The organism is Paractinoplanes tereljensis (assembly GCF_016862435.1).
In the GTDB taxonomy this organism is placed as follows: domain Bacteria; phylum Actinomycetota; class Actinomycetes; order Mycobacteriales; family Micromonosporaceae; genus Actinoplanes; species Actinoplanes tereljensis.
On sequence record NZ_BOMY01000007.1, the window covers coordinates 1 to 55,372 of the forward strand.

General features: G+C 70.3%; 53 protein-coding genes and 1 pseudogene (1 of these 54 cut by a window edge). 26 read left to right on the plus strand and 28 right to left on the minus strand.

The genetic code is table 11. From position 1 onward, the window contains the following. Nucleotides 1–594 precede the first annotated feature (594 nt). The 3 genes from Ate02nite_RS05030 to Ate02nite_RS05040 form a co-directional block, all read right to left on the minus strand. Entirely contained in the window at nt 595–1,077 is a 483-nt protein-coding gene (locus tag Ate02nite_RS05030; protein WP_203799507.1) for a hypothetical protein, read from the minus strand. A 307-nt stretch (nt 1,078–1,384) separates the two neighbouring features. Continuing rightward, nucleotides 1,385–1,879, minus strand: coding sequence for a SigE family RNA polymerase sigma factor (locus Ate02nite_RS05035; protein ID WP_203799510.1), 495 nt, complete (start codon nt 1,877–1,879; stop codon nt 1,385–1,387). A gap of 35 nt (nt 1,880–1,914) precedes the next feature. Then, entirely contained in the window at nt 1,915–3,528 is a 1,614-nt protein-coding gene (locus Ate02nite_RS05040; protein ID WP_203799513.1) for an AMP-binding protein, read from the minus strand. 87 nt (nt 3,529–3,615) lie between these two features. On the opposite strand from Ate02nite_RS05040, the gene Ate02nite_RS05045 reads away from it, so the two are divergent. The 3 genes from Ate02nite_RS05045 to Ate02nite_RS05055 are packed head-to-tail and all read left to right on the plus strand — an operon-like array spanning nt 3,616 to nt 7,154. Next, entirely contained in the window at nt 3,616–4,446 is an 831-nt protein-coding gene (locus Ate02nite_RS05045; protein WP_203799516.1) for a helix-turn-helix transcriptional regulator, read from the plus strand. Beyond that, nucleotides 4,443–5,453, plus strand: coding sequence for a zinc-dependent alcohol dehydrogenase (locus Ate02nite_RS05050; protein ID WP_203799519.1), 1,011 nt, complete (start codon nt 4,443–4,445; stop codon nt 5,451–5,453). The genes Ate02nite_RS05045 and Ate02nite_RS05050 overlap by 4 nt, the downstream gene beginning before the upstream one ends. Nucleotides 5,454–5,501: 48 nt before the next feature. Then, complete coding sequence (locus Ate02nite_RS05055; protein ID WP_203799522.1) at nt 5,502–7,154, plus strand: FAD-dependent oxidoreductase; 1,653 nt, start codon at nt 5,502–5,504, stop codon at nt 7,152–7,154. Nucleotides 7,155–7,220: 66 nt separating this feature from the next. Here Ate02nite_RS05055 and Ate02nite_RS05060 read toward each other — a convergent pair whose 3' ends face one another. Next, a complete protein-coding gene (locus Ate02nite_RS05060; RefSeq protein WP_203799525.1) occupies nt 7,221–8,354 on the minus strand; it encodes a glycoside hydrolase family 12 protein in 1,134 nt (377 codons plus the stop codon). Nucleotides 8,355–8,640: 286 nt separating this feature from the next. Here Ate02nite_RS05060 and Ate02nite_RS05065 point away from each other — a divergent pair, with 286 nt between their 5' ends. Next, nucleotides 8,641–8,985 carry a histone-like nucleoid-structuring protein Lsr2 gene (locus tag Ate02nite_RS05065; RefSeq protein WP_203799528.1) on the plus strand — a complete coding sequence of 115 codons (345 nt, stop codon included), beginning with the start codon at nt 8,641–8,643 and terminating at the stop codon, nt 8,983–8,985. Between the two features lie 75 nt (nt 8,986–9,060). Next, nucleotides 9,061–9,813 carry an SDR family NAD(P)-dependent oxidoreductase gene (locus Ate02nite_RS05070; RefSeq protein WP_203799531.1) on the plus strand — a complete coding sequence of 251 codons (753 nt, stop codon included), beginning with the start codon at nt 9,061–9,063 and terminating at the stop codon, nt 9,811–9,813. A gap of 424 nt (nt 9,814–10,237) precedes the next feature. Here Ate02nite_RS05070 and Ate02nite_RS05075 read toward each other — a convergent pair whose 3' ends face one another. After that, on the minus strand, nt 10,238–10,954 hold the full coding sequence (locus tag Ate02nite_RS05075; RefSeq protein ID WP_203799549.1) for an SDR family NAD(P)-dependent oxidoreductase: 717 nt from the start codon (nt 10,952–10,954) through the stop codon (nt 10,238–10,240). 82 nt (nt 10,955–11,036) lie between these two features. Here Ate02nite_RS05075 and Ate02nite_RS05080 point away from each other — a divergent pair, with 82 nt between their 5' ends. After that, nucleotides 11,037–11,693 carry a TetR/AcrR family transcriptional regulator gene (locus tag Ate02nite_RS05080; RefSeq protein WP_203799552.1) on the plus strand — a complete coding sequence of 219 codons (657 nt, stop codon included), beginning with the start codon at nt 11,037–11,039 and terminating at the stop codon, nt 11,691–11,693. Nucleotides 11,694–11,714: 21 nt separating this feature from the next. Here the strand turns inward: Ate02nite_RS05080 and Ate02nite_RS05085 are convergent, their stop codons facing one another. After that, on the minus strand, nt 11,715–14,600 hold the full coding sequence (locus Ate02nite_RS05085) for a putative bifunctional diguanylate cyclase/phosphodiesterase (protein ID WP_239147129.1): 2,886 nt from the start codon (nt 14,598–14,600) through the stop codon (nt 11,715–11,717). 70 nt (nt 14,601–14,670) lie between these two features. Here Ate02nite_RS05085 and Ate02nite_RS05090 point away from each other — a divergent pair, with 70 nt between their 5' ends. Continuing rightward, nucleotides 14,671–15,303, plus strand: coding sequence for a class I SAM-dependent methyltransferase (locus Ate02nite_RS05090; RefSeq protein WP_239147130.1), 633 nt, complete (start codon nt 14,671–14,673; stop codon nt 15,301–15,303). 44 nt (nt 15,304–15,347) lie between these two features. On the opposite strand, the gene Ate02nite_RS05095 is transcribed toward Ate02nite_RS05090, so the two are convergent. Beyond that, nucleotides 15,348–15,587 (minus strand): hypothetical protein, encoded by a 240-nt coding sequence (locus tag Ate02nite_RS05095; protein ID WP_203799558.1) that lies wholly within the window; start codon nt 15,585–15,587, stop codon nt 15,348–15,350. A 253-nt stretch (nt 15,588–15,840) separates the two neighbouring features. Between Ate02nite_RS05095 and Ate02nite_RS05100 the strand changes: the two genes are divergently transcribed. The 3 genes from Ate02nite_RS05100 (at nt 15,841) to Ate02nite_RS05110 (ending at nt 18,843) form a co-directional block, all read left to right on the plus strand. Then, nucleotides 15,841–17,049 carry a helix-turn-helix domain-containing protein gene (locus Ate02nite_RS05100; protein WP_203799561.1) on the plus strand — a complete coding sequence of 403 codons (1,209 nt, stop codon included), beginning with the start codon at nt 15,841–15,843 and terminating at the stop codon, nt 17,047–17,049. Nucleotides 17,050–17,090: 41 nt separating this feature from the next. After that, complete coding sequence (locus Ate02nite_RS05105) at nt 17,091–17,645, plus strand: GNAT family N-acetyltransferase (protein WP_203799563.1); 555 nt, start codon at nt 17,091–17,093, stop codon at nt 17,643–17,645. Nucleotides 17,646–17,793: 148 nt separating this feature from the next. Then, nucleotides 17,794–18,843 carry a hypothetical protein gene (locus tag Ate02nite_RS05110; RefSeq protein WP_203799566.1) on the plus strand — a complete coding sequence of 350 codons (1,050 nt, stop codon included), beginning with the start codon at nt 17,794–17,796 and terminating at the stop codon, nt 18,841–18,843. A 91-nt stretch (nt 18,844–18,934) separates the two neighbouring features. Here the strand turns inward: Ate02nite_RS05110 and Ate02nite_RS05115 are convergent, their stop codons facing one another. From Ate02nite_RS05115 to Ate02nite_RS05175, 13 genes are all read right to left on the minus strand, one after another. After that, complete coding sequence (locus Ate02nite_RS05115; RefSeq protein ID WP_203799569.1) at nt 18,935–19,660, minus strand: HAD family hydrolase; 726 nt, start codon at nt 19,658–19,660, stop codon at nt 18,935–18,937. A gap of 1 nt (nt 19,661) precedes the next feature. Further along, complete coding sequence (locus Ate02nite_RS05120; protein WP_203799572.1) at nt 19,662–20,417, minus strand: ROK family protein; 756 nt, start codon at nt 20,415–20,417, stop codon at nt 19,662–19,664. 48 nt (nt 20,418–20,465) lie between these two features. Beyond that, entirely contained in the window at nt 20,466–21,755 is a 1,290-nt protein-coding gene (locus Ate02nite_RS05125; protein ID WP_203799575.1) for a hemolysin family protein, read from the minus strand. Nucleotides 21,756–21,824: 69 nt separating this feature from the next. Continuing rightward, the gene (locus tag Ate02nite_RS05130; RefSeq protein WP_203799937.1) at nt 21,825–22,724 is read right to left on the minus strand and encodes a DNA-3-methyladenine glycosylase family protein; all 900 of its coding nucleotides are present in this window, start codon (nt 22,722–22,724) and stop codon (nt 21,825–21,827) included. Nucleotides 22,725–22,986: 262 nt separating this feature from the next. Beyond that, complete coding sequence (locus Ate02nite_RS05135; protein ID WP_203799578.1) at nt 22,987–24,183, minus strand: Pecanex-like protein 1; 1,197 nt, start codon at nt 24,181–24,183, stop codon at nt 22,987–22,989. A 45-nt stretch (nt 24,184–24,228) separates the two neighbouring features. Further along, nucleotides 24,229–25,014: a DUF4142 domain-containing protein gene (locus Ate02nite_RS05140; protein WP_239147131.1), complete on the minus strand. Its 786-nt coding sequence runs from the start codon at nt 25,012–25,014 to the stop codon at nt 24,229–24,231. Nucleotides 25,015–25,055: 41 nt separating this feature from the next. Then, a complete protein-coding gene (locus Ate02nite_RS05145) occupies nt 25,056–25,739 on the minus strand; it encodes a COG4315 family predicted lipoprotein (protein ID WP_203799581.1) in 684 nt (227 codons plus the stop codon). Between the two features lie 208 nt (nt 25,740–25,947). Then, nucleotides 25,948–26,724: a zf-HC2 domain-containing protein gene (locus tag Ate02nite_RS05150; protein WP_203799584.1), complete on the minus strand. Its 777-nt coding sequence runs from the start codon at nt 26,722–26,724 to the stop codon at nt 25,948–25,950. Then, nucleotides 26,724–27,407, minus strand: a complete 684-nt coding sequence (locus tag Ate02nite_RS05155) for a sigma-70 family RNA polymerase sigma factor (RefSeq protein ID WP_203799587.1) — start codon at nt 27,405–27,407, stop codon at nt 26,724–26,726. The genes Ate02nite_RS05150 and Ate02nite_RS05155 overlap by 1 nt, the downstream gene beginning before the upstream one ends. Nucleotides 27,408–27,766: 359 nt before the next feature. Then, complete coding sequence (locus Ate02nite_RS05160) at nt 27,767–28,732, minus strand: hypothetical protein (RefSeq protein ID WP_203799590.1); 966 nt, start codon at nt 28,730–28,732, stop codon at nt 27,767–27,769. Then, on the minus strand, nt 28,729–31,218 hold the full coding sequence (locus Ate02nite_RS05165) for an AAA family ATPase (RefSeq protein WP_203799593.1): 2,490 nt from the start codon (nt 31,216–31,218) through the stop codon (nt 28,729–28,731). The genes Ate02nite_RS05160 and Ate02nite_RS05165 overlap by 4 nt, the downstream gene beginning before the upstream one ends. Nucleotides 31,219–31,267: 49 nt before the next feature. Next, entirely contained in the window at nt 31,268–32,419 is a 1,152-nt protein-coding gene (locus Ate02nite_RS05170) for an exonuclease SbcCD subunit D (RefSeq protein ID WP_203799596.1), read from the minus strand. A gap of 16 nt (nt 32,420–32,435) precedes the next feature. Beyond that, nucleotides 32,436–34,184, minus strand: coding sequence for an ATP-binding protein (locus Ate02nite_RS05175; protein WP_203799599.1), 1,749 nt, complete (start codon nt 34,182–34,184; stop codon nt 32,436–32,438). Between the two features lie 182 nt (nt 34,185–34,366). On the opposite strand from Ate02nite_RS05175, the gene Ate02nite_RS05180 reads away from it, so the two are divergent. Together Ate02nite_RS05180 and Ate02nite_RS05185 are read left to right on the plus strand one after the other, a co-directional pair. Then, entirely contained in the window at nt 34,367–34,948 is a 582-nt protein-coding gene (locus tag Ate02nite_RS05180; RefSeq protein ID WP_239147132.1) for an RNA polymerase sigma factor, read from the plus strand. Continuing rightward, nucleotides 34,941–35,876 carry a CU044_5270 family protein gene (locus Ate02nite_RS05185; protein WP_203799604.1) on the plus strand — a complete coding sequence of 312 codons (936 nt, stop codon included), beginning with the start codon at nt 34,941–34,943 and terminating at the stop codon, nt 35,874–35,876. Before Ate02nite_RS05180 ends, Ate02nite_RS05185 begins: the two co-directional genes overlap by 8 nt. On the opposite strand, the gene Ate02nite_RS05190 is transcribed toward Ate02nite_RS05185, so the two are convergent. Next, nucleotides 35,864–36,574 carry a pyrimidine reductase family protein gene (locus tag Ate02nite_RS05190; protein WP_203799619.1) on the minus strand — a complete coding sequence of 237 codons (711 nt, stop codon included), beginning with the start codon at nt 36,572–36,574 and terminating at the stop codon, nt 35,864–35,866. The genes Ate02nite_RS05185 and Ate02nite_RS05190 overlap by 13 nt on opposite strands. Before the next feature lie 178 nt (nt 36,575–36,752). Here Ate02nite_RS05190 and Ate02nite_RS05195 point away from each other — a divergent pair, with 178 nt between their 5' ends. Together Ate02nite_RS05195 and Ate02nite_RS05200 are read left to right on the plus strand one after the other, a co-directional pair. Further along, the gene (locus Ate02nite_RS05195; RefSeq protein ID WP_203799622.1) at nt 36,753–37,484 is read left to right on the plus strand and encodes an ACT domain-containing protein; all 732 of its coding nucleotides are present in this window, start codon (nt 36,753–36,755) and stop codon (nt 37,482–37,484) included. Nucleotides 37,485–37,578: 94 nt separating this feature from the next. Further along, nucleotides 37,579–38,622 carry a GNAT family N-acetyltransferase gene (locus Ate02nite_RS05200; RefSeq protein WP_203799624.1) on the plus strand — a complete coding sequence of 348 codons (1,044 nt, stop codon included), beginning with the start codon at nt 37,579–37,581 and terminating at the stop codon, nt 38,620–38,622. On the opposite strand, the pseudogene bsaP reads toward Ate02nite_RS05200, so the two are convergent. Then, nucleotides 38,619–38,795 (minus strand): annotated as a pseudogene (gene bsaP, locus Ate02nite_RS05205) (biotin synthase auxiliary protein BsaP); the annotation flags it as partial. The gene Ate02nite_RS05200 and the pseudogene bsaP overlap by 4 nt on opposite strands. Before the next feature lie 2 nt (nt 38,796–38,797). Beyond that, complete coding sequence (bioB, locus tag Ate02nite_RS05210; protein ID WP_203799630.1) at nt 38,798–39,793, minus strand: biotin synthase BioB; 996 nt, start codon at nt 39,791–39,793, stop codon at nt 38,798–38,800. A gap of 84 nt (nt 39,794–39,877) precedes the next feature. Here bioB and Ate02nite_RS05215 point away from each other — a divergent pair, with 84 nt between their 5' ends. From Ate02nite_RS05215 to Ate02nite_RS05225, 3 genes are all read left to right on the plus strand, one after another. Continuing rightward, nucleotides 39,878–41,014: an 8-amino-7-oxononanoate synthase gene (locus tag Ate02nite_RS05215; RefSeq protein WP_203799632.1), complete on the plus strand. Its 1,137-nt coding sequence runs from the start codon at nt 39,878–39,880 to the stop codon at nt 41,012–41,014. A gap of 788 nt (nt 41,015–41,802) precedes the next feature. After that, a complete protein-coding gene (gene bioD / locus Ate02nite_RS05220; protein ID WP_239147147.1) occupies nt 41,803–42,522 on the plus strand; it encodes a dethiobiotin synthase in 720 nt (239 codons plus the stop codon). Nucleotides 42,523–42,663: 141 nt separating this feature from the next. Further along, nucleotides 42,664–43,815, plus strand: a complete 1,152-nt coding sequence (locus Ate02nite_RS05225; RefSeq protein WP_203799635.1) for a PepSY domain-containing protein — start codon at nt 42,664–42,666, stop codon at nt 43,813–43,815. A 64-nt stretch (nt 43,816–43,879) separates the two neighbouring features. On the opposite strand, the gene Ate02nite_RS05230 is transcribed toward Ate02nite_RS05225, so the two are convergent. Next, nucleotides 43,880–45,241 (minus strand): sensor histidine kinase, encoded by a 1,362-nt coding sequence (locus Ate02nite_RS05230; RefSeq protein ID WP_203799638.1) that lies wholly within the window; start codon nt 45,239–45,241, stop codon nt 43,880–43,882. Next, on the minus strand, nt 45,238–45,903 hold the full coding sequence (locus Ate02nite_RS05235) for a response regulator transcription factor (RefSeq protein WP_203799640.1): 666 nt from the start codon (nt 45,901–45,903) through the stop codon (nt 45,238–45,240). Before Ate02nite_RS05235 ends, Ate02nite_RS05230 begins: the two co-directional genes overlap by 4 nt. Before the next feature lie 110 nt (nt 45,904–46,013). On the opposite strand from Ate02nite_RS05235, the gene Ate02nite_RS05240 reads away from it, so the two are divergent. After that, nucleotides 46,014–46,847, plus strand: a complete 834-nt coding sequence (locus Ate02nite_RS05240) for a PHP domain-containing protein (protein ID WP_203799643.1) — start codon at nt 46,014–46,016, stop codon at nt 46,845–46,847. Between the two features lie 155 nt (nt 46,848–47,002). Here the strand turns inward: Ate02nite_RS05240 and Ate02nite_RS05245 are convergent, their stop codons facing one another. Continuing rightward, complete coding sequence (locus Ate02nite_RS05245) at nt 47,003–47,524, minus strand: DUF1697 domain-containing protein (RefSeq protein WP_203799646.1); 522 nt, start codon at nt 47,522–47,524, stop codon at nt 47,003–47,005. A gap of 209 nt (nt 47,525–47,733) precedes the next feature. On the opposite strand from Ate02nite_RS05245, the gene Ate02nite_RS05250 reads away from it, so the two are divergent. Both Ate02nite_RS05250 and Ate02nite_RS05255 read left to right on the plus strand, forming a co-directional pair. Continuing rightward, nucleotides 47,734–48,300, plus strand: coding sequence for a GAF domain-containing protein (locus Ate02nite_RS05250; protein WP_203799648.1), 567 nt, complete (start codon nt 47,734–47,736; stop codon nt 48,298–48,300). Between the two features lie 56 nt (nt 48,301–48,356). Next, nucleotides 48,357–49,271: a diacylglycerol/lipid kinase family protein gene (locus tag Ate02nite_RS05255; RefSeq protein ID WP_203799650.1), complete on the plus strand. Its 915-nt coding sequence runs from the start codon at nt 48,357–48,359 to the stop codon at nt 49,269–49,271. Here the strand turns inward: Ate02nite_RS05255 and Ate02nite_RS05260 are convergent. Then, nucleotides 49,254–49,931 carry a cytochrome P450 family protein gene (locus Ate02nite_RS05260; RefSeq protein ID WP_203799652.1) on the minus strand — a complete coding sequence of 226 codons (678 nt, stop codon included), beginning with the start codon at nt 49,929–49,931 and terminating at the stop codon, nt 49,254–49,256. The genes Ate02nite_RS05255 and Ate02nite_RS05260 overlap by 18 nt on opposite strands. Before the next feature lie 197 nt (nt 49,932–50,128). On the opposite strand from Ate02nite_RS05260, the gene Ate02nite_RS05265 reads away from it, so the two are divergent. Then, nucleotides 50,129–50,281 (plus strand): hypothetical protein, encoded by a 153-nt coding sequence (locus tag Ate02nite_RS05265; RefSeq protein WP_203799662.1) that lies wholly within the window; start codon nt 50,129–50,131, stop codon nt 50,279–50,281. A 3-nt stretch (nt 50,282–50,284) separates the two neighbouring features. On the opposite strand, the gene Ate02nite_RS05270 is transcribed toward Ate02nite_RS05265, so the two are convergent. Next, nucleotides 50,285–51,388 (minus strand): MBL fold metallo-hydrolase, encoded by a 1,104-nt coding sequence (locus Ate02nite_RS05270; RefSeq protein ID WP_203799664.1) that lies wholly within the window; start codon nt 51,386–51,388, stop codon nt 50,285–50,287. 67 nt (nt 51,389–51,455) lie between these two features. Between Ate02nite_RS05270 and Ate02nite_RS05275 the strand changes: the two genes are divergently transcribed. The 5 genes from Ate02nite_RS05275 to abmR all read left to right on the plus strand — a co-directional run. After that, the gene (locus tag Ate02nite_RS05275; protein WP_203799666.1) at nt 51,456–52,034 is read left to right on the plus strand and encodes an LURP-one-related family protein; all 579 of its coding nucleotides are present in this window, start codon (nt 51,456–51,458) and stop codon (nt 52,032–52,034) included. 11 nt (nt 52,035–52,045) lie between these two features. Continuing rightward, the gene (locus Ate02nite_RS05280; protein WP_203799679.1) at nt 52,046–53,503 is read left to right on the plus strand and encodes a deoxyguanosinetriphosphate triphosphohydrolase family protein; all 1,458 of its coding nucleotides are present in this window, start codon (nt 52,046–52,048) and stop codon (nt 53,501–53,503) included. Between the two features lie 46 nt (nt 53,504–53,549). Then, nucleotides 53,550–54,377, plus strand: a complete 828-nt coding sequence (locus Ate02nite_RS05285; protein ID WP_239147133.1) for an ArsR/SmtB family transcription factor — start codon at nt 53,550–53,552, stop codon at nt 54,375–54,377. A gap of 2 nt (nt 54,378–54,379) precedes the next feature. Continuing rightward, nucleotides 54,380–55,174: a thioesterase family protein gene (locus tag Ate02nite_RS05290; protein ID WP_203799682.1), complete on the plus strand. Its 795-nt coding sequence runs from the start codon at nt 54,380–54,382 to the stop codon at nt 55,172–55,174. Between the two features lie 81 nt (nt 55,175–55,255). Beyond that, nucleotides 55,256–55,372: the 5' portion of an ATP-binding transcription factor AbmR gene (gene abmR, locus Ate02nite_RS05295; RefSeq protein ID WP_203799685.1), read on the plus strand. It continues 438 nt past the right edge of the window; only the first 117 of its 555 coding nucleotides appear in the window; it begins with the start codon at nt 55,256–55,258; its stop codon lies beyond the right edge, outside the window.

Here is a 55,372-nt window from a genome sequence, read left to right on the forward strand (position 1 = left end):
GCCCAGACGGCAGCGTCAGTTGCCTGATCTGCGGAAACATCCTGCCCGCAGGCCTCCGCCGAATCCTCAGGCGATCGGACGGCAGCGTCAGTTGCCTGATCTGCGGAAACATCCTGCCCGCAGGCCTCCGCCGAATCCTCAGGCGATCGGGAGGCCGCTGGTTCAGACTGACCGGGCATGGCCCCTTCCGGCCAGATCAGCGGCGGAACACTCTCGACGATGTCATGCAGACCAAGCTCCCCGCAGGTGCGGGAACACCCATGCGACCGGCATGTCTTCCACCCGTAACGCTGCTTGAGTCCCCACCGCCGGCGTCGCGCAGAATCACGACGAAATGCCGCCTTCCCCGGCGAATAATTGCGGGCTCTCGTGGGGTCACGCATGGCGGAAAGCTCAGACCTGCTAAAGAACTCCAGCTGCCGCATGAGTCAATTCTCTCGTGGCCGGCAGCGCAGGCGCCAACAAGCGATCATTACCTTTTACAGAAGCCGGTAAATAATTCTAATGGGCGCCGAGACCGGCGAAGGGGATACTGGACGGCGTGGAGCCAGCGCGGCACGGTCGGGCTGGCGCACATCGACAAGGCGGCCGTCTTCACGGGTGGAGGGTGAGGCCGGGCGCGCTGCCGATGGCGGCCAGCTGGGCCGCGGGCGGCAGTGCCCGCACTCGGCCGATCGCCGCGAGCAGGATGGTCGTGCGGTCTGGGCGGAAGACCGTCACGCTGCGCTGCGGTTTGGCGGTGTCGGTGCCGGCCAGGTCGGCCATGGCGATCGCGCCGCCGGGCTGGTCGATGCGGGTGCAGGCCTCGCCCTCGGCGTTCAGACAGTGCGGCTCCGCGCCGGGCGTGGCCGGGCTGACCATGATGGCCAGCGAGTATTCCTCCGAGCCGGCGCCTACCCAGGCCACCGCCCGATAATCGTCGCCCTTCGGCTCGTAATAGAACTCCACCCGCGGGCAACTCTTCGAGCGGGCACCGGCCGGGAGCAGCCCCGGCAGCGCGCCGGTCAGCCGCGCGATGACCGCCGGCTGCGTCTCGGACAGCGTGGTCACCGGCTGATCCGGCAGGAACGACGGCATGGCCGCATGAGCGCACGGCGTCACGCTCAGCGAAGGCGAAGGCGAGGACGAAGGCGAGGACGAAGGCGAGGACGAAGACGAGGACGAAGACGAAGGAGCGACGGATGCGGCGGATGCGGCGGGCAAAGACGGGGACCGGCCCGGTGAGAGAGTCACCGAGAGGCCGACCGATCCCAGGACAGCGAGAAACGCAGCGGCGGTCACCCATCGGGTCCGGCGGCGGCGTCGGTCCAGCGCGATCAAGCCGTCCACATCAATGCCGGTCGGTGGCGCGTCGTCGCTGGCCACGCGCAACAGGGTCGACAGGTCATCCACGGCGTACCTCCTCCTCGTTGGGCATTGCCGTGCGCATCGCCTGCAGGGCGCGCGCGGTTTGGCTCTTGACCGTGCCGGGTGAGCAGTCGAGTTCGGTGGCTGCCTGCTCGACCGACAGGTCGTAGAAGAAGCGCAGCACGATCACCGCCCGCTGCCGGGGTGTCAGCCGGCCGAGCGCGGCCAGGATCGCCATCCGGTCGGTGACCGGGCCGTCCACGCTGTCGGCGCGGCGTTCGGGCGGCCACTCCCAGGATTCCTCGCGCCGCCACGGCCGGCGCCGCTCGTCGAGCAGACACCGAAGCAAAACCCGGCGGACGTACGCGTCGGGATCGTCCATCGCCGAGACCCGCCGCCAATGCCGCAGGAGTTTCAGCAGCGCCGTGGAGACGAGGTCGTCCGCGAGGTGCCAGTCCCCGCACAGCAGGAAGGCCGCCCGCCGGAAACTGTCCAGCCGCGCACCCACGTAGTCCCGGTATTCGATCCCCACAGGGATCAGAACGGAAGCGGGACCCGGTTTGGTTGTCAGGCGTTTCGAATGGCGGCGGCGTCGGTCAGGCCGAGGATGTCGACGGCACGTTCGCGCATCTCGACCTTGCGGACTTTTCCGGTCACCGTCATCGGGAAGCCGTCCACCACGTGCACGTAGCGCGGCACCTTGTAGTGAGTGAGCCGGCCCGCGCAAAAGGAACGGACAGCGTCGGCGGTCAGCGGGGTGGTGCCGGGCCGCATCACGATCCAGGCCATCAGTTCCTCGCCGTACTTCGCGTCGGGGACGCCGATCACCTGGACGTCGGCGATGTCGGGGTGGGCGTACAGGAATTCCTCGACCTCGCGCGGGTAGACGTTCTCGCCGCCCCGGATGACCAGGTCCTTGATCCGGCCGACGATGTTGAGGTAGCCGTCGTCGTCCATCGTGGCCAGATCGCCGGTGTGCATCCAGCGGGCCGCGTCGATCGCCTCGGCGGTGGCGTCCGGCTGCTCCCAGTAACCGAGCATCACCGAGTAACCGCGGGTGCACAGCTCACCGGCCTCGCCGCGCGGCATCACCAGGCCGGTGGCCGGGTCGACCACCTTCGACTCCAGGTGCGGCATCACCCGGCCGACCGTCTCGGTGCGGCGGGCCAGGTCGTCGTCGGGGCGGGTCATGGTGGACACCGGGGACGTCTCGGTCATGCCGTAACAGATCGCCACCTCGGTCATGTTCATCTCGGCGACCACCCGCTTCATCACCTCGACCGGGCACGGCGAGCCGGCCATGATCCCGGTCCGCAGAGTGGACAGGTCATAGTCGTTGAACGACGGCAGCCCGAGCTCGGCGATGAACATGGTGGGTACGCCGTAGAGCGAGGTCACCCGCTCGGACTCGACCGCCGCCAGGGTGAGCGCCGGGTCGAAGCCGGGGGCCGGCAGCACGATGCAGGCGCCGTGCGAGGTCGCGCCGAGGTTGCCCATCACCATGCCGAAGCAGTGGTACAGCGGCACCGGCAGGCAGACCCGGTCCTGCTCGGTGTAATTGATCAGCGCACCGACGAAATATCCGTTGTTGAGGATGTTGTGGTGCGACAGCGTCGCACCCTTCGGGAACCCGGTGGTCCCGGACGTGTACTGGATGTTGATCGCATCATCAAAGGCCAGCCGCGCCGCCCGCGCCGAGATCTCCGAGAGGTCGCCGTCGATCAAAAGATCTTCAAAATCCGCGCCGATGTACGCCGTGGAAGAGAACCCGATCGACTCGATCATCCCCCGGTAATCGCTCGTCTTGAACGCCACCGCACTGATCAGCAACGACAGGCCGGACTGCTTGACCACGTACTCGAGCTCGTGGGTCCGATAGGCCGGATTGACGTTGACCAGGACCGCCCCGATCTTGGCCGTCGCATACTGCGTGATGACCCATTCGGCGCAGTTCGGGGCCCAGATGCCGACCCGGTCCCCCTTCTCGATCCCGCGCGCCAGCAGCCCCCGGGCCAGCCGGTTAACGTCCGCGTCGAGCTCCGCGTAGGTCCACCGCCGGCCGGCCGCCACATCGACCAGCGCCTCCCGGTCACCGAACCGGGCCACGGTGCGTTCGAAGTTGGCCCCGATCGTCTCGCCGAGCAGGGGCGCGGTGCTGGTTCCGGAGGCGTAGGACAGCATCAGCGCAGCATGGGCCGCCTGTCGGGGGTTGCACCAGCCCCGTCCGGGGGTGGCCGGGAGCCGAAAAAATCGTGACATGCTGTCAACGTGCTCGAAACAGCCGATCTGCCCGCCGCGCTCGGCCGGATCCGCCGGGTCACCGGCCTCCCGGTCGCGTTCGGTGGCCTGGTCGCAGCCGACGCACGCAACATGCGGCTCACCGATTTCGCCGGCACCGCCACGGTCGCGCTGCACGGCCTGGTGGTGAGCGCCGGTCACGGGCTGGGCGGCCGGGTGGTGACGACCGCGCGGCCGGGGCGGGTCGAGGACTACGCGGCCGACCCGCGGATCAGCCACGAATACGACGGACCGGTCACCGCCGAGGGGCTGCGGGCGATCGTGGCCGTGCCGGTGGCGATGGGCGGCTCGGTGCTGGCCGTGCTCTATGCCGGCACCCGGGAACCGCTCGCGGTGGGTGCCCGGGCCCTGGACGCGATGGGCCGGGTGGCGCTGCGACTGGGCACCGAGGTGACCGTGCGGCGGGAGGTCGCTCGCCGGATGGCCGAGCTGGAGACCGCCGCCGCGCGCCAGGCCGACGCCGGGGCGCGGGAGTGGGAGGAGGTGCGGTTGGCGCACGCGGACCTCCGTACCCTCGCGGCGGAGACCTCGGACCTCGCGCTGAAGGCGCGGCTCCAAGAGATCTCCGACCGCCTGGTCTGCGCCCGGCCCGCCGCCGAGGCGACCAACCCGCTCTCGCCCCGCGAGTTGGACGTGCTGGCGATGATCGCGGTGGGCTGCGGAAACGCCGAGGCGGCCCGGCGGCTGGGACTGCTGCCCGAGACGGTGAAGAGCTATCTGCGCAACGCGATGCGCAAACTGGGCACGCACGGGCGGATGGAGACCGTGGTGACCGCGCGCCGCCTAGGATTCCTGCCGTGAAGCGAGTGATCGTGACCCCGTCGGGGGTCGAGGTGACCGAGGCCGAGGTGCCGTCGCCGGGGCCCGGCGAGGTGCTGGTGCGCACGGTCCTGGCCGGCATCTGCGGCTCCGACGTGCATGCCGTGCAGGGCCGCCATCCCCACATCGCGCTCCCCTACCGGCCCGGCCATGAGGTGGCCGGCACGGTCGAGGCGATCGGGGCCGGCGTGACGCGCGTTCACAATGGGCAGCGGGTCACGATGGAACCGTTCCTGCCCTGCTGGCAGTGCAAGCAGTGCCGGGCCGGGCGGGAAAACCTGTGCGAGCGGCTCGGCTTCTTCGGCTGTGGGCACGACCAGGGTGCGATGGCCGAGTTCTTCACCGTCGACCAGCGGCGCCTGCACCTCGTGCCCGATTCGCTGGACTGGACGCAGGCCGCGTTCATCGAGCCGCTCGGCACGCCGGTGCACGCGGCCCGGCTGGCCGGTGGGCTCTCCGGCCGCACTGTCGCGATCCTCGGCGCCGGCACGATCGCGCTGCTCACCCTGCAGGTGGCCCGGCAGCAGGGCGCGGCCCGGGTGGTGCTGACGGCCCGGTCGCAGCGGTCCCGGGACCGGGCGGCGAAGTTCGGGCCGGACGCGGTGGTCGACGCCACCGCCCCCGACGCGGTCGAGCAGGTCCGGGCCCACCTCGGCGAGAGTGCCGACGTGGTCTTCGACTGCGTGGCCGAGCAGTCCACCATGGATCAGGCGCTGGCGATCGCCGACAGGGGCGGCACGGTGATCGTGGTCGGCGTGCCGCCGGCGGCGGTGACCGTCCCGCTGCCGCTGATCCAGGACAGCCAGCTGCGCATCCAGGGCAGCGCGACCTATCTGCCGGAAGACTTCGCCGAGGCGATCGCCCTGTTGGTGAGCGGCGAGATCGCGGTGGCCGAGCTGGCCACCGTCCGTCCGCTGGAATCGGCCGCCGGCGCCTTCGCCGACGCGGCGAGCGGCGAGCACGTGAAGGTGCTGCTTCAGCCGAAGTGATACGCGCGACCCCTGGACGTTACCGGCCGGTAATGCGAGGGTGTGCCGATGGCGGATTACGACGTCGTGATCGTGGGCAGCGGCTTCGGCGGCAGCGTCAGCGCGCTGCGGCTCACCGAGAAGGGCTACCGGGTCGGCGTGCTCGAGGCGGGCCGGCGTTTCACTCCTTCGACACTTCCGAAGACCTCATGGGACCTGCGGAACTTCCTGTGGGCGCCCAAGTTCGGGCTGCGCGGCATCCAGCGCATCACCGTCCTTAAGGACATTCTGGTGCTTTCCGCTGCCGGGGTCGGCGGCGGCTCTTTGGTGTACGCGAACACGCTGTACCGCCCGCCGGCCACCTTCTTCGCCGACCCGCACTGGTCCGGCATCACCGACTGGGCGGCCGAACTCGCCCCCCATTACGACCAGGCCTCGCGCATGCTCGGCGTCACCGAGCAGCCCACCATGACCCCCTCCGACGTGGTCATTCAGTCGGTGGCCGAGGACATGGGGGTGGGTTCGACCTTTAGGCGTACGCCGGTGGGGGTCTTCTTCGGGGAACCGGGCCGCACCGTGCCGGACCCGTTCTTCGGTGGCGCCGGGCCGGAGCGCACCGGCTGCACCGAGTGCGGCAACTGCATGATCGGCTGCAAGATCGGCGCGAAGAACCGGCTCGACGTGAACTACCTGTACCTGGCCGAGAAGGCCGGCGCGACCGTGCACCCGGACACCGAGGTGACCGAGGTGCGCCCATCGGGCGACCGCTGGATTCTGGTGACCAAGACCGGGCAATTCACCGCTGATCACGTGATTCTCGCGGCCGGCGCACTGGGCACCCAGCGGCTGCTGCACGCCATGCGCGACACCGGCGTCCTGCCGCACGTCTCGGCCCAGCTCGGCTCGCTGACCCGGACCAACTCGGAGGCGCTGCTCGGGGCACAGGCCCCCACGGTGCCGGCCGAGCCCTACTCCAAGGGGGTGGCGATCACCTCGTCGTTCCACCCCGACCCGACCACCCACATCGAGCCGGTCCGCTACGGCCCGGGCAGCAACGCCATGGGCCTGCTTGCCACGCTGCTTGTCGACGGCGGCGGCCGGGTGCCGCGCCCGGTCAAGTTCCTCGGCCAGATGCTCCGCCACCCGTACGTCCTGCTGCGCTCGCTGTCGGTGCGCCGGTGGAGCGAGCGCACGATCATCGCGCTGGTGATGCAGACCCTCGACAACTCGCTCACCGTGCGGCGCACCAAACGGGGCCGGCTCACCACCAGCGCGGGGCACGGCGAGGCGAATCCGACCTGGATTCCGCAGGGACACGAGGCGGTCCGCCGGATCGCCGACAAGATCGGTGGTTTCCCGGGCGGCACGGTCGGTGACATCTTAGATATTCCGATGACCGCGCACATTCTCGGCGGGGCAACGATCGGCGAATCCCCCGCGGCCGGTGTCCTCGACGCCTATCACCGCGTTTACGGGTACGCCGGATTGCACGTCGTCGACGGCTCCGCGGTACCGGCGAATCTCGGCGTGAATCCGTCGCTGACCATCACCGCGATGGCCGAGCGGGCGATCTCGCTGTGGCCGAACAAGGGCGAGTCCGATCGACGCCCACCGCTCGGCGGGGAATATGAACGACTCGACCCGATCGCGCCGCACTCCCCCGTCGTTCCGGCCCACGCTCCCGGCGCGCTGCGCTTGTCCACTTCGAAATTCGACTCATAAATTGGACGAACCGCCCCGGCACCGGAGAATCGGCGACGAGGCGGCTCGGGCTGGCGAGCCTGAGTATCAGGCGGTGGTGCAGGTCGATCCGTTGAGCGTGAATCCGGACGGGTTGGTGAAACTGCCCGAGTACGTGCCCTGGAATCCGAAGTTGGTGTTGGCTCCGGCCGCGAGGCTTCCGTTCCACGTCACGTTGCCGGCGGTGATCGCGCCACTCGAACCGGTGACGTTCGCGTTCCACGAACTGGTGATCGACTGGCCGGACGGAAGCGTGAAGCCGAGCGTCCAGCCGTTGATCGCGTTACTTCCGGTATTGGCGACCGTCACGTTAGCGGTGAATCCGTTACTCCAGACATTCGTCCCGTAGGTCACCCGGCAGGCCGCCGTCCCACTAGGTGGTTGGGAGGTGGGTGCCGTGGTGGGGGTGGTGGTGGCCTGGCCGCCACTGTTTACTGCCGCCGCGAAGTTGGTCACCGCGAGGCCGGCGCCACCGATCCACGGCTCGAAGCCGGCCTGGATGCTCGTCAGGTACCACGAACTGGTGATCGCGCCGCGGTTCTTCACGTCGTTGATGAAGTCGAGAACGCTGAAGCTCCAGCTGGCGATGGCCGACGGCGCGACATAGGAGATGACCGCGTTGGAACCGTTGCTGCCGCGCCAGACCTCCCAGCTCCGGCCGCCGATCGTGGTGGTGCCGACCACCGAGCCGATCGGCTGGATGGAGCCCTGCCGGTTGAACCAGATCATGATTTCCTGCTGGTTGACCCCGTCCTTCTTCGGCGACGGGTCGAGCCAGATGTCGTACGCCGCGTCGTAGGTGGCGCCCGAGACGTACTGATAGGAGATGCTGCTTGTCGCGCTGGAGATGGCGCTGACCTGGATCGGCAGGTTGGTGCCGGGCGAGCAGTTGGTGTAGTGGCAGCCCAGGTAGACGGCCGGATAGGAGACCGGAGCGCCACTCGTGTTGCCGACGCCCTGCTGGCTGGTGATCGAGAAGCCGGTGCCGGTCACGTTGATGCACTGCTGGGCCGAGGTGCCCCAGCGGTTGTTCATCACCACGTAACGGCCGCCGATGGTGGTGGAGCCGTACTGATCGCAGATCTGCGTGTCGGCCGCCGCTGGTCCGGCGACGGCAAAGGCCGTCACAGCCGCGCCGGCCAGGAGGCCGAGGGCTGCGAAGGCACGGATGGCACGTCTCATTGCGAAGCTCCTAGAGAGGGGGAATCCCGTGGGGACGGGTCGGTGGGAGCGCTCCCACCGCACGTTACAGGACATTGACGAAGCTGAAAAGTAGGTGTTACGGGCGGGATCCGAACGGGTGTCCCCGGTTGCCTCGGTACCTGCATAGAATTGCGACATGCAGTGCGGGCAATTTGCACTGAGAACTTTCGGGCGACAGAATGAAAGCGTATCGACATTCGCGGCGCCCACGCCGCGTGCGCATAGTCGTCACTCATAATGACTTCGCTGTAGGAGCGGGCACACCATGGCCAAGCAGGTAATAACCCTTCTGACCGACGACATCGACGGCGGAGAGGCCGACCGCACCGTCGAGTTCGGACTCGACGGTGTGAACTACACGATCGACCTCTCGGAGAAGAACGCCGGGAAGTTGCGCAAGGCGCTCGACCCGTTCCTGAACTCCGCGACCCGGGTCGGCCGCAGCGGTGTTGTCTCCCCGGCCCGGCGCAGCGCACCGGCCAGCACCGGCCGCGCCAGCCGCGACCAGAATCAGGCGATTCGCGAGTGGGCGAACAAGAACGGCTACGAGGTTTCCGAGCGCGGCCGTATCCCGAGCCACATCGTCGAGGCGTACCACAGCAAGCGATAGGTTGATCCCCGTCGTCGGAAATTCGGCGTCCCCGCGTCTGCGGGGGCGCCGTTTTCGTCGGAAAGGGGAACAGACATGCGGGTGGTAATCGTCACCGGAGCGTCCAGCGGAATCGGCCGGGCCACCGCCGCCCGGATCGGTCGGGCCGGCACCACGGTGGTGCTCGCGGCCCGGCGCGCCGATGAATTGGAAACGAATGCCGCGTCGATCCGCTCGGCCGGCGGCGAGGCACTCGTGGTGCCCACCGACGTCCGCGACCCGGCCGCGATCACCGCGCTTGTCGCCCAGGCCCGCGAGGTGACCGGCCGGATCGACGGCCTGGTCAACAACGCCGGGGTGGGCGGGGTGGCCTCGATCCTGGCCGACGACGAGCTGGTCGCCAAGCTGATCGAGGTGAACCTGATGGCGCCGATCCGGCTGATGCGGGCGGTCGTCCCGCTCATGACCGAGCAGCGTTCCGGGGCGATCGTCAACATCGGCTCGGTGGCCGGCGAGATCGGCATCAGCGGCACCTACTCCGCCACCAAGTTCGCCCTGCGTGGGATGACCGACTCGGTGCGCCGCGAGCTGATCGGCACCGGCATCGGCGTGACGCTGATCGAGCCCGGCTTCATCGCCACCGATCTCACCAGCAACCGCCGCGGCCTGCCCGGCCCGGAGATCGTCGCCGCCGCGGTCGAGCGCGCCCTGAGTCGCCCCCGCCGCCGCATCGTCGTCCCGCTGAAGTACCGACCCGCCATCACCCTGGCGAACACCCTCCCCGCCCTGACCGACCGCATCTTCGCCGGCCGCGCCGCCTCCCGCCGAGAGGTGAAGGGCCGTCCCTAGCCGTCCGTTTCGCCGGGCCAGGATCTTTCTCGCACGCTCCTTTTTCGATACGGCGAAGGAACAGTCCCCTGACACGCAGTTTGCGCTGAGCGGGACTCACCCTCCGCGCGCCCGCGCCGGGCGGGCCCGCCCCAAACGCCAGCCCACCGCACCCACCGCGCGGCCCCGCCGGGCAGGCCCGACCCAAACGCCAGCCCACCGCGCCCGCCGCGCGGCCCCGCGGCCACGCGCCCACCGCGCGGCCCCGCGCCCACCTCGCCCACCGCGCGGCCCAGCGCCCAACGCGCGGCCCCGCGCCCACCGCCGATCTTGATGATTTGCCGCTACCACCAGGCACCAACTCATCAAGATCGCAAAAGAGGGAGGTGCGGGGCGGGGCGGGGCGGGGCGGCGTACCGCGGGGCAGGGCGGCGGCGCGGGGAGGTCAAGCGGCGGCGGGGACGACGTCCTCGGGGCGGTCGCGCTTGGTGAGCATGGTCCACAGGGTTTCGGCCAGGTCGGCCGGCTCGACCACCGGGATCTTGCTGAAGTCGACGCCCACCGACAGCTTTCCGGAGGTCGCGATCTGGTGGCCGGCGCTGCCGCGGATCATCGCGGCGATGTGCAGGACGCCGGCGTAGACGCCACTGGCGGCGATCTCGCCGTTCAGCGACAGGATGTAGTTGCGGGCCGCGGCCATCGCCGGGCCCAGGCCACTCAGGTTGGGCATCGGGCGGACCGCCGAGACGCCCTGGCCGACCAGGATGCCGCCGTCGCCCCGCTCGAGCATCTCCGGCAGTACCTCGCGGACGATCGCGACCGGGGTCAGCAGGTACAGGTCGACGTAGTGCTGGGCGGTCGCGACGTCGAGATCGGTGGCCCGGACGAACAGGTCGGTGGTGATCGGGGCGTACTCGATCACGTCGATCCGGCCGAAGCGTTCGCGGATCCGGCCGATCAGGCCGGGGATCTCGGCCGTGCGGGTCAGGTCGGCCGGGAAGGCCGCCGCCTCGATGCCGTCCGCCGCCAGTTCAAGAACCAGCGCGCCCAGCCGGGTCTCGTCGCGGGCGACGAGCGCCACCCGGTAACCGGCCGCACCGAACCGGCGGGCGACCGCCGCGCCCAGGCCCACGCCGGCCCCGAAGACCACCACAGTTCTCATGCCACTCCCTAAGTTGAGGTGGCTATCAACTTAGAAGTAAGTTGAGGTGGGCGTCAACTTAAAGATGCGGAAGACTGGGGGGATGGAACAGCCCATGCGCCGGGACGCCCGGCGCAACGTCGAGCGCCTCGCCACCGCGGCCGGGCAGATCTTCCGGGAGCGCGGGCTGGACGCACCGCTCGAGGAGATCGCCAAGGCCGCCGGGGTCAGCGCCGGCACGCTCTACAACCGGTTCGGCGGCCGGGACGCGCTGATCGACGCGGTGATGCCCGACGTGGTCGAGGCCAAGGTGCGCGAGGCGATGGTGCGAGCCGAGGCCGAGGCCGATCCGTGGGACGGCTTCACGCTCTACCTCACGCTGCTGTGCGAGATGCAGGCGACCGATCTGGCGGTGAGTGACGCGGTGAGCCGCCGCTACGCCGACGCGAAGCGGCTCAACGAGATCTGCGAGGCCCAGATGGACGGCGTCCGCGGGCTGATCGCCAAGGCGCACGCGGCCGGCCGGCTGCGCGCCGACTTCACCGCGGAAGATCTGCCCTATCTGCTCTGGACCACCTCGACGGTGGTGCGGGCCACCGCGAGCCGGGCGCCGGACGCCTGGCGCCGGGCGCTGGCCTTCACGCTGGACGGCCTGCGCCCGGCCGCCGCGCACCCGCTGCCGGCTCCGCCGCTGACGGCCGAGCAGGTCCACGCGGTGATGCTCGACCTGGGTGCGAAGAGATCAGGTCAGGGCAGGTAGTGCTATGTGGACGACGGCCGTTCACGACATCTGGGGTAACCGATTTGTCATCTGACTCAAAGCTTCGGTGCCGTCGACCGGGCTCGACCACAGGTAGCCCTGGCCGAGCGGGCAGCCGAGGTCGGCGAGCAGGTCACGGTGGACACCGGACTCGATGCCCTCGGCGATCACGGTGAGGCCGAGCGACCGGGCCAGGTTGATGATGCCGCCGACCAGCGCGGTCTGATTCACCATGTCGTCGACGAACATCTTGTCGATCTTGATGACGTCGATCGGGCGGCGGCGCAGGTAACCGAGCGACGAGTAACCAGTGCCGAAGTCGTCGATCGCCACCCGGATGCCGTGCGTGCGCAGCTCCGCGAGGTCCTGCCACACCTTGTCGTGCTCGCCGGCCAGCAGCGTCTCGGTCAGCTCCAGCATCAGCGCCTGTGGCGGCACCTCGGAATACTCCAGGGCGGCCAGGATCTCGGCGACGAAGGCAGGCTCCTGGAACTGGCGGACCGAGACGTTCACGCTCACGTACGGCTGCCGGCCCTCGGGCAGGATGCGCCGCCACTGGGCGACCGTGTGCAGCGCCTGCTGGAGCACCCACCGGCCGATCGGCACGATCAGCCCGCTCTCCTCGGCGACCGTGATGAACTGGGCCGGCGACACCGTGCCCTTGGCCGGGTGATGCCAGCGGACCAGGGCCTCGAAGCCGACCGGCTGCTCGCTCCGAAGATCGACGATCGGCTGGTACGCGAGCAGGAAGTGCCCCTCGTGCACGGCGTGATCGAGCGCCGAGCGCAGTTCCAGCCTCTCCACCATCACCCCGTGCAGCTGGGCCTGATAGCGCCGCCACTGGTTCTTGCCGGCCCCCTTCGCCACGTACAGCGCGAGGTCGGCCTGCCGCAGCAGTTCGTCGGCGCTGTCCGCCTCCGGGGTGGTGGTGATGCCGATGCTGGCCACCGCGGTCACCGTGGTCGTGCCGTCGACGACGACCGGCTCGGCCAGCGCGGCCAGGATGCGGGTGGCCGCCTCCTCGACCGCGCCCGGTTCCCACACGTTCTCGATCAGGGCCGCGAACTCGTCGCCGCCGAGCCGGGCGGCGGTGTCGTCGGCCCGCAGCGCGCCCGCGATCCGCCGGGCCACCTCGATGAGCAGCGCGTCGCCGGCCGCGTGGCCCAGCGTGTCGTTGACGATCTTGAAGTCGTCCAGGTCGATGAAGAGCACGCCGACCAGCGAGCCGTCCCGTTCGCCACGGGCCAGCGCGTGCTCGAGCCGGTCGTGGAACAGGACCCGGTTGGCCAGCCCGGTCATCGCGTCGTGGAACGCCTGGTGGGTGAGCTCGTTGGCCAGCCGCCGCGGCTCGGTCACGTCCCGCAGGGTGTAGACCCAGCCGGACACCGCCGGGTCCTCGCGCAGGTCGGAGCTGTGCACCTCGAGCAGCATGCCGTCCGGCCCGCGGAAATCCGCGGACCGGTCCTCCGGATGAATCACCGACGGCAGCGGCGACCCGGTCGGATCAAACCCCAGCACGCGTACGCCGGACGGGCTCGCGTACCGGATGATCGCGTCCGGTCCGACGATCAGGATGACGTCGGCGGCGTTCTGCACCAGCGCGCGGAAGTAGTTCTCGCTGTTGCGCCGGGCCACCTCCTGGCTCAGCTCGATCCGTTCCAGCGCCAGCGCGGCCTGCCCGGCCAGCACCTCGATGGCCCGCCTCAGGCCCGGCAGGGCACCGTCCGGCGCGCCCACGTGCAGCACGCCGACAAGCGGCTCGGTGCTGGTGGGCCGGTCCCGGAGCACCATCGGGCAGCGCAGCGTGGAGCTGAACTGGGTGAGCCGCACCGACACCGCCCAGTCGATCTCCCGGGTGGCGACCACCCGGCCCACGGTGCCGGCCGCCCGGTCGACGGCGGCCTGCGCGGCCGACGCGGCCGAGAGCGGCCCCTCCTGGGTGAACGGCATGGCCAGCACCACCCCGTGCGGGGTGTCCGGCGGGAGCAGGTCAGCCACGGCGATGCGGACCGCGTCGGCGACCGCGTCGGTGTCGGTCGCCGAGACCAGGGCGGCCGACGCCTCGCGCAGCGCCCGCTCCCGGGCCAGCACCTGGCGGTGGTTCGCCATCGTCCCGGCCGTCCGGGCCAGGACCAGCAGGAAGATCAGCGCGCTGAGCACCGCCACCACGGTCAGGTCGCCGGTGAGCAGGACGGCCGGTGCGACCAGCCCGAGCAGCACTATCCGCCGCCAGCCCACCTCGGCGGGCAGCCGCTCGGCCGGCTCGCTCAGCGTGGTCATCGACGGGTGCAGGGCGGCCAGGCCGGCCCCGGCGTAGAGGGCGAACCGGCCCAGCCCGGCCACCTCGAGGTTCAGCCAGGACAGCTCGTAGCCGACGTCGGCGACGATCAGCAGCAGCAGGCCGGCGCCGAGCAGATTGCCGGCCGGCACCTTGCGGCCGGAGGAGGTCAGCAGCCGGATCAGCATGCCCAGGCAGAGCAGGTCACCGGCCGGGTAGGCGGCCATCACCCAGTCGCCGTCCGCCGCTCGCGGACCGAGCACGAACGTCCAGGTCAGCAGGGCGCCGCCGGCGGTCAGGGTGAGGGCGTCGAGCAGGGCGGCGCGGTCCCGCGCACCGCCGCCGCGGCGCCGGACGAAGATCCAGAACACCGCGGCCAGCGCCGGATAGGCCGCGATGACCAGGGCGGTGCCGAGATGATGTACGCGGGGGCTGCTGGAGGCGTACGCGGCCGCACCGAACGCCGAGGAGCCGACCGCCGCCGCGAGCAGGCTCCACGGGTCGCGATCTTCGGCGCGATTACGCCGTACGCCGAAAGCAATGATCGCGATCGCGGACAGCCCGGCCGCGAGATGCAGCATCGGCTGGCCGGCCGGCAGCAGGCCGGAGGCCAGCGTGAGTACCGCCATCCACGCACCGAACAGCGGCCTCACGCCGTGCTGTTCGGCCCGTCGCGTCGCCAACTGAGACAATCGGGATGTGCACCTCGACTTCATCCGAAGCAACACCAAGCCCGCGCCGGTTCCGTTCGTCCCCGAGGTGATGCTCTTCCAGGCCGAGGAGCCGATCGCGCTGTGGGAGAAGACCGAGGAGGCGGGCCCCGAGCAGCCCCCGCCGTTCTGGGCGTTCGCCTGGGCCGGCGGCCAGGCGCTGGCCCGGCATCTGCTCGACAATCCCGACCTGATCAGCGGCCGCAGCGTGCTCGACCTGGCCACCGGCTCGGGCCTGGTCGCGGTGGCGGCGGCGCTGGTGGGCGGCTCGCCGGTGACCGCAAACGACATCGATCCGTTCTCGCTGGCGGCCACCGCCGCGAACGCGCTGGAGAACGGGGTGAAGGTGGACACGGTCGAGGACGACCTGCTCGACTCCGCCCCCGAGCAGCAGGTCATCCTGGCCGGCGACGTGTTCTACAGCCGCGAGATGGCCGTCCGGGTGCTGCCCTACCTGCGCCGGGCCGCCTACGGCGGCGCGCTGGTCCTGGTCGGCGACCCGGGCCGCGCCTACCTGCCGACCGGCCTGATCAAGCGAGCCGAATACGAGGTCCCGGTGATCGAGGCCCTGGAGGGCGTCGCGACCCGCACCACCACGGTCTGGCAGGTCACATCGTCCTGAGACGCGGCCGTCGCCCTTGGGCGACGGCCGCCGACTTGTGCTCTTCACCTCACCAGTGAGACGAGGAGCAGCACTACCGCCAAGGCGATGAGCAGGAAGGTGGCGACCGCACCCAGCGCGGCCTTGAGGATCTCGCCGAACGGGCCGACGGCCCGCCGCATGGCTCGGAATGCCAGCATCAGGAGAAAGACGGCACCGAGAACAGCGAAGACGCGACCGGGAGATTGACCTTCACCGGCCGAAGCGGCGAGGTAATTCGAGTGGAAAAAGTCTAAGGTGGGCATTCGGGTACCCTTCCGCGCGAGGGCTCTGCTCGAGATCAAGAGGCACCTCCGGTCCTGGCCGACCGGGGGTGCTTCGCCGTTCAGGGACGGCATGGTTCATCCGCGGAGTGGGGGCCGCTCTGCCGCCGGGGCTCGGATGCGGGGTCTGATCGAGCGCGTCATGAGCGCCTCCAATGAACTTCAGTAAAAACTTCAGTTCGTCAGCCAACTACACCTAAGATTAGGTTACGTCCTTAAGGAACGTTAGGCAATCGTGATCCGGCTCGCGCTGATCCCATCCAGCGGACGCGATCAGCGCGTGTTCAAGCTCGACATGAGACGTGACCTGCGGTATATCCTTTTCAGTCCTGGGCTGAAGTTTGGGGGAAGCGTCGTGCAGCCGACTGAAGACGCAGCAGTCAAGCTGGCCGAACGTCTACTGACCCTGCGAACGTCCGGCCTGGGGAAGAAGATCACTCAGGCCGAGTTCGGCAAGGCGATCGGCCGGAGCTCGGGATTGATCTCGTCCTGGGAGCGGCCCGATGATCCGGTCATACCTCCGGTCAAACAGCTCGAGCAGTACGCGGCGTTCTTCAGCACCCCACGTTCGATCACCGGCCTCCCCTACCGCGTCCCGGCCGAGGAGGAGTTGAACGAACAGGAGCGGCGAATCCGTAAGGCTCTCCGTGAGGAATTGCTGGCACTGCGGGCCCGGGCCGCCGGACCGAGCGGAACATCTCCGCTCGACACGCTCGTCGGGCGCGGGCCATGGTATTTCCCGGACCTCGACGAGGACGAGCCGATCGTCATCGTCTGCCCGGAGCTACCGTCCGAGGTCCTGAACGCGATGGACCACGCCCAGCCTGCCAACCTCGACTACTCAGACCTCTACCGGATCACCGACCTGGACGCACTGTTCGAGTTGCACGGGCACATCCGAGCGGTCAATCCCGACGTGACCGTCGAATACCGGAGCGTTCGTGCCATGCGCCAGGGTGACCCCACCGGGCATCTGGTCGTGCTCGGCGGCGTGGACTGGAATCCGCTGCAGCAACAGGTCATGTCCCGCTCCGACGCACCCGTTGAACAGGTCTCCGAGGACGACCCCCTGAACCGTGGCTACTTCCGCGTGACCGACACCGACGAGTCCTTCCCGCCGGTTACCGACGGAGACGCCCTGCTCGAGGACGTCGGATATTTCTTTCGCGGCATCAACCCGTTCAACAAGCAGAAGACCGTTACCGTGTGCAACGGAATGTTCAAGGCCGGAGTGGTCGGTACCGTTCGTGCACTGACCGACAAAAAGATGCGTGACGGAAATGCCGAATACCTCTCGCAAACATTCACCACGGCAAGCTCGTACGCACTCCTGTTCCGAGTTCCCATCATCGAGAACGTCGACGCGCGCGTCGTGATCACCCCTGAATGGACCGCACCCGGAACAGTGTTGTACACCTGGTCAGGACCAACCGAAGAGGATTGACCCGGTGAAGTACGGCCGCATCAATGGAGAGCGGACCCATCTTGACAGTCATTAATGATCTTGAAATTCGACCGGTCGTCGCGGACGATATCGATGCCCTCCGGACCGACCTCGAGACCAAGTACCTGCTGCATGAGCGCCTTCGCCGGATCGGCGCCGGCAGTCGCGGCGAGTTGCTCGTCGCCGGTCGGGACGGCCAGTTGATCGGGCACATCTACCTATGGGAAGAGCCGGCCGACGAGAAGGCGCTTCGCGCCAATCTGCGCGGCGTGCCGCTCATCATGAACCTCTGGGTCGATCCCGAATATCGACGGCAGGGAATAGGCACGATTCTGATGGAGGCATCCGAGCGTCGACTGCGGCTGAGGGGACACCGGAGAGTCGCGCTCGGAGTCGATACCGAGAACAAGGAAGCGGTCCGGCTCTACCAGGATCTCGCTTACATCCGCTGGGAGCATGGCGAGATCGAAACCCATCGCGACCATTTCCTGCCGACCGGACACTTTGTCACGACCGAGACATGCGCGATTTTCGTCAAGTGTCTGACCGAGACAGCGCGGCCACCGCGGGCCGACCACCACGTACAGGCGTTGTAGCGGCACCGAGCGCGGCGGTATGTTTCCAGTGCCGAAGGTGGGAGGGAGAGTGCGGATGACCATCCTTTCGGCACCGACCGCACTGCCCCTGCACCACGGTTCGCACAGCCACCTGCTGGACGACCTGCCGCCTCGGCCTGGTGGGCGGTTGGACGCGATAGTCGTGCCCGCGTTCCGGGCACCCGGCGCTCTCCGCGATGCCCTTGCGCTGGCTCGTGAGCTGAAGCGGCCGATGGTGGCACTGTGCAGTGGAGAGGTGCAGGCGCGCCGGCTGGCCGATCGGCGCGACACCAAGGGCGTAACCCTGCTGGCGATCGACGTGCACGACGGCGTGCGCAAGGTGCCGAGCTTTCGCACCGACAGGGTGCTGCGAAAAGCGGGCTTCGCCCCGGTGGGCGACCTCGCGCTGAAACGCAACCTGGGTCTGCTCATCGCTGTCGCCGCTGGATGGGACCGGGTTCTGTTCCTCGACGACGACATCGGCGGAGTCGATCCCACGCAGGTCGAGGGAGCTGCCGCTCTGCTGGGGACCGGTCAGTATCGAGCTGTTGGCCTGCATAACACCGGTTTTCCTGACAACTCCGTCGTGTGCCACGCCTATCGAGCGGTCGGCGCCGATCAGGACACGTTCATCGGCGGCGGCGCGATGATCATCAATCCGCTCGAGACCGGTTCGTTCTTTCCCAATGTCTACAACGAAGACTGGTTCTTCCTGCTTGGCGACGGCGTGCCGTTCCGGGCTGCGCGGTCCGGCACGATGGTCCAGCGCGACTTTGATCCGTTCGCAGCTCCCCGCCGCGCCGCCAACGAGGAGTTGGGCGACACCCTCGCCGAGGGTCTCTACTGGATGCTCGATGTCGGCCAGGACCCGGCCGCCGCCGGCCCGGGCTTCTGGGGTGAGTTCGTGTTCCGCCGGCGTGCCCTGATCGACCACGTGCTGGCCAAGGTCGACATGCACGTCGCCGATACGGCGCGGGCCTTTTCCATCAAGGGATCGCTCCGGGCAGCCAAGGGCGCGAGCGCCTTCGTCACCCCGCATCTGTGTCACGAGTTCGTCCAGGCCTGGACCGATGACCTGCGCACGTGGAATGAGTTCCTCGACCGGTTCGCCAACTTCACCACGGTCGAGGAGGCGTTCGCCGAGCTCGGCCTGGACCACGTCTGGTCGCGGGCGGTCAAGGACGTTCCGTCGCGCTGAGCGACGGGTGACGCCTGGCCGCAGCGGGCGCACGGCCTGTTGTGGCCACCCAGGCCGGACTGCTCGGCGGGACTTCTCGCTGTGCGTACTTTCAAAGGGTTTTGGCGATCAGCGCGCAGAGTTCGTGGCCGTCGCAGACCGTGTCGTCGGGGGTTGGTTCTTCGGGTTCCTTCGCGGTGCGGGCGGACGGCATCAGGATGGCGCGGGCGACGTCGGCGCGGCGGGCGCAAGCGACGTCGCGGCGGCGAGAATCGCCGACGAACCAGCAGGATTCCGGGGGTACGCCCAATTCGTCGGTGGCGTTCCAGATCATCTGGGGGTTGGGTTTGCGGACGCCGGCCTCGTCGCTGTAGATCTGCACGGCGAAATAGGGGTTCAGGCCGGTCTTGCGCAGGAAATCCCGGTGCGCCGCGCCGGAGAGCGTGTTGCTCACGATCGCCAGCGGGATATCGGCCTGGTAGGCGGTCTGCACGGCCTCCGGGATGCCGGGGCGAAGTTCCCAGTTGTCGCGCCAGGCCCAGTCGTAACTCAGATGGCGGACCGCGCCGCGCACCGGGACCTGGGCGGCCGGCGGCCAGCCGGGCAGGACGAAGCGTTCCCAGACCTCGGTCTGGGAGAGTTCGTCGGGCCAGTCCTCGTCGCGCCATTCAGCGTATTTCACAGCGCCGTCGGTGAGCGAACGCTGGATCTCGCCCGGGCTCAGCACGCCCTTGGCCAGGTTGTAGATGCGCAGGACCAGGGCCGGCGGCGCCGACCGCTGCGGCGGCGCGTCGGCGATGACACCGCCGAAGTCGAGCAGGATCGCGTCCGGGCGCATGTCAGCGGGACGTCCCCAGTGACCAGGCGCGGACGCCGCCGACGATGCCTGCCGTGTTCGGCACCACCACGACATCGTCGCCCATCCGGGCCAGCTGGGTGGGCGTGATCAGCCGAGAATTGCCGCCGCCGAGATAAAGGCGGTCCCAGAGGAAGACCGGGCGCAGGCCCTCGACGACGTTGCGCACCCGGCGCGACCAGAGGGCGTCGCCGAGCCGGCGGCGCTCGTGCTCGCCGATGTAGGTGTCGTAGGACATCCCCCAGCGCACCGGGGCCTGCGACATCTCCAGGTGCGGGGCGAGCACGCCGCCGTCGAAGAGGGCGCAGCCCAGGCCGGTGCCGAGGGTCAGCATGAGTTCGCAGCCGGTGCCGGCCACCACTCCGGCCCCGTGCACCTCGGCGTCGTTGAGCACCAGGGTGGGCAGGCCGAACGCCTCGGCCAGGGCGGTGCGGGCGTCGAAGCCGTACCACGCCTGTTCCAGCTCGGGGTCGATCTTCGTGCGCGGGCCGCTGCGGGTCACGTAGTGCGGGGTGGCCACCACCACGCCGTGCCGCAGCATGCCGGGCATGCCGACGGTGACCCGGTCGGCGGTGGGCAACCGCTCGCCCAGCTCGACCAGGGTCTTGACGAAAAGGTCAGGTGGCAACGGGTAGGGAGTGGGCACGCGCAGCGGCTGAGCGCGCATCGTGCCCGCCTCGTCGAGCACCGAGCCCTTGATGCCGCCGCCGCCGCAGTCGATCGTCAGGGTGAAAGCCACGCCGCCAGTTTGCATGGACGTCACCTCCTCGCACAGCAATTGTGACCGCTATGCCTCTTCGCCGGCGGGTTGGAGGGGTCGCAGGCGCACCCGGGTGATGGCCCGGCCGGTCACCTCGACCACCTCGGCGGTGAACCCGGGCAGGTCGACCACCTCGCCGGGCCCGGTGGGAATGTGCCCGAGCGCGGCCAGGACCATGCCGGCCACCGTCGTGTAGTCGCCGTCCTCGTGCGCGTTGGACTCGTCCAGCAGGCCGATGTCGGGCAGGTCGTGAATGGGGAAGGCACCGGGCATGAGCAGCGCGCCGTCGGCCTCGCGGACCACCGCGGCCACGTCCCGGTCGGTCTCGTCGTAGATCTCCCCGACGATCTCCTCGACCAGGTCCTCCATGGTGATGATGCCGTCGATCGCGCCGCGCTCGTCGACCACCAGCGCCAGTTGGACGCGCTCGCCGCGCATCTGCCGCAGCGCGTCGGACACCCGCAGCGTCTCGGGCAGGAACAGGCCGGGCCGGCACAGGTCGTCGACCGGGCCCTGGGCATCGATCAGGTCGCGCAGGTGCACGACCCCGATCACGTCGTCGAGACCGGCCGGGCCGACCACCGGCGCCCGGGAGTGCCCGCCGTCGATCAGCGAGCGCAGCGCCTCGTGTGCGGGGCTGCCGGTGGGCAGGGTGAGCACGTCCCGCCGGGGCACCAGGATCTCCCGCAGGATCCGGTCGGCGATCTCGAAGGCGCCGCTGATGATGGTGCGCTGCTCGGCCGAGAAGTCCTGCTGGGCGGCGACCATGTCGCGGATCTCCTCGGTGGTGACCTCCTCGCGCTGGGCGGTCGGGTCACCGCCGGCCAGCCGCACGATCAGGTTGGTGGAGACGCCGAGCAGCCACACCGCCGGGCGGGAGATCATCGAGAGGATGTCCAGCGGGCGAGCCACCAGCAGCGCCCAGCCCTCGGTGCGCTGCATGGCGATCCGCTTCGGGGCCAGCTCCCCGATGACCAGCGTCACGAACGTCAGCGCGATGGTGACGATGACGATGGCCGCCGGCTGGGCCGCGTCGCCGAGGAAACTGAGCGGGCCGAGCAGCGGTTTCGACAGCGACACGGCGGCCGCCGCGGACGCCAGGAACCCGGCCAGGGTGATGCCGATCTGGATGGTGGCCAGGAACCGGTTGGGGTCCCGGGTCAGCCGGCCGAGCACCCTTCCACTCCTGGACTGCCGTTCCAGTCGTTGGATCTGGGACTCGCGCAGTGACACCAGAGCCATCTCGCTACCCGAGAAGACGGCGTTCACCAATACGAGCACCAGGACCAGAACGATCTCTCCGCCGGTGCCACCCATCGTTCAACTCTCCTGGGCCAAAGCGATCACGAGGGGACCAACTTACCCAGACCGGCTGGGATACGCCCGTCAGAACCTCGCGAAGGACCGGATCGGCATCCGCGGACCGAACCGCGGCGCCCGGATGCCGCCGTGCGCGAGCAGGTCACAGACCCGGCCGCGGTGTCCCTTGAACGGCTCGAGGAGCTCCAGCATCCGCTCGTCGGTGCCCCGGGATTCACCGGCCAGCCCGAAGGCCACCGTGTTGGGCACGTGATAATCGCCGACGCTGACCGCGTCGGCGTCGCCGTAGGCGATCCGGACCACCTCGGCGGCGGTCCACGGGCCGATCTGGGGCAGGGCGGTCAGTCTTCTGGTCGCCGTCTCGCTGTCGGCGCACTCCTCCAGACGGGCGGCGACCTGGGCCGCGCGCAGCAGGGCCTGGGTGCGGCGCTGCTCGACGCCGAGCGGATGGAACGCCCAGTAGGGCGTCGCCGCTATCGCGGCGGGATCGGGCGGGAGCAGCAGATCTCCGGGGCCTGGCGCCGGCTCACCGAATTTCTTGACGATCTGGCGGTACGCCCGGAAGGCCTCGACGCCGGTTACCTTCTGCTCCAGGATCGCCCGGAGTACGCGGTGGAAGACCATCCCGGTTCTCGGCATCCGGATGCCGGCGAAGGTGCGGGCCAGCTGTCTTACGAGCTCGTGCTTTTGGGCTAGGGCCGGGAATCCGGTCACGTCGTCCCGGAGCCCGCTTATCGCGTCGGCGTTGCCGGCCAGCCACTCGGCGCCCGGGCCGTAGCTTTTTGTTTCTATTTCGCCCGATTTTTCGCGACTTAGGTGGATCGCCGCCGGGCCATCGGGCGTGCGGGCCGCCAGGCTGAACGTGTCGGCGGACAGCCGGCCGATCGGGTCGAACTGCGGTGCCAGCAGCGGGGCCAGGGTGCGGGCGAAGTGGAACCGTTCGGGCGGGATCAGCCGGCGGGTCACTTCCTTCACCGGGCCACCTTAGCTTCCTTTTCAAGCCTTCCCTCTGAAGCCCAGACCGATGGCCCTGACCGCGCTCCCGGTCAGGGCCATCGGGGGGCGACCGGACACCCGAGTGATCCGGATCGCCTTGAACCATCCGCTGCGGCCGCCCGTCAGGGGGAAGAACGACCAACCGGTGTCGACGGGGGGTCCTGGCGGGGCGGGGCCGTGTCGGCGGCCCTGCCCCGGTCAGGTTCGATACCGGTCCGCGGCGGTCCGTGGATCAGTTGACGACGCGCAACTTCACCGCGTCGAAGGCCGGGGTCTCGTTCGCCCGCTCCATCATCGGAATACGGTGCGAACCGTCACCGGCCCAGGAGGCACACTGCGCGGTGCCCTGCGTCGGCAGACCGGGGACCGAGATGGTCACCTCGTCCGGCGCCTTGCCACCCTTCTTGTCCTCGGTGGCCACGAAGAACGCGGGCACCGGGGCCGGGTCCGGAGCTTCCCGGGTGGAGGCGAGCATGCGGCAGGCGGTGTGGAAGTGACCGCGGACGATGCCGTCCTGCAGCACCGAGCTCTCCACGTAGTAACCGCCCGCACCGGCCGCGAGGAACCGGTCCCGGATCAGGTTCCGGGTGCTCACCTTGAGGGTGAACGGGGTGTTGACCTTGACCACGTTCGGCGCCTGGGTGATCAGCAGCGACGAGTTGTTGGCGGCGCTGGAGACCTCACCGAACTCGGTGGAGACGCAGCGGTCGCCCTTCTGGAAACCGTCGTGCGCCAGCAGGTTGCTGGTGTCACAGCTGTTGGTCAGGACACCCAGACCGGCGCCGGGGGGCGGGGTCGTGGCCTGGCCGCCACCGTTGTTGCCGTTGTTCCCACCATTGTTGTTGCCGTTGTCGGCGGGCGGGGCCGCCGTGGTGGTCTCGGCAGGCGGAGCCGTGGTGGCCTGGCCGCCACCGTTGTTGCCGCCGTTGTTGCCGCCGTTGTTCCCACCGTTGTTGCCGCCGTTGTTGCCATTGCCGTTCTGACCGTTGCCGGCGTTGGTGTCGTTCGTGGCCGTCGCGGTCGCGGTCGCCGTTACGGTCGCGGCCGGCGCGGACGTGGCCGCCCCGCCGTTGCCGTTGTTGTTGCCGACGTTGTTCATCACCCAACGGCGGCAGCGGGCGCGCAGCTCGGCCGTGGTCACCACGTCACCGGCGCCGTCGTCGGCGTGCTGGGTCACCGCCCCGTTTTCCTCGGTCCAGCTGCCCTTGCGGGTCTTGGTGGACAACTTCGATGCCGCCGGCGCCGACACGTTGTTACACGCCGACAGGGCCTTCTTCTGCGTCCGATCGGTGCTCGCATTCGACACCTGGGTGACGGTCAGAATGCCGCCGAACACCGCCAGGGTGCCGGCCACCGCGATGATCCGGCGCCGGCCACTGAACCAGCCTGACTTCGTGGATGCGCGCCGGCGGTAGTGGGACCTTCGCATGGGGTGACACCTTTCTCTGTCTCGACCTGGACGAGGTTTCGGGGATTACCGCGCCCGGAAGATGCGCATGGTCGTGATGACGCCGGCCACGAGTGCGGCGGCGAGGACTAGGAGGATCACGGTGGTGTTGGCACCGGGGATGCCGCTGTTGCCACTGCTGGCCGCGGCGACCATCTGCGCGTCAACCGGCACCGGTCCTCCACCGGGCGCCACCGGGGCGGCGGCCGTCGGCAGAGCGCCGTAGTCGACGATGCCGCTCGACTCCAGCAGCGTCATGTGCGTCATGACGAACTGGTTGGCCTGCTGGGCCAGCTGCCGGACCGAGTCGTTGCGGGTGGTGGCCCGGATCGAGGCGATGGCCGGGAAGATCTTCCCGTGTGCCGCCCGGAGCCGGTCGATGAAGATCTGGTCGAAAGTCGTGGAGTTCGCCGCTTTCATCTCGCCCAGCCAGCCCTGCTGGTCCGCGTTCGGCTCGGACGGAAGCTGGATGTCCAGCTTCTTGGCCACGTCGCGGTCGAGCTGGTCGAGCACCACGTGCTGGGCGGCGATCGACTTGCCGATGGTGACGACCCGCGGGTCGTCCGACTTCTCCTGCGCCATGTTGCCGGCCGGGATCTCCCAGAGCCCGGCGAGCCGGACCTTGACCACGAAGTCCAGATCGGCGGCACTGACCGCGCCGGCGCCCTTGTCCTTGAAGGTGGTAGCCGGAACCGGGATGTCCCCGCCCGCGGCATGCGCCGGGGAAACCGGAGCCACCAGGAACGCGAGCACCATTGCCGAAATGCCCACCAACCAGCGCTTGAGCCGGCGAGAGGAGCGAGCGGCAAACATTTTCGACCTCCGAGAGAGCGGTTTACGAAATGGCGTTCGGGTCAGTAGCTGTAGTCGCTGCCGGCGGTACCGGAATCCGCGGATTCGTCGGCGGGCGGCGCTACCGGCTTGGACACCGCCGGAAGACAGGTGAGGTTCTTGGCACCATCCGGCTTGATCACGAACCACTTGCCGGAAACGTTCTGGCCCTTCCACTGACCGGGCTTCTTGTCACCGATGTAGGTGTAGAGCGGCCAGCCCTTGATGGTCAGCTGCTTGGTGCCGTCGGCCCGGGTCACCGTGCCGACCACGTCGGCCGAGACACCCTTGAGGGTCGGCTTGCCGTCGTTGGTGAGGGCGGCCGGCCAGATCTTCGCGCAGTCACCGGCACAGTTGGACTTGGCCGGGTTGTTGGAGTCGCCGTCGAAGCGGTAGAGGACGAAACCGTCCTCGTTCTCGACGACCTCACCCATCCGCTTGACGGCGGTGCCGGTCAGCTTGTTGGTGACCTCTTCGTCGGAGAGCGCGGTGCTGGTATCCGATCCAGGGGCCGCGGTGGCGTCCGGGTCGGCCTGCGCGGCCGGGTCCGAAGTAGCGGCCGGGTCGGCGGTGGCCGCCGGGTCGGCGGTGGCTGCAACGTCATTTGAGGCGGGCTCGGCGGCGTTGCCGTAGTCCGCGGCGTCGTATCCCTGCGGGGCGCAGCCGGCCACTGCGAACGCTGCGGCGATGGCAGCACCCGCAACCATCAACTTTCGCTTCTCCGGTACCACGGTGTGCCCTCCAGCTGTTCCTGCATCTGGCGTTTCCGGCCTGTAGTACGGGGGGCGCGCCGAGTTGGATGAACACTCGGCCCAATCAATTTCCTTAATTTCCTTTGAAGTCAGCGTTTCCCCTGGACACGACAAAGGGCCCGGCCATTCCGGCCCGGGCCCTTCGCTTTCAGCTACGCAATTATTACGGTACGCGAACCAGGGTGTCGCCGGCTCCGGCCGCGGTGACCTCTTGCACGGTGATGTGCGCGATGTCCTCACGAGGCGTCGCGGTGATCGCCTGCAGCATCAGCGGCGACGGGTTGGCGGCGGTGCCCCAGCCCTTCTCCCCCACGCTCCAGGAGACCAGCGACTCGCTGGTGCCGTCGGTGTGCACGGCCAGCAGCCGGCAGACCTTCGGCCCCTTGATGTTGGAGATGGCGAAGGAGATCTGGGTGCCCCAGTCCTTCTTCTCCAGCGCCACGTCGGCATGCACGCCGGTGCGCGGGTCACTGCCGCTGTACCGCTGGCCGGTCAGGTCGGGGCCACCGACACCGGGGCCGTCGTCCGAGTTGGGCAGCGGGTCGAGCTGGTCGCTGCCGCGCTCGGCGGTGTTCGTCGTCGCCTTCTGGTCGGGGGCGAACCACTTGCCGCCCGCGAACAGTGCACCGATCGACAGCATCGCGAAAATCACGACGGCGGCGGCCAGCGAGTAGAGCCGGCGGCTGTTGGCACGGCGGCGGTCGTGACGCACCTCGCCGATCATCTTGGTCAGGACGCGCCCGTCGCGCTGGGACTCCTCGGCGGCGATCACGGCACCCGCGTCGACGTCCGCGAGCAGGTCGGCGACCTGAACGAAGGACTCCAGCTCGAAGGCACAGCGCGGGCACTCGATGAGATGGTCCTCGAACTGAGCGGCATCCCGCTCGTCGAGCACCCCCAACGCGTACGACGCGACGTCGTAGTGGTCTTCCTGGGTCATTACTCCGTCACCCCCCGCTGCTGCAGCGCCGTACGCAGCGCACGCAGAGCGTAATACACACGCGACTTAGCGGTACCCAGCGGAAGATTGAGCTTCTCCGCTGCTTCGGGCACCGTCCGCCCCCGGAAATAGGTCTCGATCAGAATCTCGCGGTGCGACTGGCTCAGCTCGCGCAGCGCGTCGGACACGGTCATCGACTGGAGAACCCGGTCGGTGTCGTCCGACATGCTCGGGAAGCTCTCCAGCTCGCGGTCGTACGTCTCGGCGGGCCGAGCACTGGCGCTGCGGTGGTCGTCGATGGCGATCCGCCGGGCGACGGTCACCAGCCACGGGCGCAGCGACTGCTGACCCTGCGCGCCGAGCCGGTGCGCGTTGCGCCAGGCCCGCAGCAGGGTCTCCTGCACGATGTCCTCGGCGCGCTGCCGGTCACCGCCGGTCAGACGCAGCACGAACATCAGCAGAGGACCGGCGTGCTCCTCGTAGAGCATCCGAACCAGGGTGTCCTCGTGGCTGGGCTCCTTCGCCTCGGGAGCACCGTGCCGAGGGGCCTGCCGCGGAATCACCGAACTGCCTTCGTCCACACCACGGCCGCCGTCGAGAGACTGCCACCGACCACCGGATCGCTGCTGTGTCATCAGGCACATCCCGTCCGGCGCGAGTCGATCCTCGACCACCGCATGCATTGATACCTCCGCCCGGAGCTTTCCCCGTCGCCTGAGATACGGCTCGGGGGCCCGGCCGGGATCAATGTGGGCGGGAAAATTTCCGGGACGATGGTTCTCAACTGTCCTCCGGTGTCGTGTGGGGGCGGCACGAGGCATATCGCTGCTTGCTTGCAGACGATCAAATTCATCCATCTGCACCGATATGCCTACCAGGGCAGCCGAATAATACTCAGTCACACGCGTCCCAGGAAACGCCCTTCTGAGCTGCGCGGACGCACAGACGGTCCGTATTACCGGTGCGTAGGCGCGCGCTCTCGGAGCGTCTCCGTGGGAGCGCTCCCGGGTCGCTGCAGCCCGCCCGTTCGGACCTTTCGGACCTAGGACCGGTTTCGTGCGGTGGCCACGGTCAGTTGCCGGTGCAGCACTCGCGCGTCACCGAGCATCCCGCGCAGCCGGCGCTCCAGCCCGGCGATCGGCACCAGATTTTGCGGCGCTCGCGGGTCCTTGTACGCCGACGAGGCGAACCGGGGCAGCGTCGCGCTGGAGATCTCGGCCAGGTCGATTGCCTGCTCCGGGGTCAGGTCGGGCGAGCACTCCACCCGGACGATCCCGGACCAGGGCGCGCCGGAGCCGCCGGGCAACCGCAAATACCACGACCATCCACCCCAGACCGTGCCCAGGTGGAAGACCGGGGTGCGCTGGCCGGGCCGCAGGGCGGTCACCACCTGGGTCAGCGTGGCCGGCAGATATTGCTTCTGCTGGGTCTTCACGTAGCCGATCGTGTTGACCAGGTGCCGCCGGTTGCGAAGTGGACCGTCCACCACCAGCAGATCGGCGGTGCCCCCGCGGGCCACCGCCGAGATCTCCAGCTCGAGCTCGGTCAGCTTGGGCTGGACGGCCGACGGGAGCTTGCTGGCCTCACCCGGCCCCTCCAGCCGGCGCACCTCGTAGCGCACCAGCTGGGTCTGCACGTCCTGCGCCGACGGGCTGGCCGTGAAGAGTCCGCGCCGCACCTCGGCGCCGACCATCTCGGCCGAGCCGCGGGCGAGGTCGCAGCGCACCACCCCGGCCGCGAACGACGCGGCCAGGCCGGCATAGGAGGTGCCGTCCTCCTCCTGGGTCCACAGCCCGGCGTCGTTGCGCCGCACCCCGTCGACGAGAAACACCACGTCGGGGCGTTGCACGCCGGGCGCCACGTCGATCGGCGCCCACTCGGCGGCCGGCACCTCCACGTCGGTGTCGACCTGGGCGCTGCTCGGCGAGGCCGGTCCGTCCTCACCGCCGCCGCCCTCGAAGGACGACCCGTAGGACGGATCCCAGGCATCGACGAACATTCGCGTCACAGGCCGACCCTCTCCACGTGCGCGGTGCGCGCGTCCTTGTGCACCTCGAACCGCACCGGCACCCGCTCGGCCAGCGAGTTCACGTGGGTGACCACGCCGACCATCCGGTCGCCCCGGGCGGCCAGATTTTCCAGCGTCGCGGCGACCACGTCGAGCGTGGCCGCGTCGAGCGTGCCGAACCCCTCGTCCAGCACGATCGACTCCAGGCTGGCGGCCGTCGTCGACATGCCGGCCAGCTGCTCGGACAGGGCCAGCGCGAGCGACAGCGAGGCCTGGAACGTCTCGCCGCCGGACAGCGTGCGCACCCCGCGCCGCAGCCCGGCGTCGTGGTGGTCGAGCACGTAGAACTCGCCCTTGTCGTGCATCAGGTCGTACTGCCCGCCGGTCAGCTCGCGCAGAATGCGGGAGGCGCCGTCGACAAGCAGGTCGAGTGCCTCCTCGAGGAGCCAGCGCTCGAAGTTGTTGGCCCGCAGATGGCCGGAGAGAGCCTTGGCGACCCGGCCGTCCCGCTGCAGCGTCATCCGCTGCTCGCTGAGCTGCTGCGCCTGCTCGCGCCGGTCGGCCAGGCGCTTCCAGACCGCGTCGGCCCGCTCGACCGCCACCGCGGCCGCCCGGATCAGGTCGGACTCGTCGCCACCGGCCGGCGGCGACACCCCGGCCTCGGTGAACAGCGCGCCCACCGTGGCGAACGCGTGCACGGTCGCCTCGTGCGCGGCCGAGACGGCGGCCTGAGCCGCGTCCCGGGCAGTCGCCCGCAGCCGATGCTCCCCGGCCGCCCACTCGACCAGGGTCACCCAGGCAGCCGACAGGTCGTCGCGCTCGGCCGGCGGCGGCCCGAACCGGGCCACCCGGTCGCGCAGCTCGTCGAACGTGCGCCAGGCCGTGCGCTCCCGTTCCTCGGCCGCGTGCGCGGCCGCCTGCGCCGTCCGCTGCGCCTCGCGACTCGTCCGCACCGCGTTGCCGGCCTGGTCGAGCTTGCGCCGCAGCACCTCGAGCTCGGCCAGCTGCCGTTCGAGCGCGGGCACGCCGGGCGAACCGGCCACGACGCCGCGCACCTCTTTGACCCGGGACACATGGTGCTCGTGCTGGGCGCGCTTGCGCTCCAGGTTGCCCTCCAGCTTGCGGGCCACCGCGTCGCGCTGCTTCCAGCCCGACTCGGCCACCTCGGCGGCGGCGCGGGCGGCCTTGCCGGTCGCCTCGGCCTGGTGCACCGCCGAACCGGCCGGCATCACCGGCACCTCGGCCACGGTCTGCTCGCAGACCGGGCACGGACCACCGACGGTCAGATGGGCGCGCAACGCGGCCGCCTTGTCGAGCCGCTGCGCCTCGGTGTAATCGAGGCGGGCCTGCTCGAGGAGCTGGGTGGCGCCCAGGTGCGCGCTGTGCGCGAGGTCGGCCGCGACCACCGCGTCCTTGTATTCGACCTCGGCGACCTGCACCTCGCCGGCGAACCACTCCTCCTGCCCGACCAGTCGCTCCAGCTCGGCGTGCCGATCGAGCAGCAGCTTCAGCGAGCCGGCATCGCCGGCCGCGGCGAGTTCGCCGCGGATCTTCTCCTCGCGCTCCTCGGCCGTGCGAACCTCCTTCGCGGCCTCGGTGGCGCTCGCCCTGGCTGCCGCCGTCGCGCCGCCGATCTCCGCACTTCCCGGGGGTGTACGGACGGAAGCCAGCGCCCGCAACTCCGCGTCCAGCCCGTCCCGGGTCGTCGCCGCCTCGGACTCCTGCTGCCGGGCCGCACGCAGGCCGGGCACCGACGCCTCGACCGCGGCGGTCAGTTGCCGCATCCGGGTCAGCACGCCCTCGGCCGCCTCGACCGCCTCGTCGGACGCGTCGGTCAGACCGGTCAGCTGCTGGTCGACCACGGCCAGCTTGGCCTCGGCGGTGCTGGCCCGGCCGGCTGCGCGGGTCTGCACGTCCTCGTAGATGTGCAGGCCGAGCAGGTTGACCAGGATCTGCTGGCGGGTGGCCGGCTTGGCGTGCAGGAAGTCGGCGAACTGCCCCTGCGGCAGCACCACGCAGCTGGTGAACTGTTCGTAGGGCAGGCCGACCGCGCCCTGCACCGCCTCGTCCATCTCGGCCGGGGTGCCGGCCAGCACCTCGCCCAGGTCGTCGAGGTCCATGCCGGTGTCGAGCTTGGTCACGTCGAAGCCCTGCGGCATCAGCTGCAGGCCGGCCCCGGCGGTCTTGACATTGCCCCGGCCGTCCCGGCGCACCACCCGGGTCGCCACGAACCGTTCCCCGGCCGACTCGAAGACCAGCCGGACCTTGGCCTCGACGGCGCTGGGCGCGAGCGCGTTGGCGATGCCCCGGGCGCCACCCCAGCGCGGCACCTGGCCGTAGAGGGCGAAGATGATCGCGTCGAGCACCGTCGACTTGCCCGAGCCGGTCGGCCCGACCAGCGCGAAGTAGTCGGCGTCGGTGAAGTCCACGGTGGTCTCGTCCCGGAACACCGTGAACCCGGTCATGTCCAGCCGGATTGGCCTCATAAGCCCGCCTCACTGCGATCGGTCAGCCGGTCGGGCACGCTTCGCTCACTCATTGCGTGCTGCTCACCTCGTCGTACAGCTCGTCGAAGAGCTCGCGGACGCCCTCCTCGGCGTTGCCGCGGGCGTCCAGGTAGTCGCCGAAGAGCTCGCGCGGGGACCGGCCGGCCCGCTGTGCCATCCGCTCCCCCGCCCTGTTCGGCATCATCTCCGGGTCGATCCGGACCTCGAGCGCGTTGGGCAGCATCTCCTGCACGTCCTCACGGAGGCCGACCCGGGGCGTCTCGCGAACGAAGACACGGAGCCAGGCGTCCGGAAGGTTCACCGTTGAGAGCTGTTCGAGGGTGCCCCGGGCGGTGCGCAGGGGCCGGGCCGAAGTGATCGGCACGTCCCGCACCCGGGCCGCCTTGTCGGTGCCGACGTCGACGATGGCGACCGACGGGATGTTTTCCTCCTCGCCGAAGTCGACGGCGAGCGGGCTGCCGGAATAGCGGGTGGGACACGGCGAGATCACCGACTGGGCCCGGTGCAGGTGGCCGAGGGCGACGTAGTGGGTGTTGCGCGGGAAGATCGTGGCCGGCACCGCGTAGCCCATGATCGTGTGCGCCTCGCGCTCGCCGCCGCCGGCCGACGCCCCGACGATCGTCAGGTGGGCGGTAAGCAGATTGATCACGCCGGGCTCGGCGAAGGGCTCGGCGAGCTTCTCGATCAACCGGGCCATGTGATCGGCGTAGGTCTGGGTCGCTTCGGCCGCCGACAATTCGTACATCTCCGCGGCGCGCACCGCGTACCGCTGCGACAAGAACGGCAGCGCGACCAGCTGCCACCGCTCGCCCGCCTCGGTCTGGCCCTTGATCAGCAGTTCCTCGGGGTTTTCCCGAATCGCGCCACGCAACTCGATGCCGGCCGCGTCGGCCCACGGACGCAGCGCGTCGAGCGCCGGGCCGTTGTCGTGGTTGCCGCCGATCGCCACCACCGTCGCGCCGGTGCGCCGCAGCGCCGACAACGCCCTGGTCACCACCCGGGTCGCGTCGGCCGTCGGGGCGGCCGTGTCGTAGAGGTCACCGGCGACGATCACCAGGTCGGGCCGTTCGGCGTTGGCGATCTCGACGACCTGGGCCAGCACCTTGATGTGCTCGTCGAGCCGGTTACGGCCCTTCAGGACCTTCCCGACGTGCCAGTCAGACGTGTGCAGGATGCGCATCGCGGAACCTTAGACCCTAGAACGGAATGTCGTCGTCGGCGCGGCCACCGCGGCCACCCACGACGGCGAACGGATCGGCGGCCTGGACGATCGAGCGCATCGTCTCGGCCGGCGGCGGGCCCGACTCGGACTTGCGGGTGGCCCAGGCCGGGAACGGGAACTCCACGCAGAGCGGGACCGGGATGTCGGGCTGGTTGACGAACATCGTGCCGGGCCGGGCCAGCAGCGCGCGCTGGCGCATGGCCGGCGGGAGGAAGCCGTACTCCGGGCGGGCCGCCTCGGCCGGGTCGAGCCGGCCGACCACCCGGATCGCCGAGTTGGTCACGATGCGGCGCTCGACCTCGCTCGCCGTCTGCTGGGCGCCGATCAGGATCACGCCGAGCGAGCGGCCGCGCTCGGCGATGTCGAGCAGCACCTCCTTGATCGGCGAGGTGCCCTCGCGCGGGGCGTACTTGTTCAGCTCGTCGAGCACCACGAACAGCAGGGGACGGCCGGTGCCGGCCTTCTCCTTCTCCTCGAACTCGGTCTTCAGCGTCACGCCGACCACGAACCGCTGCGCGCGGTCCGGCAGGTTGTGCAGGTCGACGACCGTGACCTGGGCCGACTCGGCGGTCTTGATCTGGTGCGGGCGGCGCGAGGCGAGGTCGCCGCGGATCAGCCGGGACAGGTCGCGCTTGCTGCCGATCAGCCGCCGGGCGAACGCGTTGACCGTGCCCATGTTGATCGCGCTGCCGGCCCAGGTGGACCGGGTGTCGTCGTCGGTGAGCTGCTCGACGACGTGGTCGACCAGGTCGCCGTAGGAGGAGATGCGCCGGCCGTCGATGCTGATGCCGCCCTCGGCGGGCACCGCGTATCGGTTGAGGTGGGCGGTCACCGAGTGCACCACCATGGTGTATTGCTGGCGCTCGTCGTCGGCGTCGGCGAACACGTAGGGCAGCAGCTTCTTCTCGCAGAACTCCTCGAGCGTCCAGTAGAACGCGTCGACGCCGGTCAGCCGGCTGCTCACGTCGGGGGCGCCGGACGAGTCGCCGGCCCGCGGCGGGGCGTAGACCCGGACGTCGGAGAACGGGGTGGCGGGCAGCTCGAGCAGCTTGTAGTTCGCCATCGTGTTCTCGTCGAGCTTCGTGTTGGGGTGGTCGAGGAACAGCAGGTCCTCGCCCTTCACGTTGAAGATCAGCGCGCGTGCGTTGGCCCCGTCGGCGCCCAGCTGGCCGGAGCGGAACACCGAGTAGAGCAGGAACGTCGCGAAGCTCGTCTTGGTCGCCACGCCGGAGATGCCGGAGATGGAGACGTGCGCGCCCCGGGTGCCGTCGAGGAAGTCGGCGTTGAGGAAGACCGGAACGCCGTCCCGGCCGGTGCCCATCGGGATGCGCCGTTCCATCCGGTCGAAGTGCAGGGCCGCGTCGCGGGCCGCGCCGGTGGCCCGGTGCACCACCGCGCCGGGAGCGGGCGGGACGTAGAGCTCCGGGTCGACCCGGGTGGTGGTGATCTCGGCCGCCTCCTGCACCAGGGCCGGGAGGGTGCCCTCGGCGATGGCGAAGACGTCGGAGTCGAACTGCGCGCCCTCGTGCCGCGCCCGGACCTGAGTGACCACTCCCGCGATCGTCACCGGTTCGCGGTCCGGCAGCTCACGCTTGGTCACCACGACGTCGTCGAGTTGCAGGTAGCTGCCCGGGGTCACGGCCGTCCAGAACTGGAGCGGTGTGGCATCCGCTGTTCCGAGCACCCGCCCGACGGGGGAAGTTTCGTCAGACACGCCGATCATGTTGCACCAGGGGTACGACAGAACCCGCACCCAGTGTGGGTTGGCATGGGTTGTCCACAACTTCTGGTGGTCATCCACAGATTTATCCACAAGATCTTGCCCAGGTTGTGGAGGCGCGCCCCACTATCGAACCGATCTCGGCCGATCGGTCAATGACGGGTGACGACTTGTTGAGGAGGACCGTGACCCACACCGACGTCGTGGCCGATCAAGACCTGATCCGCAGCTCCGTGTCCCAGCCGGAGACCTTCGGTCAGATCTTCGATCGGCACGCCGCGACGATCCACCGCTACCTGGCCCGGCGGGTGGGTTCCTCGCTCGCCGACGACCTGACCGCCGAGACCTTCCTGGTCGCGTTCCGCCGACGCGACAAATACGACATGTCATACCCGGACTGCCAACCCTGGCTGTACGGCATCGCCGCCAACCTGCTCCGCGGCCACCAGCGCGCCGAGATCCGCCAGTACCGCGCCCTCGCCCGCACCGGGGTCGACCCGGTCTACGCCACCGACGACCGGATCGAAGCCCGGGTCGACGCGGCCGGCGAGGTGCGCGCCCTGGCCGGGGTGCTCGCCAAGCTGCCGGCCGGCGAACGCGACGTGCTGACCCTGGTCAGTCAGGCCCAGCTCAGCTACCCGGAGGTGGCGCTGGCCCTGGGCATCCCGGTCGGGACGGTCCGCTCCCGGCTGCACAGCGCCCGCAAACGCATCCGCACCGCCCTCGGACACCCCCTCGGACATGACGGAGGACTCGACGATGAATGACCTCGAACTGGTCGAGCGGTTCCGCGCCGACCTGCCGCCGGCCGACCCGGCGGCGCTCAGCCGGGCCCGCGCCCGGATGTTCCACACCCCGCCGCCGCGCCGGCGCTGGGCCTGGGGGCTGGTCCCGGTCGGGGCGCTGGCCGCGGCGGTCACGGTCGCCGTCGTGACGGCCCGCCCGGAGGTCTCCGCACCTCCGATCACCGCCGCGCCGACCGCGCCGAGCACGCCGGCCACCGCCACCGATGCGGCCGGGGTGTTCCGGCTGGCCGCCGCCGAGGCCCGCAGCCGGCCGGCCCTGGTCGCCAAGCCCGGCCAGTTCGTCTACGTCGAGTCGATCGACGCCACCGACAACGTGGAGAACCTGGAGACGAAACCGACCTGGGTGCCGCCCAAGGAGATCAACCGGAAGATCTGGCTGGCCGTGGACGGGGTCAAGCCCGGCCTGCTGCGCACCACCGTGGTCAAGACCGGCGAGGTCAACGAGTTGCCGCTGGACGGTCGCACGGCACCGGCCTACGTGACGAACCTGCCCACCGACCCGGCCAAGATGCGGGCCTGGCTCTACTCGGACCCCGACACCGGGAACGGCGCGGACGCCACGGCGTGGAACAAGATCGCCGACACGCTGCGTGAGCAGTACCTCCCGCCGGAGGCGCAGGCCGCGATGTTCGAGGCGGCCGCCACCATCCCCGGGACGACCCTGGTCAAGCAGGCCGACCTGGCCGGCCGCAAGGGCATCGCGGTCTCTCGGCTGTCCGACTCCAAGGACGTCCGGTTCGACTACATCTTCGAGGCGACGACGTACGACTTCCTGGGCGAGCGGGTGGTAGTTGTCGGTGACCTCAAGCCGTACCCGAAGGGTGTCGTCTCTCGATGGACCGCCCAGCTGAAGGTGGCGATCGTGGATCGAGCCGGTCAGTTGCCCTGACGCGCGTAGCGCAGGAAGAGCATGTCCTCGCGGGTGAGGATGTGCCGCAGCGACATCTTCCGGGCGGCGCCCGGCGCCCCGGCCGCGATGCGGCCGGGGCCGCCGCCGACCAGCAGCGGCGAGACCGTCAGGCAGAGCTCGGTGACCAGGTCTTCGGCGATCATCGTGCCGAGCAGGCTGGGGCCGCCCTCGCAGAGCAGCTGGGTGGCGCCGCGGGCGTGCAGCGCGGCCAGGCCGGCGGCCAGGTCGACCTGGCCGTGGTCGCCGACCGCGATCACCTCGGCGTGCTTCGCGGCCTCGGAGGTGTCCGCGCCGGCATGGGTCAGCACGATCGGGCGGACCGGCGCGTCGGTGAAGATCAGCTGCTGGTAGTTGAGATTCAGGCTGCCGGAGACGATCACCATGAGCGGAAATTCCGGTAGATCATGCTGCCGGCGCCACGCACGAGCCGCGGGTGTCAGGCGCAGCGCGTCGTAATTCTCGGCTTTTATCGTGCCCGAGCCGACAATCAGCGCGTCGCACACCATCCGCAGGCTGTCGAAGATCTCCTTGTCGCCGGGGCCGTGCAGGCCGCCGGAGAGACCGTCGACCGAGACCGCGCCGTCGGCGCTGGCGATGAAATTGACCCGCAGGGTGGGCTCGTCGTTACGCGGGTACCGCCGGTCCAGACCGTCGGCCGACCACTCCTCGCAGATCACGTCGCGAGCCTAGCCCCGGCCCCATGACAGGAATTACCGTTGTCGTCAGCCATTCGGGGGTTCCCCGGAACCTTGACTCCGGAGACACGGCTCGGCAACCGGGTCGAAACGGCGATTTGGCAGGCTGAACACCACGGAGACGGCGTCACCGAGCCGTCGACCCGACGGGAGGAGCTAGATGTTGCTGCGGGTTCGAGTCACCCTGCCGGACCGTCCAGGTGCCCTCGGCCAGGTGGCCCGCACGCTCGGCGTTGCCGGAGCCGACATCGTCCAGGTCGTCGTCCTGGAACGACTCGGCGGCCGGGCCGTTGACGACTTCACCGTCGTCTGGCCGGGCGCGTCCCGCGTGGAGCGGCTTCTGGCCGGTCTCGCCGCCATCCCCGGAGTGCAGGTCGACGGCGTGTGGAAGGCGATAGGCGCTCCGGTCAACGGCGGCCACGACGCCGAGTTGCTGGCCCAGGTCGCGGCCAACCCGGCCGACGGCCTCGCCACCCTGGTCGACGCGGTCCCCGGCTTGCTCGCCGCCGACTGGGCCGCGGCCGCCGTGGTGCCGGCCGACTGGGCCGCCCGGTCCGGCGCGCCCCGCCCGTTGCCGACCGAGCCGATGCTGGGCCTGGGCGACGACGCGACGGTGGTCTACGCCAGCTGGCGTGCCCCCGCCCCGCTACAGCTTCCCGAGATCACCCCGCTCCGGGCCCGCCCGATCACCGCCCCCGAGGGCACCCGCTACGCGGTGGCTCCGTTCGGCCGGGCCGGACTGGTGCTCGTGGTCGCCCGCTCGGACGACGACGACCTGCCGGCGGCCGGTTTCCACATCACCGAGGTCGACCGGGTGGCGCAGCTCGTCCGGGCCGCCGCGGTGATCCTCGGCGACCGGCTGGACACCGCCGGTGTGCCCGCCGTCATGTGACCGGTCTCTCCGAGAAAGCCCAGCTCAAGCAATGTCCGGTTAACACCTGGGCGGCAGAATTGAAGGCAGGGAAGAGCCGGAAGGAGTGCCGAAAATGGCGCTGTGGCGGATCCGTGCAACGGTCGACGACCGACCGGGTTACCTGTCCGTTCTGACCGCGAGCCTGGCTCTGCGGTCGGTGAACATTCTTGCCGTCCAGGTGCACACCACCGAGGCGGGCGCGGTCGACGATTTCCTCGTCGACGCGCCCGACGCACTGACCGAGGCCGACCTGCTCGGGGCGATCGCCCGGGGCCGCGGCCGGGACGCGTTCGTGGCGCGCGCCGAGGCCGAGGGCCTGGCCGATCAACCGACCCGGGCACTCGTCCTGGCCGGCCGGCTGGTCCATGACCAGGACGGGTTGGGTGAGGCGCTTGTCGCCCTGCTCGACGCGGCCGAGGTCCGCTGGCGGCCCGAGCCGCTGACCGGGCGCCCCGGCTACGACGACGCGCGGATGACGCTGGCCGATCCGGCCGGCGGCTCCTACGAGGTGCTGCGCAGCCGGCCGGCGTTCACGCCCGCCGAGTTCGCCCGGGCTCAGGCCCTGGTCGAGCTGTCCGGCACGATGCTGCGCCGGCACCAGGAACAGACCACGCTGCTGCTGCCGGACGGTGCTGAGCTGACCGTGCGGCCCGCGGCCGCGGAAGACACCGAAGCCGTCCGCGAACTGCACGCCCGCGCCTCGGCGGCCACCCTGGCCAGCCGTTACCTGGGCGGTGGCGCGCCGGCCGAGGCCCGGTTGGCGCGACTGCTCGAGCCGGCCGGCGGCCGCACCCTGGTGGTGACCTCCGGCGACCGGGTGGTGGCGATGGCGAGCCTGCTCGCCGAGGGGGACCTCGGCGAAATCGCGATCCTGGTGGAGGACTGCTGGCAGCGACGCGGCATCGGCACGGCGCTGCTCCGGCGCCTGCTGGCGTACGCCGCGCGAGGCCGCTTCGCGGCCCTGGTGGCGCACACCGCCGCCGACAACGTGGCGATGCTGCGCACCCTGAAGCGGCTGGGTGCCGGCCCGGCCGACCGGGACGGCTCGATGGTCAGCGTGACGCTGGCCGTCCCCGGCCGCGAATCGGTCGGCGACGAGACGCCGGCGCTCTCCTAGGACGAGCGGGTGCCGTGCTCGACGCAGGTGGCGGTCCAGCCGGTCGGCACGACCTGCACCTTCATCCGGCGTCGGCACTGCGGGCAGAAGCGCGGGGGCTCCAGCTCCCGCGCCGACGCGCAGGCCGTGTGATCACCCTCGGCGGCCTGCTCGCCGCAGCGGTCGCAGAACGTCGTCACAGCGTCGCCGACAACGCCTTGACCGGCATCTTCAGGTCTTCGAGCAGGGCCAGGTCGTCGGTCGCGGGGCGGCCCAGCGTGGTCAGGTAGTTGCCGACGATCACCGCGTTGATGCCACCGAGCAGGCCGTCCCGCGTGCCCAGATCGCCCAGGGTGATCTCGCGCCCACCCGCGTACCGCAAAATCGTCTTGGGCATCGCCAGCCGGAAAGCGGCGATCGCGCGCAGCGCGTCCTTGCCCTCCACCACCGGCTGGTCACCGAGCGGCGTGCCCGGGCGCGGGTTGAGGAAGTTCATCGGAACCTCGTGCGGGTCCAGCTCGGCCAGCTGGGCCGCGAACTCGGCCCGCTGCTCGATCGTCTCGCCGAGGCCGAGGATGCCGCCGCAGCAGACCTCCATGCCGGAGTCGCGCACCATCTTCAGGGTGCCCCAGCGTTCATCCCAGGTGTGCGTGGTGACCACGTTGGGGAAGAAGGACTCGCAGGTCTCCAGGTTGTGGTTGTAGCGGTGCACGCCCATCTCGACCAGCTCGTCAACCTGCTCCTGGGTGAGCATGCCGAGGCTGGCCGCGACCTGGATGTCGACGGCCGCCTTGATCGCCTTGACGCCCTCGCGCATCTGGTCCATCAGCCGCTTGTCGGGCCCGCGCACGGCGGCCACGATGCAGAACTCGGTGGCTCCGGTGGCCGCGGTCTGCCGGGCCGCCTCGACCAGCGACGGAATGTCCAGCCAGATCGACCGCACCGGCGAGGCGAACAGCCCCGACTGCGAGCAGAAGTGGCAGTCCTCCGGGCAGCCGCCGGTCTTCAGCGAGACGATGCCCTCGACCTCGACCTCCGGCCCGCACCACTTCATCCGCACGTCATGGGCGAGTTGCAGCAGCTCGGGCAGGTCCTCGTCGGGTGTTTGGAGGACCTCGAGGATGGACGCCTCGTCGAGGCCCCTTCCGGTCGACAGCACCTGAGCCCGGGCCCGATCGAGGATCTCTGACATGCCCGTACCCTACAGACCTTCGCATCCGGTAGGACTGTCGGTGGTGGGTGATAGTTTGCCCTTCTCGTGATCGTTGGGGGTGCCTTGACGGGCTGGTTGGAAGCGCTGGAGCGCCTCTCCGGGAGCAGGGCCAAGGCCGGGCTCACCCGTCAGTTGCGCCCGCGTCCGGCCGACGACTTCGTCGTCGATCTGGCCGGCAACGACTACCTCGGCCTGTCCGCCCACCCTTCGGTGGTCGCGGCCGCCGCCTCAGCCCTTGCGGCGTACGGGTTGGGAGCAACCGGTTCCCGCCTGGTCCGCGGGTCCACTGACGCTCATTCCCTTCTCGAAGCTGACGTCGCCGCCTTCCTCGGTTTCTCGTCGGCCCTCGTCTTCTCCTCGGGTTACCTGGCCAACCTGGCCGCGGTCCGGGGTGCCACCGCGGTCTGTGACCTGATCGTCTCGGACGCCTACAACCACGCCTCGCTCATCGACGGCTGCAAGATCTCCGGCCGCCGCACGGTGGTCGCCCCGCACAACGACCCCACCGCGGTCGCCACGATCCTCGACGCCCACCCCGGCCAGCCCGCCGTGGTGGTCACCGAGTCGGTGTTCTCGGTCGACGGCGACCTGGCCGACCTGGCCACCCTGCACGAGGTGACGTCGTCCCGGGGCGCCCTCCTGCTCGTCGACGATGCCCACGCGGTCGGCATCCTCGGCCCCGGTGGTGCCGGTGGCGTGGCCGCCGCCGGCCTGGCCGGCCAACCCGACGTGATCGTCACCGCGACCCTCTCCAAGTCACTGGGCGGCGCCGGCGGCGTGGTCGCCGCCCCCGAGCCGTTCATCCGGCACCTGATCGACACCGGCCGCACCTTCATCTACGACACCGCCCTGCCGCCGGCCGTGGTCGCCGGCGTCCACGCGGCCCTGCAGCTGACCCGCGACGCCGACGACCGGCGCACCGTGCTCACCACCCGGGCCGACCAGGTGGTGACCCGCCTCACCGAGGCCGGCTTCCCGGTGGCCCGACCGGCCGCGGCCGTGCTGTCGGTGCTGGCCCCCGGCCCCGAGGCGGCGGTCGCCTGGGCCGCCGACTGCCGAGACCGCGGCGTGGCGGTCGGCTGTTTCCGCCCGCCGTCCACCCCCGACGGTTCCTCCCGCCTGCGCCTGACCCTGAACGCCGGCGTCCCCGACGAAGCCTTCGCCCATGCCCTGGACGTGATCGTGGAGTGCGCGCCGTGACGGCCCCCCAGCAGTCCCCCACCTCCCCCGACGTAACCGCGGTAATCACCCGCCTGCCCCAGGCCAACGCGGTCTTCACCCCCGGCCCGGCCGGCTTCACCCTCCCGCCGTTCCCGTTCCCCACCGCCACCATCGACTTCACGGCGGCGGCCGCCCCGCCGGTCGCGGCGCTCACCATCCCGGCCGCCCGGTCCGACCCGGACGCTTTCCTCGACGGCCCGCTGGGCGCCCCCATGGACCCACCCACCGACGGCCCACTCGGCGCCCCGATCGACGGCCCGCCCGGTACCTCCGCCGACGATCCCTTCGGCGCGCCCATCGACCGCCCGTTCGGCACGCGGGTCAACCCCGCCGCGCTCGACGCGCCGGTTGACGGCGGGTCGGGGGTGCCCACCGACGGGCCGTTTGGCGCGCCCGGCGGCGATGGTTCGCTCGAGGCGCTGGCCGATGGCTGGCGCAGCACGCTTGCCGACCGGAGCCTTGGTGCGACCGCTCCGCCGGTCGAGCCGCCGCCCTCGCCCTCGACGGCGCCCGCGCCTTCGCCCGAGGATCCCGGGCCCGCGCCTTCGCCCGCGGAACCGGGGACCGCGCCTCTCGGCGTACAGGACGGGCCCGGGGCCGAACCGCTCGGCGTGCCCATCTCGCCGGCGCCGGTCGGGCCCGGCCTCGACGGCGATGATCTGCCCAGCGGGCAGGCGATCGGCGAGGAGATCGCCGATGAGCCGGCGGCACAGACGCCGGAGGCGCAGCCCGCGCCGCGCCACGCCGACAGCGGCGAGTGGCGCGGAATCGTGCTGGTCACCGGCACCGACACCGACGTCGGCAAGACCATCGTCACGGCGGCCGTGGCGGCCGCCGCGCAGGCCTCCGGCCTGCGGGTCGCCGTCATCAAGCCCGGCCAGACCGGCATCGCCACCGGCGCGCCGACCGACCTCGACGTCATCAACCGGCTGGCGGCACCGGAGACCACCCGGGTGCTCGCCGAGTACCCGGAGCCGATGGCCCCACTCGCCGCCGCCACCGTCGCGTCGATGCCACCGCTGGAGCTTTACGAGGTCGTCGACGCCATTCGCACCGAGGCCGAGAAGCACGACCTGGTGCTGGTCGAGGGGGCCGGCGGCCTGCTGGTGCCGATGGGCGTGCGGCCCTCCGGCGCGTCCTGGACGCTGGCCGACCTGGCCACCACCCTGGGCGTGAAGACCATCGTGGTGGCCCGGGCCGGCCTGGGCACGCTCAACCACACCGCGCTCACCCTGGAGGCGCTGAACCGCCGTGGCGTACCAGCCGGGGTGGTGATCGGCGCTTGGCCGGCCGACCCCGAGCTGGTCCACTGGGCCAACCTCAGCGAGATGGTCCCGCACCTGATCGGCGCCCTGCCCGACGGCGCCGGCCGGATGGACCCCGGGGTCTTCCGGCGTTCCGCGCCGGGCTGGCTGACCCCGCCGCTCTACGGCGAGATCGACAACTGGCGTGTCTGGGCCGAGGAAACCGGCGAAGGCCACCACTGACCCAGGGCCGAAGCCGGCTGCGCGGTTGGGTGGCACCAGATACAGGAAACGTGCAGGACGGGTAGAGGGTCTGGTTGGCGGGGATCCGCCCGGGGCCTGGAACGCGTGGACTTCTCCGTAGCGACTCTCGCGGAGGTGGACATGCGCGAAACATCGGCCTGGGACACGATGCCCGTTGCCGGCCAGGATGTACCCGGTGCACAGGTCGGCGCCGATCAGGCGGTCGACCTGGCGCTCCGAGAGGCAGGTGGCGGCCGGCTCGCCGGGGTGCGGGTGGCCCGGGAGTTCGGCCGGGTGTCCTACCTGGTGCAGTTCGTGCGTGGGACGTGGTTGTGCACGGCGACCGTGGACGCTCGCACCGGCGAGGTCACCGCCGTCCTCGACGACGGTGCTCGGCTGCCGACCCCCCTCGACGACGGCCGGCCGGCGCCAGGTCTGGGCGGCCGCGCCGTCCTGCGGACCGATCTGCGCACCGTCTGGGACATTCGTGGTGCAGCCGACGATCCGGCGGTCTCCTACGTCGCCACCGACTCCGGGGTCGCCGTCGTCGTGCTGCGGCCGGACCGCGCCCGGGCGCTCTCGCTGGAGGCGCACCTCGCGACCGGTTTCGGGGCCACCCGCCAGGTGGCTCCGCTGCCGGGCGGTGTCGCCGGGGCGACCGCGGACGGCCGGGTGTTCCGCCTCGACCGCGACGGCCGGCTGCGATGGGAGACCCGGTTGCCCGCACCGCCGTACACCCTCGCGGCGGACCAGGCCGGGTCGCGCCTGTTGATCGCCACGAATGCCGGTGCGGTTGAGGTTGATGCCGCGAGTGGCGAGATGCGGGACGCCGGCGGGGGCCCGGTGCGGGCGGCCGAGTATCTGCCGGACGGCTCCCGTCTGCTGGCCGGTCATCGCGGTGATCTGATCCTGGTCGGCGCGAACGCGGAGCCGCGATGGGTGTGGACGCAGGGTGAGTGTCCGGAGCGGCTGTGGCTGCAGGACGGGCGTGCCTATCTGACCGGCGAGGGCGGCCTCAAGGAGGTTGTGGTCGGCGAGGGCGTGGTGGCCCGCTGGTCGGAGCCGACGGCCGAGACCGTGGAGAGCGCGGCGGTCGCCGACGGCCGGGTCTTCACCTGTGCGCCGGGCTCGCACGTGAGCCGGCACGGCTATGCCACCGCGGGTTATGACGGGCCGGTCGCCGGCATGCCGGAGCACCCGGAGGTGCTCGCGGTGGTGCGCCCGGACGGCGACGAACCCTGGCTGCTGGTCGGCCACCGGAGCGGTCTGCTCTCGGCCCACGTCGTCAACTGATCGCGGTTGCGGTGTCATGCCGGAGATCCTGCGCCTTCCCCTGGGGGGAAGCTCAAGCCTGAATTCAGGTGGACAGGGCAGCGGGCAGGCAGACGACCGCGTCGGTGCCGGGGCCGGCCATCGAGCGGAGTTCCGCCCGCCCGCCGGCCGCCTCCGCGAGCTGCCGAACGAGGGCGAGACCCAGCCCGGTGCCGCCCTTGGGTGCGTTCGGTGCCCGCCAGAACGGATCCATCGCCCGGACGCATTCCTCCGCCGTCAGGCCGGCGCCCTGATCGGTGACGTGCAGTTCCCAGCCGTCCGGCCCCGGCTGCCAGCTGACGGTGACCGTGCTGCCCGGCGGGGCCGCGCGGACGGCGTTGGAGAGCAGATTGTCGAGAATCTGCTCGACCGAACCCGGCAGCGACTGCACCCGGGCGTCCGGATCACCGGTGACCTTCAGCTCGACCGCACCGGCCGCGGCGACCGGCTGCCAGTGCTGGACGCGCATGGCCACCACGTCCGCCACCCCGGCCGGCTCGGGCCGCAGCTCGACCTGCTCGTAGCGAGCCATCTTCAGCAGCGTGTCGACCAGCCGGGTGAGCCGGTCCGTCTCGGCCAGGGCCGCCCGCAGATCGCGGCCCTGGCTCTCGGCGGCGTCGTGCTCGAGGTTCTCCAGCCGCAGCCGAAGCGCCGCCAGCGGAGTCTTGAGCTGGTGCGAGGCATGACCGATGAACGCTCGCTGGGTGGCGATCAGCGTGTGCAGCCGATGTGCGGTCGCCGCGAACGTCGTCGCGAGCCGGCGCAGCTCCGGCGGCCCGGTCGAGGTCGGCAGGAAGCCGGGCGCGGTGCCCTGGGCGGCCTGGCCGGTGGCCCGTTCCAGCGCTCGGACCGGCCGGCTGATCCAGCGGGCCAGTGCCACCGCGGTAAGCGCCGCGGCGGCCAGCACGATGACCCCGGCCGCGGCGAGCAGCAGCCAGAAGCGATGAATCCGGGTGGTCAGCGACGCCGCCGGCACGCTGACCCGGATAGCGCCCTGCGCGATGACACCCGGGTGCACCGGCACCGTCACCACGATCACCTCGCCGCTGTCCGAGCCGGTGATCCGCGCCCGTACGCGGCCCTGCCCGTGCAGCACCGCGCCGATGTCGGCCGCACCGTCCGGCAGCGGCCCGGTGGCCCGCGTGCTGGTCAGCGTCCGGCCCGCGCCATCGACGACGTCCACCTCACCGCCGAGGCGCTGGGCCGTCTCGGCGGCGAGCAGATTGACCTGCCCGCCGTCGCTGAACGCCGCGTCGACGAAGACGGCCAGGACCTCGGCATCGTGCTCGAGTTGTTCGAGCGCGTGTTGCTGCTCGTTGCGCTGCTGCATCCAGCCCAGCGGGATCTCCAGGGCGGCCAGGATGAGCAGGCCGAACGTGAGGTACGTGAGCAGCAGTCGCCGGGTCATGCGGCGTCCGCGGGCAGGATGATCAGCCGGAAACCGATCCCGCGCCGGTTTTCGATCCAGCGCGGATCGCCCAGCTTCCGCCGCAGGGCCGCGACATGGAAGTCCAGCGTCTTGCCACTGCCGAAGAAGTTCGGCTCCCACACCGTTTCGAGGATCCGCCGCCGGTCGACCACGGCGCCCGGGTCCTCGGCCAGCAGGGCCAGTAGCTGGTACTCCTTGGCGGTCAGCCCCAGCGGCGCGCCGTGCAGGGTCGCCTCGCGGAGCCGGGAATCGATCCGCAGCGGACCGAGCGGATCGCCGGCGCCCGGTCCGGCTACGACGCGACGGACCGTCGCGCGCATCCGGGCGACCAGCTCACGGGTGCTGAACGGCTTCGCCATGTAGTCGTCGGCGCCGATCTCCAGCCCGAGCACCCGGTCCGCCTCGTCGCCCCGCGCGGTGAGCATGATGATCGGCACGTCACTGACCTCGCGCAGGCGGCGACAGACGTCGATGCCATCGATGTCCGGCAGACCCAGATCCAGCAGCACGAAATCCCCGGCGGGAGCGCTCAGGGCGGCCGCACCGGTGGCCACGTGCCGAGTGACCATGCCGTATCGGGCCAGCCCGTCAATCAGCGGCTCGGCGATCGACTCGTCGTCCTCGACCAGCAGGACCTCCACGGCAGTCTCCTCACCGCGCGCCGACGGTGGAAGGGCGCGCACGGAGAGGTACGTCCGTTCGTCCCGGCCGGTTGAACGGTCGGGACCACGGCTGACGGTAGCGTCGGCGAATGCTGCCTGCCGACGGTCACGTACACAGCGAATGGTCGTGGGACGCCCCGAACGGCTCGATGGAACGCACCTGCGCGCGAGCGGTTGAGATCGGCCTGCCGGCGGTCGCCTTCACCGAACACGCCGACTGGACCGTCTGGTCGGCGGTCGAGGAGAACCTCGATCACCTGCCGCGCCTGAAGGCGCTGCGCACGCCGGAGCTGACCGTCACCCCGCCGCCCATGGACGTGGCGGGCTACCTGGAGTGCGTCGACCGGTGCCGGCACCGCTTCCCCGACCTGCGCATCATCACCGGCATCGAGGTGGGCGAACCACATCGGCACCCGGCCGCGGTCGCGGCGCTGCTCGACGCCGGCGGGTTCGAGCGGGTGCTGGGCTCGCTGCACTGCCTGCCGCTGGATGCCGGTTTCGCCGAACCACCGGCGCACCTCCGGCGGCGCGCGGCCGCCGACGTGGTCCGGGATTATCTGGCCGAGGTGCCTCGGGTGATCGCCGGTTCCGACGTCTTCGGCGTGCTCGCCCACATCGACTACGCGGTCCGCTTCTGGCCGGCCGACGGCGACCCGTTCGACGTGTCCGACTTCGAGGACGAGTTTCGTGCGGCGCTGCGCGCGCTGGCGGACAGCGGGCGGGTGCTGGAGATCAACACCTGGGGACCACCACGGCCGGAGCTGGTGCGCTGGTGGCGCGACGAGGGCGGGGAGGCGGTGACCTTCGGCAGCGACGCGCACTTGCCGGACCTGCTCGGGCGCCGCTTCGCCGAGGCCGTGGCGGTGGCCGAGGCCCACGGTTTCCGCGCCGGCGCGCACCCGTACGACCGGTGGTGGCGCTGAAAACTCGGCCTTTACCTTCCCCCTAGGTGAGGGCCCAGACTCCTCGGCATGACCATCCCGAAGGGCACTTCACCAAGGTTCGCTCGCATCACCGAGCCCGGCGGCACGGAGGCTCGACCGCCGTAACCCGGGGGCGGGGCCCCGCCCCCGGGCGTCTACATCGTCTCGGCCAGCTCGGCGAGTTTGCTGAGGGTGGCCCAGTTGCGTTCGGTGCCGTGCAGGGCGAGCCGGCGGGAGACCATGGCGGCGTTCAGCGGGTTCCCGTGCACTCCGGTGCGGTAATCGATGTAGACCTCGCGGTCCAGCACTCGGACGTCGTCGTGCTCCTCCAGGCGCTTCACTCGTTCGGTTGCCGGGTGTTCGGCCAGGAACACGACGCGGACGAGGGTGGGCCGCTCGGCGGCGGCCTCGGGGAAGGGGTTGGCAGCGAGGATCTCGCGGAGGCGGGCGTGACTGCGAACCATGACGGGTTCGTTCAGGCCGAAGTCGGTGCGCAGCACCTCGCCGATGATCGGGCCGATCTCCCGGTCGGTGCGAAGCAGGACGTTGCCGCTCTGCAGGTGCGTGCGAGCGCCTGGGAGGCCGGCCTCGGCGAGCCGCTCGACCAGGGCGGCCATCGGCACCTTGTTACGCCGGCCGAGATTGACCGCCCGCAGCAGCGCGATCCACACCGTCATTCGCCGTCGCCTCCACTCCAGTCGCCGACTCCCCTTGTTGATCGACGACCACATCATCGCGGGTCGCCGACGGCGGTGCTGACACACTCCGTGTGCGATTTTCGGGTGCGGGGTGGGCGGCCGGACGCGAATTCAGCACCAGAGGCGTTCCCGATGTGCCGGGACCGCCATAGGCTCGATGTGACCGCGATCACCTCCGAGAGGCAGTCATGACGGAGTCGGCGAACGCATACGAATACCTGGACAACGTCGGCCCGGAGGAGCGGGCACGACTCGAGGCCGTCCGGCGCTACCGGCTGGTCGATCAGCCGGTGGAGGACGCGTACGACCGGATCGCGTTCGTGGCGGCAGCCATCTTCGACACTCCGATCGCGACGGTGTCACTGGTCGAGCAGGACCGGGTGTGGCTGGCCGCCTGCCAGGGCCTCGGCGGGGTGCAGGAGGTGGGCCGGGAGCCCGGCCTGTGCGCCTCGGTGATCGCGCAGGACGACGTCTACGTGATCAACGATGCCGCCGTCGACCCGCGCACGCTCGAGCACCCGCTGGTCCGGGGCGACCTGGGCCTGCGCTTCTACGCGGCGGCGCCGATCCGCACCCACGACGGCTACCGGTTGGGCACCGTCAACGTCATCGACAGCCGCCCCCGCGAGGCGTCCCCGCGCCAGCTCCGCGCCCTGGAACATCTGGCGGCGATGGTCTCCGACGAATTGGAACTGCGCCTGATGGTTATCCGCAGCGCCGCCGCCGAACAGCGGATGCGCGAACACGTGAACTGACCAGCGCGATCGGCGGCGGTTGATTACCGGTCGGGAAAATCGGGTAGCGCAAGGCCATGCGTACCCCCCGAACGATCGCCGTGGTCGCCCACCAGCACAAGAAGCTCGATGGTGGACTGGACGAGCTGCGACGCCGGATCACCGACGGTGGCGTCGACAAGCTGACCTGGGCCGAGGTCCCGAAGAGCCGCAAGGCGCCCAAGGAGGTTCGCAAGGCCGTCGCGGCCGGAGTGGACCTGCTCGTCGTCTGGGGTGGGGACGGCATGGTGCAGCGGTCGCTCGACGTGCTGGCGCAGGAGAAGGGCGGCTCGAAGATCCCAGTGGCGATCATCCCAGCCGGCACCGGAAACCTGCTCGCCACCAACCTGGGCATCCCCACCGACCTGGAGAAGGCGGTCGACATCGCCCTGCACGGCCGGCGGCACCGCATCGACCTAGGCAAACTGGGCGGCGAGCACTTCGGCGTGATGGCCGGCATCGGCTTCGACGGCGCGATGATCCACGACGCGGACCGGAAGATGAAGGACCGCCTCGGCAAGCTCGCCTACGTCTGGACCGGCCTGCGACACGTCAACGGCGAGGCCGCCACCGCGCGCATCCTGGTCGACGGCGTGAAGTGGTTCGACGACGAGGCCAGCTGCGTGCTCATCGGCAACGTCGGCACGATCACCGGCGGCATCAGCGCGTTCGACGACGCCAAGCCGGACGACGGCTGGCTCGACGTCGGCGTCGCCACCGCCCAGGGCGCCATGCAGTGGGCACGGGCGCTGGGCACGATGGCGGTGGGCCGCTCCGACCGGTCCCCGTTCGTGCGCACGACTCGGGCCCGGCGCATCGACGTCAAACTCGAGAGCAAGATGGAATACGAACTCGACGGCGGCGCCCGCACCAAGACCAAGAGCTTCACCGCTTCGGTACGCCCCGGCGCAGTCAAGGTCTGCGTCCCCCGCGAGTCACCCAAGGCCGCCTGACTCCGGCGCTAGGCCGGCCAAGGCCAGGGCGTGGGCGCGGCCGGGGCAGCGACGTGGGCCGGCGCCGAAAGCGAGGTCGCCAGCAAGGGCGACCAGCACCTCCTCGCCGGCTTCCACCGCATGGCCGCCGGGCAGCGCCGTGGCGGCCGTGGCCTGGCGCTTCGTGGCGGCCACCGGCGGATCGTCACGAAAGACCGAAGCCGGCGAACGGTCGCGCAGGCGGTCGATCAGCGCGGCGGTGGCGTCGCAGGCCTGGACCAGGACGCCGATGCGGGCCGCGGTCTGCTCGTCGTGAGTGCCGGACAGGGTCTCGATCAGGCTTTCGACCGCGGCGTCGGCCCGGGGATCGTCGCCGGTGCCGGGGCGGTAGGCCTGGGCGATCTCCCGCACCAGGTCGACCACCGGGGCGGTGATTCCCATCGCGCGGGCCAGCGTCACCACCGGATGCTCGTCGCCGGCTCGCTGCAGAGCGGCCGGCGGGATCCGGTCGATGATCTCGACGGCCAGGGCTCGGCGGCGGTCGTGATCGGGGCCGGTGCCGAAGCGGCCGACCGATGCACGCAGCCAGGCGATGCCGAAGGTGCCAGGTGGGACCGGTGGGACCACGAACGCGGGGTCGGTCAGAACGGCCAAGGCCGCCCGGCCGTCAATCTTCTGCATGAACCCGGACGCTAGAGGCGGGACCGTTCGGTGACGGCCGAAGACTCGAAGATCCTCGCGACAAAAGACGGATTTGCGACAAAAACTCCGTACCGAAATGGGGTTTTTATGGGTTTATTTGCGTGTCAATCCCCTGGATCGGAGAGCTGGTGAGGCTGCAGACTGGCCTTCCACTACGCATCTTCAGGGGGTTCGACATGACGTACCGCCCGAGTACCGCAGTGCGCAACGCCCGCCGGGCAGGCCGCAGCACCCGCCGAGACGCGCTGGCCCATACGGTCCAGTTCATCTCGGCTTCGGTGATCATTCTGGCCACGCTGTTCGCCGCCGCTTTCAACGCGGCCCGCTGAAGGTCAGGCGATCTGCTGCCACCAGCCGTCGACCGGCGGCGGGTTGTCGACGTCGACCCGCTCGCCGGGACGCGGAATCGCCAGCTTGACGTCGCGAGCCTTGGCTTCGGCCCAGGCGCGGTCGGCCGGCTCGGACCAGTCGTGCAGGGCCAGGTTGAAGGTGGCCCAGTGCACCGGGATCATCACGCCGCCACGCACGTCGACGTGGGTGGCCACGCCGTCCTCCGGGATCATGTGGATGTCCGGCCACTGATCGCCGTACGCCCCGATCTGCACCAGGGTGACGTCGAACGGACCATGCTCCTCGCCGACCTCGGCGAAGCCGGGGAAATATCCGGTGTCGCCGGAGTAGAAGACCTTGCGGGTCGGTCCGTTGATCACCCAGCTGGTCCAGAGGGTCTCGTCGCGGCTGAAGCCCCGGCCGGAGAAGTGCCGGGCGGCGGTGGCGACGAACTCGATGCCGGCCACCTTGGCGTGCTCGTTCCAGTCAAGCTCGATGATGCGGGTGGCGGGCACGCCCCAGCGCTCCAGGTGCGCGCCCACGCCGAGCGGCACCAGGAACGGCGCGGCCTGCAGGTCGACCAGGTTCTGGATGGTGTCCATGTCGAGGTGGTCGTAGTGATCGTGGGAGATCAGCACGGCGTCGATCGGCGGCAGGTCGCGCAGCGCCACCGGCGGCTCGTGCAGCCGCTTCGGTCCGGACAGCTGGGACGGCGAGCAGCGATCGCTCCAGACCGGGTCGAGCAGCACCCGGCGGCCCTCGATCTCGACGAGCGCCGAGGAATGCCCGTACCAGGTGACGTGCAGGCCCTCGGCGTCCAGACCGGGGACCGGTTTGACGACCGGGATCGGCTGGTGCGGGCGGCGGGCCTCGCGGTCACGCATCGCGGCGACGGCCATCCGGGGCATGCTGGCGGCGGAGAGGGGGCTGGCGGGGACCGTGTTACGGAACTTGCCCTCCGCGAACTGCGGGGAAGCCAGGACGCGGGCCAGCCGGTCGCCCTTGGCCTTGGCGCCCATCTGCCGCGGGATGTCCTTCGCCACCCACACGGCGGCAGCGCCCAGCGCCAGAGCGATCAGTGAACCGGTTCGTCCCCGCTTAGTCATCACCCCAGTTTGACGGGCGGAAGGCCGTCCCCGCCACCAAGGCGGAAAGGATCTAGACTGCGCGGCCGTGACTGTCGACACTCTTCAAACTCAGCAACAGCTGATCGTCCGTCAGCGGATCCGGCTGATGGTCAACCAATATGAGATCCACGCCGTCACTCCGGACGGCCAGGAAGCCGGCATCCTCGCCTTCGCCCAGCAGAAGCGGATGGCGTTCAAGGAGCAGGTCACCCTGTACTCCGACGACACCAAGACGACCCCGGTGCTGGGCTTCAAGGCCCGCCAGGTGATCGATCTGGGTGCCACCTACGACGTCACCGACGCGAGCGGTGCGCCGATCGGACTGTTCCGGAAGAACTTCAAGGAGTCGCTGCTGCGCTCCACCTGGCACCTCGAGCAGCCCGGTTACGGCGAGATGATCGGCCGGGAGAGCAACCTGACCGTTGCGATCCTGCGTCGGTTCGTGGACTCGCTGTCCTGGCTGCCGTACCACTTCGAGTTCCTGATCGGCGACCGTCCGGCGTTCTCGGTGGTCAAGAAGTGGGGCCTGCGCGACCGTTACGTGGTCACGCTGCACGACCCGCAGCTGGACCGCCGGCTCGTCGCGGCGATGGCGGTTGCGCTGGACGCTCTGCAGTCCCGGTAGCGTTGCGGGGTATGGACGATTCTCGGGCTCAACGTTTGTTCGGAGACAGCCTGGTCGCGCCGGGTGATCTCGCGGCCAGCCCGTTCCGGGTCGACCGGGACCGGATCGTCAGTTCCCCCTTCTTCGCCAGGTTGGCCGGCGTCACCCAGGTGATCAGCCCGGGTGGCGCCGGCCTCCTCGTGCACAACCGGATGACGCACAGCCTGAAGGTCGCCCAGGTGGCTCGGGCGATCGCGGAGCGACTACTAAAAGCCGACAAATCTGATTTGTCGGAGAAGCTGGGCGGACTCGACCCGGACGTCGTCGAAGCCGCCGCCCTCGCCCACGACCTCGGCCACCCGCCCTTCGGCCACCTCGGCGAACGCGTCCTCGACCAGCTCGCCCGCCACCGGCTGGGCATCGCCGACGGCTTCGAGGGCAACGCCCAGTCGTACCGGATCGTCACCAGCACCGAGATCCGCGGCCAGGCCACCATCGGCCTCAACCTCACCAACGCCGTCCGCGCCGCGATCCTCAAATACCCGTGGACCAGGCACGGCACCGCCCGTTACATGGATCCCCCGCCGCGCGGCGCCGCGCCGACCGCCGAGGATCCGGATGCCGGCTCGCTCAAGTTCGGCGCTTACAACACCGAGGTCGACGACATGGTCGCGGCCCGGGCGCCGTTCGCCGGCCGGGTGGCCGACTGGCAGCAGACCGTCGAGGCATCGGTGATGGACACCGCCGACGACATCGCCTACGCCATCCACGACCTGGAGGACGTGCACCGGGTCGGCGTCCTCCAGCAGGGCGCGGTCGCCGCCGAGCTGATGGCCTGGCAGCGCTGGGGGCCCGATTCGGATCCGACCCGGGCCGGCGGCGCGATCGAGTCGCTGCGCCGCCAGCTGCACCGCAAGGACGGCTGGATGGCCAACGACGACGCGTTCACGGCCGCCGTCGAGCTGGTGCGGGCCGAGCTGGTCGACGGCCTGCTGGCCCGCCCGTTCGACGGTTCGCTGGAGGCGGAGGCCCAGGTCGCGGCGTTCTCGGCGAACTGGACCCGGCGCCTGGTCGAGTCGATCGAGCTGATCGGCCAGCCCGCCGTCCGCTCCGGTCACGTCCAGCTCTCGGTCGCCCAGTGGCACGAGGTCCAGGTCCTCAAGTTCGTCCAGAACCGTTTCGTCCTGGCCCGCCCCGACCTGGCCCTGCACCAGCGCGGCCAGGCCCGCCTGCTCGCGTCGCTGGTGGAGGCGCTGCTGTCCTGGCTCACGGACCCCGACGAGGAGGAGCGCATCCCCCGCCGGCTGCGCGACCTGGTCGAACTGGCCGACACCGAACTCCCCGACGGCACACCGGACCGCCTGGGCCAGGCCCGCGGCCGAGCCGTGATCGACTTCGTCGCCGGCCTGACCGACAACCAGGCGGTAGGCCTGATGGAGGTGCTGTCCGGCCGCTCCCGCCAGCTCTGGACGGACGCCTTCGTTCTCTAAAGCCTTCACTTGACGTTATGCAGTCTGACACCTGCATAATGCTCGGGTGAGCGACGCCGTGTTCAAAGCGCTCGCCGACCCCACCCGTCGGCGTCTGCTCGACAGCCTGCGGAGAGCGGACGGGCAGACGCTCGGGCAGCTCTGCGGGCAGGTGGAGATGGCCCGGCAGTCGGTCACCCAGCATCTGGCCGTTCTCGAAGAGGCCAGCCTGATCAGCACGGTGCGTCACGGCCGGGAGAAGCTGCACTACCTCAATCCGGTCCCGATCCACGACATGCAGCAGCGCTGGCTCGCGCCGTTCGATCAGTCCCGGCTGAACGCGCTGGCCGCCATCAAGCAGAACGCGGAGGAGCCAGACATGAAGCCGAGCTTCGTCTACGTGACCTACATCGAGAGCACCCCCGAGCGGGTGTGGCACGCCCTCACCGACGCCGACCTGACCGCCGAGTACTGGGGGCACAGCAACATCTCCGACTGGCAGCCCGGCTCGCGCTGGGAGCACCGCCGCGTCGACGGCTCGGCAATCGTCGACTGCGTGGGGCGGGTGCTCGAGTCCACCCCGCCGACCCGGCTGGTCATCACGTTCGAGGACCCGAGCGACCCGGCCGCGGGAACACCGGAGGCGGCCGACCCGTCGACCGTGACCTTCACCGTCGAGCCTTACCACGACATCGTGCGGCTGACCGTGACCCACGAGAACCTGGTCGGCGACGACGAGCTCCACGCGATCTCGGCCGGCTGGCCCGCGGTCATGGCCAACCTGAAGTCGAAGCTCGAAACCGGCCACGTCCTGCCCCAGGCCCCGTGGGAGATGCACGCCGAGCTGCGCGACGCCCAGATGGCGCGCCACGACTCCGAAATCGCCCGCAGGTGAAAATGAGGACCTTCGCGGAAGCGACGGCCGTGAGCGGCGGAAACGGCACCTATGAGGCCGAGCTCGACCCGCAGTGGGCGATCGGCGACAAGCTGCACGGCGGCTATCTGATGGCGGTCCTCGGCCGGGCCGTCGCCGCCGACGACACCGACCACCCGCACCTGGTCGCGGTCACCACCTCGTTTCTGCGGCCGCCGAAGCCGGGCCGGGTGACCGCGTCGGTCGAGCTGCTCCGCGCCGGCCGCAGCCAGGCGCAGTACCGGGCCCGACTCGAACAGGATGGCGTGCCCTGCGCTGAGGCGCTTGTCACCCAGGGGACGCTGGACGAGTCGGACGCCTGGTGGAGTGGGGCGAGCCTGCCCGACATGCCGGACGAGGACGAATGCTTCCTGCTCCCGTCGAACCCGCCCGGCGCGCAGTTCCCGGTGCACCTGATGGACGTGGTCGAGCACCGGCTCGACCCGGCCGGTCTGGGCTTCGCGATCGGGCAACCCTCCACCACCGGGCGGATGGCCGCCTGGCTGCGCCTGGCCGACGGCGCCGACTGGGACCCGCTGAGCACGTTGATCGCTCTCGACCCGGCCCCGCCGATCTCGCTGACTCTGGGCGTGACGGGCTGGGCGCCGACCATCACGCTCACCGCTTACCTGCGGCGACTGCCGTCGCCCGGCCCGCTGCGGGTGGCCATGCACGCCACCGAGATCGTCGCGAGCCGGATGGACGAGATCGCCTTCGTCTGGGATGCAAAAGGCAACCTCGTGGGTCAGGCCACCCAGCTCGCGGCGATCAGAACCTGACTTCAGCCTCCGGCGAACGCGATGGCAGTAAACGCCGTAACGGTGTAATCCTGTAATCACGTTCGTATGGGGAGGTTGGATATGCGTTACCGTCCCGCTCCGCCGGGGGCCCGCAACGAGCCCCCGGCTGCTGACGACGCCGCTGCCTGGGTCACCGGGGCTATCCCGGACGGGTGGTTCACCGAGCGGCCCGAGGTC

Excerpts from the sequence above, each read along its gene's own strand:
- Ate02nite_RS05030 (WP_203799507.1), bottom strand. The coding sequence starts at position 1,077 with ATGCCGTCGTTCCTGCCGGATCAGCCGGTGACCACGCTGTCCGAGACG.
- Ate02nite_RS05040 (WP_203799513.1), bottom strand. The coding sequence starts at position 3,528 with ATGCTGTCCTACGCCTCCGGAACCAGCACCGCGCCCCTGCTCGGCGAG.
- Ate02nite_RS05055 (WP_203799522.1), top strand. The coding sequence starts at position 5,502 with ATGGCGGATTACGACGTCGTGATCGTGGGCAGCGGCTTCGGCGGCAGC.
- Ate02nite_RS05060 (WP_203799525.1), bottom strand. The coding sequence starts at position 8,354 with ATGAGACGTGCCATCCGTGCCTTCGCAGCCCTCGGCCTCCTGGCCGGC.
- Ate02nite_RS05065 (WP_203799528.1), top strand. The coding sequence starts at position 8,641 with ATGGCCAAGCAGGTAATAACCCTTCTGACCGACGACATCGACGGCGGA.
- Ate02nite_RS05070 (WP_203799531.1), top strand. The coding sequence starts at position 9,061 with ATGCGGGTGGTAATCGTCACCGGAGCGTCCAGCGGAATCGGCCGGGCC.
- Ate02nite_RS05075 (WP_203799549.1), bottom strand. The coding sequence starts at position 10,954 with ATGAGAACTGTGGTGGTCTTCGGGGCCGGCGTGGGCCTGGGCGCGGCG.
- Ate02nite_RS05080 (WP_203799552.1), top strand. The coding sequence starts at position 11,037 with ATGGAACAGCCCATGCGCCGGGACGCCCGGCGCAACGTCGAGCGCCTC.
- Ate02nite_RS05085 (WP_239147129.1), bottom strand. The coding sequence starts at position 14,600 with ATGGCGGTACTCACGCTGGCCTCCGGCCTGCTGCCGGCCGGCCAGCCG.
- Ate02nite_RS05095 (WP_203799558.1), bottom strand. The coding sequence starts at position 15,587 with ATGCCCACCTTAGACTTTTTCCACTCGAATTACCTCGCCGCTTCGGCC.
- Ate02nite_RS05115 (WP_203799569.1), bottom strand. The coding sequence starts at position 19,660 with ATGCGCCCGGACGCGATCCTGCTCGACTTCGGCGGTGTCATCGCCGAC.
- Ate02nite_RS05125 (WP_203799575.1), bottom strand. The coding sequence starts at position 21,755 with ATGGGTGGCACCGGCGGAGAGATCGTTCTGGTCCTGGTGCTCGTATTG.
- Ate02nite_RS05135 (WP_203799578.1), bottom strand. The coding sequence starts at position 24,183 with ATGCGAAGGTCCCACTACCGCCGGCGCGCATCCACGAAGTCAGGCTGG.
- Ate02nite_RS05140 (WP_239147131.1), bottom strand. The coding sequence starts at position 25,014 with ATGTTTGCCGCTCGCTCCTCTCGCCGGCTCAAGCGCTGGTTGGTGGGC.
- Ate02nite_RS05145 (WP_203799581.1), bottom strand. The coding sequence starts at position 25,739 with ATGGTTGCGGGTGCTGCCATCGCCGCAGCGTTCGCAGTGGCCGGCTGC.
- Ate02nite_RS05150 (WP_203799584.1), bottom strand. The coding sequence starts at position 26,724 with ATGACCCAGGAAGACCACTACGACGTCGCGTCGTACGCGTTGGGGGTG.
- Ate02nite_RS05155 (WP_203799587.1), bottom strand. The coding sequence starts at position 27,407 with ATGCATGCGGTGGTCGAGGATCGACTCGCGCCGGACGGGATGTGCCTG.
- Ate02nite_RS05165 (WP_203799593.1), bottom strand. The coding sequence starts at position 31,218 with ATGAGGCCAATCCGGCTGGACATGACCGGGTTCACGGTGTTCCGGGAC.
- Ate02nite_RS05170 (WP_203799596.1), bottom strand. The coding sequence starts at position 32,419 with ATGCGCATCCTGCACACGTCTGACTGGCACGTCGGGAAGGTCCTGAAG.
- Ate02nite_RS05175 (WP_203799599.1), bottom strand. The coding sequence starts at position 34,184 with ATGATCGGCGTGTCTGACGAAACTTCCCCCGTCGGGCGGGTGCTCGGA.
- Ate02nite_RS05185 (WP_203799604.1), top strand. The coding sequence starts at position 34,941 with ATGAATGACCTCGAACTGGTCGAGCGGTTCCGCGCCGACCTGCCGCCG.
- Ate02nite_RS05195 (WP_203799622.1), top strand. The coding sequence starts at position 36,753 with ATGTTGCTGCGGGTTCGAGTCACCCTGCCGGACCGTCCAGGTGCCCTC.
- Ate02nite_RS05200 (WP_203799624.1), top strand. The coding sequence starts at position 37,579 with ATGGCGCTGTGGCGGATCCGTGCAACGGTCGACGACCGACCGGGTTAC.
- bioB (WP_203799630.1), bottom strand. The coding sequence starts at position 39,793 with ATGTCAGAGATCCTCGATCGGGCCCGGGCTCAGGTGCTGTCGACCGGA.
- Ate02nite_RS05225 (WP_203799635.1), top strand. The coding sequence starts at position 42,664 with ATGCGCGAAACATCGGCCTGGGACACGATGCCCGTTGCCGGCCAGGAT.
- Ate02nite_RS05230 (WP_203799638.1), bottom strand. The coding sequence starts at position 45,241 with ATGACCCGGCGACTGCTGCTCACGTACCTCACGTTCGGCCTGCTCATC.
- Ate02nite_RS05240 (WP_203799643.1), top strand. The coding sequence starts at position 46,014 with ATGCTGCCTGCCGACGGTCACGTACACAGCGAATGGTCGTGGGACGCC.
- Ate02nite_RS05245 (WP_203799646.1), bottom strand. The coding sequence starts at position 47,524 with ATGACGGTGTGGATCGCGCTGCTGCGGGCGGTCAATCTCGGCCGGCGT.
- Ate02nite_RS05250 (WP_203799648.1), top strand. The coding sequence starts at position 47,734 with ATGACGGAGTCGGCGAACGCATACGAATACCTGGACAACGTCGGCCCG.
- Ate02nite_RS05255 (WP_203799650.1), top strand. The coding sequence starts at position 48,357 with ATGCGTACCCCCCGAACGATCGCCGTGGTCGCCCACCAGCACAAGAAG.
- Ate02nite_RS05260 (WP_203799652.1), bottom strand. The coding sequence starts at position 49,931 with ATGCAGAAGATTGACGGCCGGGCGGCCTTGGCCGTTCTGACCGACCCC.
- Ate02nite_RS05265 (WP_203799662.1), top strand. The coding sequence starts at position 50,129 with ATGACGTACCGCCCGAGTACCGCAGTGCGCAACGCCCGCCGGGCAGGC.
- Ate02nite_RS05270 (WP_203799664.1), bottom strand. The coding sequence starts at position 51,388 with ATGACTAAGCGGGGACGAACCGGTTCACTGATCGCTCTGGCGCTGGGC.
- Ate02nite_RS05280 (WP_203799679.1), top strand. The coding sequence starts at position 52,046 with ATGGACGATTCTCGGGCTCAACGTTTGTTCGGAGACAGCCTGGTCGCG.
- Ate02nite_RS05290 (WP_203799682.1), top strand. The coding sequence starts at position 54,380 with ATGAGGACCTTCGCGGAAGCGACGGCCGTGAGCGGCGGAAACGGCACC.